This is a genomic window from Actinopolymorpha sp. NPDC004070 (assembly GCF_040610475.1).
Taxonomy (GTDB): Bacteria; Actinomycetota; Actinomycetes; order Propionibacteriales; family Actinopolymorphaceae; genus Actinopolymorpha.
In genome coordinates this window covers 225,263-282,933 of the sequence record NZ_JBEXMJ010000008.1, presented here as the reverse complement: position 1 = coordinate 282,933, position 57,671 = coordinate 225,263, and the positions used below count along the sequence as shown (strand labels likewise).

The window sequence follows — 57,671 nt, the reverse complement described above, 5'->3', positions numbered from 1 at the left end:
GCCGCGGCTACGGTCCGGCGTACGCGCGACTTCGCTTCGCACCGGCGCGTCGCTCGCCTTCCGCTGATCAACCACCGCTAGGCTCCGAACAGGTGTTCGGTGAACGAGGCGGGAGGTACGACAGCCGGTGCGGGTGCTCGGAGTCGACCCCGGCCTGACCCGCTGCGGGCTCGGGCTGGTCCAGGGCGGGCATCCCCGTCAGCTGGCGCTGGTCGCCGTCGACGTCGTGCGCACCGGACCCGACGAGGATCTCGGCGCCCGCCTGCTCGCCGTCGACCGGGCGATCGGTGACTGGCTGGACGAGCACCGGCCCGACGCGGTCGCACTGGAACGCGTGTTCAGCCAGCACAACGTCCGCACCGTGATGGGCACCGCCCAGGTGAGCGGTGTCGTGCTGGCCGCGGCGGCCCGGCGCGGCATTCCGGTCGGCCTGCACACGCCCAGCGAGGTCAAGGCCGCGGTCACCGGCAGCGGCCGCGCCGGCAAGGAGCAGGTGACGAACATGGTCACCCGGATCCTCGCCCTGGCCAGCAAGCCCCGTCCGGCAGACGCCGCGGACGCGCTGGCGCTGGCCATCTGCCACCTGTGGCGCGGGCCCGCGGCGGCTCGCATCGAGGCCGCGAAGGCGCGGGCGGTGAAGCTGCAGGCCGCACAGACCCAGGCCGCCAGGGCCCAGGCCGCGAAGGTGCAGGCCGCGCGGGCCGCCACCGGAGCGACGACTGGGGCGACCAGGCCCACGACCAAGGCGATCAGGGCCACCAGTACGACCACAGCGACGACCGGGGCGGCCAGGTGGCAGACTCCACGCCGCGCCCCCGACCCACCGAGGAGCAGCACGTGATCGCATTCGTCCGTGGAACCATCGCCTCCGTCGGGCTCGACGCCGCCGTCGTCGAGGTCGGCGGGGTCGGCATGGAGGTCCGGGCCGCCCCGGCCACCCTCGCCGAGCTCCGGGTGGGGGCGACCGCGAAGCTGCCGACCAGCCTGGTCGTCCGGGAGGACTCCCTGACCCTGTACGGCTTCGCCGACGACGACGAACGCGCGGTCTTCGAACTGCTGCAGACCGCGAGCGGCGTAGGACCGAGGCTGGCACAGGCGATGCTGGCCGTTCACCGTCCGGACGAGCTTCGCCGCGCGGTCGCCACCGAGGACCTCGCCGCGCTCACCAAGGTTCCGGGCATCGGCCGCAAGGGCGCCCAGCGGATCGTGCTGGAGCTGAAGGACCGGCTCGGTGCGCCGGTCGGCGCCTCGGCCGCCACCGGTGCCGCGCTTCCGGTCGCCGGGGTGGCGCCGGGCGCAGCCTGGCGCGACCAGGTACGCGGCGCGCTGCTCGGCCTGGGCTGGTCCGCCCGGGAGGCGGAGTCAGCGCTGGACGCCGTGGCCCCGATGGCGGAGGAGACGGCCGGTGGGAACGGCGGGAACGGCGCGAACGCCGCCGGGTCCACCGCCGGCGCCGCCGGCACGCCCGACGTGGCCGCGTTGTTGCGAGCCGCCCTCCGTACGCTCTCCAAGGCCTGACGAAGACTTCCCGGCGAGACCCACCCGGCACCACCGGCCACCGCTGACCGTGATCCGACCATCCGCGAGGAGTTGTCCGCATGACGTCCCACGTCGACGAGGGCGGCGACCACTCCGTCGGCCGTTCCCTGGTCGCCGCGGAGGCGGCCGCCGACGAGAGCACCGTCGAGGCGGCGCTGCGGCCCCGCACCCTGGCGGAGCTGATCGGCCAGGGCCGCGTCCGCGACCAGCTCGGGCTGGTGCTGGAGGCGGCCCGCAGCCGCGGCCGGCCACCGGACCACGTGCTGCTCGCCGGCCCGCCCGGGCTGGGCAAGACGACCCTGGCGATGATCATCGCCGCCGAGCTGTCCGCGCCGCTGCGGGTGACCAGCGGCCCCGCCATCCAGCACGCCGGTGACCTCGCCGCCATCCTGTCCTCCCTGGCCGAGGGCGAGGTGCTCTTCCTCGACGAGATCCACCGGATGAGCCGCCCCGCCGAGGAGATGCTCTACATGGCGATGGAGGACTTCCGGGTCGACGTCGTGGTCGGCAAGGGCCCCGGCGCCACCGCCATCCCGCTGGAGATCCCGCCGTTCACGTTGGTGGGCGCGACCACGCGCGCCGGGCTGCTGCCGGGTCCGCTGCGGGACCGCTTCGGCTTCACCGGCCACCTGGAGTACTACGAGGTCGACGAGCTGGACGAGATCGTCCGCCGGTCCGCGCACCTGCTCGACGTACCCATCACCGACGACGCCGCCCGGGAGGTGGCCAGCCGGTCCCGCGGCACGCCGCGGATCGCCAACCGGCTGTTGCGCCGGGTCCGCGACTACGCACAGGTGCGTGCCGACGGTGTCGTACGCACGAATACGGCGCGGGCCGCGCTCGACCTGTACGAGGTGGACGAGGAGGGCCTGGACCGGCTGGACCGCGCCGTGCTCGACGCGCTGTGCCGCCGGTTCGGCGGCGGCCCGGTGGGAGTGTCCACCCTCGCCGTCGCCGTCGGCGAGGAACGCGAGACAGTGGAGGAGGTGGCCGAGCCGTTCCTGGTCCGGCGGGGCTACCTCGCCCGCACTCCACGGGGCCGGGTGGCGACACCGGCGGCCTGGCGGCAGCTCGGGCTGGCACCTCCGGCCGACGCGGCGTTCGGGCAGTCGCCCAGCCTGTTCGACGTGCCGTGAGCGGCGCGGCGCCGGCCCATCGCGCGACGGGCCGACGGCAAGGCCGACACCAAGGTCGACACCAAGGTCGTGGTGGTGATCGTCTCGCCGGTCATCCCGCGGCCTGACGGAAAGGCTCGCCCGCCACGGACAGGTCGCACACCCCGGCGCCGGACAGCGTCGCTAGACTCCGCCGGTGGCCGTGCGTGACATGGCCGTGGCCAGACGACCAAACCGGCGTTCGCGACGTCGGGGAAGGAAACGACCTCCATGCTTCTCAGCCAGGCGGCCACCGGCGGCGGCGCCAACTACTGGACGCTGCTGCTCCCGATCCTTCTGTTGGTGTTGTTCTGGGTCGTGGCGATTCGTCCGCAACGACGCCGCCAGCGTGAGACGACGGACATGCAGAGCAAGCTCCAGCCCGGTCAGCAGGTGATGACCGGAGCGGGCCTGCTGGCCACCGTGCACGCCGTGGAGGACGACGCGGTCGTGCTCGAGATCGCACCGGGTGTGTACGCCCGGCACGTACGCCAGGCCATCGTCCGCATCATCGACCAGCCGGGCCAGCCCTCGCAGCCGCAGGTCGGCGAAGGAACCACGCCGCCGAGCGACCGCCCCGAGGACCCCACGGCATGAGACCCGCTTCACGGGGAGAGTGAGTAGACGACGTGGCGACGAAGAGACCGCATCCCTGGCGTTCTCTCGCGGTGCTCCTGGTGGCGCTGCTGGTCGGTGTCGGGCTGATGGCCACGCTCGGTGCGTGGACACCACGGCTCGGCCTCGACCTACGCGGGGGCACCTCCATCACGCTGACCGCGCGGCCGTCCGCGGGTCAGGGTCCGGTCACCCCGGAGAAGCTCGCCGAAGCGGTCGAAATCATCCGCAACCGCGTGGGCGCCATCGCCGAGGCCGAGGTGACCACCCAGGGCAGCGACCACATCGTGGTCGAGGTGCCGGGCGTGGGCCAGGACCAGATCGTCCGGCTGGTCGGCAGCACCGCGGAGCTGCGGTTCCGCCAGGTGCTGGCCGCGGTGCCGGTGTCGACTCCTCCGCAGGCCAAGCCCACGCCGTCGAAGTCGCCGGCCACGTCGAAGGCCACCCCGAAGCCGACGGCGTCCCCGTCGGTGAAGCCGTCGGTCACGCCCTCGAAGAAGGCGACCGCGAGCCCCAAGCCGCGTGATCCGGGCCGTGCGGTGCCCCAGGCGTTCCGGCGGGACGCGGCGAAGCCCACTCCCACGCCGACCCCCAAGACGGCCACTCCGAGCCCGAAGGCGACCACGCCGGCCCCCGATGCCACGACGCCGACGGTCGACAACGGCAAGGTCCGGGTCTCCACCACCGGCGCCTCACCACAGCAGCTGGCCGAGCTGCAGAAGTTCAAGTGCGCCGACTACGCGCCCGGCAAGGACAACTCCAAGCAGGTGTTGTTCACCTGTGACCGCGATGGCGGCACGAAGTTCGTCCTCGGGCCGGCGATCGTTCTCGGCTCCGAGATCGCCGACGCCAGCGCCCAGTTGCCGCAGAACCAGCTCGCGTGGCAGGTCGGCCTTCGGCTGAAGGGCCAGGGCAAGAGCAAGTTCGCGCAGGCGAGCACGCAGATGTACCAACTCCAGCAGCCGCTGAGCCAGTTCGCGATCGTGCTCGACGGCAAGGTCGTCTCCTACCCCGTCATCCAGGGGCCGATCACCGACGGACAGGCGAGCATCACCGGCAACTTCTCCCAGCAGGAGGCGACCGACCTCGCCAACACGCTGAAGTACGGCGCCCTGCCGCTGAGCTTCGAGACCAGCCAGGTCTCGGCGGTGTCTCCCACCCTGGGAAGCGACCAGCTCACCGGCGGCCTGGTCGCCGGGGCGATCGGCCTCGCGCTGGTGGTGCTCTACTCGTTCTTCTACTACCGCGGCCTCGGCCTGGTGGTCGTGCTGTCCCTGGCAGCGGCCGGCGCCCTGGTCTACGTGTCGGTGACGCTGCTCGGAAAGTCGGCGGGCTTCACCCTCACCCTGGCCGGGATCGCCGGCCTGATCGTCGCCATCGGCATCACCGCGGACTCCTTCGTCGTCTACTTCGAACGCCTGCGCGACGAAGTGCGCGACGGCCGAAGTCTGCGTACCGCGGTGGAGACCGGCTGGGTGCGTGCCCGGCGCACGATCCTCGCCGCGGACTCTGTGTCGCTGCTGGCGGCGGTGGTGCTGTACGCGCTGTCGGTGGGCAACGTCCGCGGCTTCGCGTACGCGCTCGGGCTGACCACGCTGATCGACATCATCATCGTGTTCTTCTTCACCAAGCCGCTGGTCACGCTGCTGGCCCGCACGCGCTTCTTCGGTGAGGGACACCGCTTCTCCGGACTCGATCCGTCCCGGCTCGGGGTGCCGCGCGAACGCCTGGCGCCGCGCACCGCAACCCGCGCCTCGGCGCCGAAGGGGGCCTGACATGTCGCGCCTGGGTGCCGTCGGGCACAAGCTCTACACCGGCGAGGTCTCACTGAACTTCGTCGGCCGGCGGAAGCTGTGGTACCTCATCTCCGCGATCGTCCTGCTGATCGCCGTGGTTGCCGTCCTGGTGCGCGGCCTGAACTTCTCCATCGAGTTCCGCGGCGGCGTCGACTTCCAGGCGCCGGTGTCGTCGGGTACGGCTCAGGACGCCATTCCGGGCGTCCGGTCCGCTGTCGTCGACACCGGTGTCCTCGGCAGCGGGGAGCCGCTCGTCACCTCGATCGGCAGCAACCAGGTCCGAGTCGAGACCCCGCCGTTGAGCACCGACCAGATCGCCAAGGCCCGCACCGCGATCGCCAAGCAGCTCAAGGTCGGCGAGGGGCAGATCGACTACTCCAGCATCGGGCCGACCTGGGGTGCGCAGATCACCGACAAGGCACTGCTCAGCCTCGGGGTGTTCCTCGTCCTGGTGATGGGGGTGATCTGGCTCTACTTCCGCGAATGGCGGATGTCGGTGTCGGGGCTGGTCGCCTTGCTGCACGACGTCGCGATCACCGTCGGCATCTACGCCCTGGTCGGTTTCGACGTCACCCCGGCCACGATCATCGGCGTGCTCACCATCCTGGGCTACTCGCTGTACGACACGGTGGTCGTGTTCGACAAGGTGCGCGAGAACACCCGGTCGATCTCCTCGGGCAGTCGGTGGACCTACAGCGAGGCGGCCAACCTGGCCGTCAACCAGACGCTGGTCCGGTCGATCAACACCTCGATCATCGCGCTCCTGCCGGTGGCGGGCATCCTGTTCGTCGGCGCCGGTCTGCTCGGCGCGGGGACGTTGAAGGACCTGTCCCTGGCGCTGTTCATCGGTATCGCGGTCGGTACGTACTCCTCGATCTTCATCGCCACCCCGCTGCTGTGCGACCTGAAGGAACGCGAGCCGGCGATGCGGGCGCTCGCCCGGCGGGTGCAACAGCGCCGAGCGGGTGCCGCCGCCAAGAGCGTGGGCGCCGGTTCTGCCGGCTCGGCCGCGGCGTCGGGCACGACCGGCACGTCGGGCACGACCGGCACCGCCGAGGGCGACGAGACCGCCACCACCGACGAGGGCCAGGGCACCAACGGCACCCGGCAGTCGATTTCGGCAACCTCGCGTGCGCAGGGCCGTCCTCCGGCGGGGAGGCCGCAGTCGACCAGCAGGTCGGCCGGGCGTACCCAGCCGCAGCGCAAGCCGAGGTCGTCCCGGCGTCCGAAGGGGCACGGCCGATGAGCGAGGTCCGGTCGGTGGACCGCCTGGTCGCGGACCTGGTCCGGGACGTCCCGGACTATCCCAAGCCCGGTGTCGTCTTCAAGGACATCACGCCGCTGCTGGCCGAGCCGGAGGCGTTCGCCCACACCGTCGAGGCCCTCGGCGCCCCCTGGCGGGACGCCACACCCCACGTGGACAAGGTGGTCGGGATCGAGGCCCGGGGCTTCATCCTCGCCGCGCCGGTGGCGCTGGCACTGGGGGCGGGGTTCGTTCCGGTCCGCAAGGCGGGCAAGCTGCCCGGCCCGACGCACGCCCGCTCCTACGCCCTCGAGTACGGCGAGGAGACCCTGGAGGTGCAGCAGGACGCCTTCGCCCCGGGAGACCGGGTACTCATCGTCGACGACGTACTCGCCACCGGCGGCACCGTCGAGGCGACGAACGCCCTCGTCCGCGACGCCGGAGCCCTTGTGGCCGGGATCTCGGTGTTGCTCGAGCTCACCTTCCTCGCACCGCGCACCAGGACCGGCGACCTCACCGTTCACTCGCTGCTGCCGGTGTGACGGCACGAAGCCGCCCTGCCTGGCGGCGAACAGCCCTGGGGTGGACACTGGAGGAGCGGCCCAAACCGGATCTGCCGGACAGCCCGCTCATGGGCAACGATCGTGTGACAATCCCGGGCAGGGTGGTACGACGGGGACGGGTGGGTCGACGTCGGACGGGCTCGGACAGGGTTGACGCCAACCCGCCCCGGTGCCCGTAAACTGGTTTCTTGCCGCCCCCAAGGAGACCGCCGTGGCCGACGAGTCCGCTCCATCCGCGCCGGCGCGCCGTGAGGTGTCTCCGGCGCCGCACCGCTCGGTGAGCGTGTCCAGGAGTCGCGCGGCGGCCCTGGAGGCAACCGCTCCGAGCTCGGACACCCGACCGGACGAGTCGACCCAGGAGACGAACGGCTCCAACGGCTCGAGCGGCGCCGCCGAGACCGCTCCGTCGAGCGGCCGGCGCGCCTCCGCCTCCTCCGGCGGACAGGCGGCGATCGGCCCGTTCTCCGCCTCGTCGCGGCGGATGCGCCAGCGCCTGGCCCGGCTGGGCCGAGCGCCGCAGGGCAACCCCGTCCTGGAGCCGCTGTTCCGGATCGTTCGCAGCACCCACCCCAAGGCCGACCTGGCACTCATCGAGCGCGCGTACCACACCGCCGAGCGTTACCACCGGGGCCAGACCCGCAAGAGCGGCGACCCGTTCATCACCCACCCCGTCGCGGTGGCCACCATCCTCGCCGAGCTAGGTATGACGCCGCCCACCCTGTGCGCGGCGCTGCTGCACGACACGGTGGAGGACACGCCGTACACCCTCACCGAGCTCCGCAACGACTTCGGCGACGAGATCGCGCTGCTGGTCGACGGTGTGACCAAACTCGACAAGGTCAAGTACGGCGAGAGCGCCCAGGCCGAGACCATCCGCAAGATGGTCATCGCGATGGCCAAGGACATCCGGGTGCTGGTGATCAAGCTAGCCGACCGGCTGCACAACATGCGGACGCTGCGATACGTCAAGCAGGCATCGCAGGAACGCACCGCGCGGGAGACGCTGGAGATCTACGCCTCGCTGGCCCACCGGCTCGGCATGAACACGCTGAAGTGGGAGATCGAGGATCTCGCGTTCGCCACCCTCCATCCCAAGCTGTACGACGAGATCGTCCGGCTGGTTGCCGAGCGGGCACCCTCGCGCGACGAATACCTGGCGAAGGTCATCGACCGGGTCCAGTCGGACCTGCGCGAGGCGAAGATCAAGGCGACGGTCACCGGCCGGCCCAAGCACTACTACTCGATCTACCAGAAGATGATCGTGCGCGGCCGGGAGTTCGGCGACATCTACGACCTGGTCGGCATCCGTGTCCTCACCGACTCCGTACGCGACTGTTACGCCGCTCTCGGCGTCATCCACGCGCGATGGAACCCCGTGCCCGGGCGGTTCAAGGACTACATCGCGATGCCGAAGTTCAACATGTACCAGTCGCTGCACACCTCGGTGATGGGGCCGGAGGGCAAGCCGGTCGAGATGCAGCTGCGGACATTCGCCATGCACCGGCGGGCCGAGTACGGCGTCGCGGCCCACTGGAAGTACAAGGAAGACCCCACCGCCGCCTCGGACACCGACAGCGGCGGCCCCAACGACATGGCCTGGCTCCGGCAGTTGCTGGACTGGCAGCGCGAGACCGAGGACCCCGGCGAGTTCCTGGACTCGCTGCGCTTCGAGATCAACTCCGACCAGGTCTACGTCTTCACCCCGCGCGGCGACGTGATCGCTCTGCCCACGGGCTCCACGCCGGTCGACTTCGCGTACGCCATCCATACCGAGGTCGGGCACCGCTGCATCGGTGCCCGGGTCAACGGCCGGCTGGTTCCGCTGGAGAGCCAGCTGGAGAACGGCGACCTGGTGGAGGTGTTCACCTCCAAGGCGGAGGGTGCGGCGCCGAGCCGCGACTGGCTGAGCTTCGTCCGCAGCCCCCGTGCCCGCAACAAGATCCGGCACTGGTTCACCAAGGAGCGCCGCGAGGAGGCCATCGACCAGGGCAAGGAGCAGCTGGCCCGGATGGTCCGCAAGGAGGGCCTGCCGCTGCAGCGGATGCTCACCCACGAGTCGCTGGCCTCGATCGCTCGTGACCTGAAGTACTCCGACGTGTCGGCGCTGTACGCCGCGGTGGGGGAGGGCACGATCACCGCGCAGTCGGTGGTCCGCCGGCTGGTCGAGTCGGTCGGCGGTGCCGGCGAGGAGGCCGAGGACGTCTCCGAGGCGGTCATCATCTCCCCGGACACCGGGCGCAAGGAGCGGTTGCCCCGCGGTGACTCCGGCGTGGTCGTGAAGGGCGTCACCGACGTCTGGGTGAAACTGGCCAAATGCTGTACGCCGGTGCCGGGCGACGCGATCGTCGGGTTCGTCACCCGTGGCGCGGGCGTCTCGGTGCACCGCGGCGACTGTGTCAACATCGGTCACCTCACCGCCCAGCCCGAACGCATGGTCGAGGTCGAGTGGGCGCCCACGGCGCAGAGCCTGTTCCTCGTGGCGGTCCAGGTGGAGGCGCTGGACCGCGCCCGGCTGCTCAGCGACATCACCCGGATCCTGTCCGACCAGCACGTCAACATCCTGTCGGCGTCGGTGACCACGACCCGCGACCGGGTGGCCAAGAGCAGGTTCACCTTCGAGATGGGCGACCCGAAGCATCTGGGCCACGTGCTGCGCGCGGTGCGCAGCGTGGACGGCGTGTTCGACGCCTACCGCGTCACCAACTGACCCGACGGTTCACCCAGGTGGCGGGGCCACGCTGAATCCTGCCGACCGCGGGCCGTCCTATGCGCCAGGCGCCGGGTCCCGGTTCGGCCGTGAGCGGACCGGCTTCACCCGTTTTGTGTGAAGACCTACTGGGGTCGACCTGCAACGCTTCACAATTCCGCCGGGTCGCGTGCCGACGACAACGCGGCCAGGCGGGATGCGGGGGCCCGCTCAGCCGGAGAACTCGTCGAGGGTCTTCTCCACTTCGGCGAGCCACGCCCGGCGGGCGTCCAGTGCCTCCTGCGCGCGGCGTTCGCCGGAGACGTCGCCCTTCGCCTGCTGGGCTTCGAGGTCGCGTTCGAGGTCGGCGATGGAGTTGCGGAGCTGGGTGAGCGTGTCGTTGGCCCGGGCGCGGGTCTCGGGGTTGGTCCGGCGCCATTCGTTGCTCTCCGCGGACCGGATGGCTTCCTCGACCTTGCGCAACCGGCCCTCGACCGTACGAACGGAGTCGCGGGGGACGCGCCCGATCTGGTCCCAGCGCGCCAGCAGCGAACGGTAGGCGTCGCGGGCGGCACGGTGGTCGCGCACCGGGAGCAGGGCCTCCGCCTCGACCAGCAGCGCCTCCTTCTGCTCGAGGTTGGCGCGGTACTCCGCGTCCTGCTCGGCGAAGGTCGCGTTGCGGGCGTTGAAGAACCGGTCCTGCGCGGCGCGGAACCGCTTCCACAGCTGGTCTTCCACGTCCCGCGCGGCGGGCCCGGCGGCCTTCCAGCGCTGCATGAGGGTGCGGAACTGGGTGGTGCCGCGGCCCCAGTCGGTGGAGTCGGCCAGCGCCTCGGCCTCGGCGGCGAGCGCCTCCTTGACCTGGCGGGCGTCGTCGCGGCGTACGTTCAGCTCGGAGAAGTGCTGCTTACGCCGGCGGGTGTAGGACGTGCGGGCGCTGGAGAAGCGGCGCCACAGCTCGTCGTCGGTCTGCTTGTCCAGCCGGGGCAGTGCCTTCCACTGCTCGAGCAGCTCGCGGAAGCGTCCGACGCCGTGACGCCAGTCCGAGCCGGTCGCCAGGGCCTCGGCCTCGTCGGCGATCGCTGCCTTGGCGGTCCGGGCCTCCTCGAGTTGGCGCTTGCGCTCGGTGCGGCGCTCGGCACGCCGGCCGGCGATCACTTCCTCCAGCCGGTCCAGCCGGGCCGAAAGGGCGCCGAGGTCGCCGATCGCCTGGGCGCCCGCGAGGTTGCGGCGCTCGCGGCGCAGCGCGTTGTGCGCGTCGTCGGGGGCGAGGATGCCGCTTTCGACCCGGGAGGCGAGCAGGTCGACCTCCAGGGCGAGGGCGTCGTACTTGCGGCGGAAGAAGGCCAGCGCTCCCTCGGGATCGCCGACCTGCCAGGATCCGATGGCGCGCTCGCCCTCGTCGGTGCGGAGGTAGACGGTGCCGTCGTCCGCGACCCTGCCCCAGGGCTCCTCTGCCGTTCCGCTCACTGCACGCTCCCGTCGCAGATCACGTCGTCGTGACCTTGACATCTTTGCCGATGCCGGAGGACGCCGCCTGCCCGGTCCCCGCTTCCCCGTGATCGAACGGGGACGAGTCACCGTAGCCAGTGAGGAATCCGTCGGCACCGGGTTTTTCGCCATCGACAGCGACCGGCCGGCCTGGCTCCACGCGGTGGTCGCCGCGGTGCGGACGATCGGTCCCGTCACCAAGAATGTAGCCCGGCCCCGGCGCGGCCGGAGGTGCCGCGAGTACGCCGATCCCGGCCGAGGTGCCCGGATGGGTGCTCGGCCGGGTGGCCGCGGAGGAGCTGCCGCCGCGCAGGAGGAAGAAGACGACGTAGATCACCGCGGCCACGGCGAGCACGCCGACGACGATCGCCACGATGATGCCGTTTCGTCGCGCACGGCGCCGGCTGGCGGCACGGCGGACCTGCTGACGCTCCCAGTGCTGCCTGGCGAGGCGGCGTCGGCGTTGCTCCTTGGTGACCACCGAAGGCCCCGTTCTCTCCGCTTAGCTGTCCGATGACCGGTGTGCCAGTCTAGGAGACGTCCTGGCACCGGTAGCGGTGTGTGTCCCGTTAATCGCCAGCAGGACCGGCCAGGTTCGCCGCGCCGGACACGCCGCCGGTAGTCTTCGAAGGTCCACCGCCTCGTCCCGACCGGCTTTCCGGCCGCCACCAGAGCGCCGACCCCGACCGCTGTCCGCCCACCACCCGCACCGCCACCGACCGCAGAGGATTCCATGCTCGTCGCCGGCTTCCCGACCGGAGTGTTCGCCGCGAACTGCTACGTCGTGGCGACCGGGGCGGGGCAGGAGTGCGTCGTGGTCGATCCGGGCCAGGACGCCGCCGGCGCGGTGGACGAGGTGGTTCGCGAGCACCGGCTCCGGCCGGTGGCGGTGCTGCTCACCCACGGGCACCTGGACCACATGTGGTCGGTGCTGCCGGTGTGCGGGAGCTACGACGCGACGTGCTGGATCCACCCGGCCGACCGGCCGCTGCTCGCCGACCCGATGCGCGGCCTGCCGCCGGAGTGGGCCGGCGCGCTGCTCGGTGGCGGGCTGACGTTCGCCGAGCCCGACGACGTACGCGAGCTCACCGACGGCGCCCGGGTCGACGTCGCCGGACTGAGCTTCACCGTCGACCACACCCCTGGCCATACCAGCGGGTCGGTCGCGTTCCGTACTCCCGTCGAGGGAGACGTACGCGGGGCAGGTGCCCCCACGTGGACCGGCCAGGCGAGCGCGGCGCCCGAGCTGATGTTCGGGGGCGACCTGCTCTTCGCCGGGTCGATCGGACGCACCGACCTGCCGGGCGGTGACCATCCGACGATGCTGCGCACCCTTGCCGACAAGGTGCTGCCGCTCGACGACCGGGTCGTTGTCCTGCCCGGCCACGGGGACCAGACGACCATCGGCCGGGAACGCCAGACCAATCCCTACCTGAGAGGGCTCGTGCCCGGCCCGGCACGGAGCGGGTGAAGATCGCAGATGAGTTTCCAGGCGCCCAAGGGCACCTTCGACGTCGTACCCCCGAGGTCTGCCACCTGGCTCGCCGTGCGGGAGGCGCTGAGCCGACCGCCGCGGCTGGCCGGATACGAGTACGTCGAGACACCGTTGTTCGAGGACACCGGGCTGTTCGTCCGCGGCGTGGGTGAGTCGACCGACGTGGTGACGAAGGAGATGTACACCTTCGCCGACCGGGGCGGCCGCTCGCTGACGCTGCGCCCGGAGGGCACGGCCGGCGTGCTGCGCGCGATCGCCGAGCGCAACCTGCACCGCGGCCAGCTTCCGGTGAAGGTGTGGTACGTCGGGCAGAACTTCCGGTACGAACAACCGCAGTCCGGACGTTACCGCCAGCACACCCAGGTGGGGGTGGAGACGATCGGCGGCGACGACCCGGCGCTGGATGCCGAGGTCGTCTGGATGGCCTGGCAGGCGCAGCGGTCGATCGGCCTCACCGGCACTCGCCTGCTGCTCAACAGCCTGGGCTGCCGGGAGTGCCGCCCCGCCTACCGCGAGCTCCTCCAGGACTTCCTGCGCGGGATCGACCTGGACGAGGACACCCGCCGGCGGGCGGCGATCAACCCGATGCGGGTGCTGGACGACAAGCGCCCGGAGGTCCAGGCCCAGCTGACCGACGCGCCGATGATCACCGACCACCTGTGCGGCGCGTGCAAGGAGCACCACGAGCAGGTCCGCTCCTACCTCGCCGACCTCGGCGTGGTGTGGGAGGACGCACCGCGGCTGGTGCGCGGGCTCGACTACTACGTCCGCACGACGTTCGAGCTGGTCCACCCCGGGCTCGGCGCCCAGTCCGCCATCGGCGGCGGCGGCCGCTACGACGGGCTGCTGGCCACGATCGGCGGCCCCGACCTCGGCGGCGTCGGCTTCGGGCTCGGCCTGGACCGCACCGTGCTGGCCGTGGAGGCGGAGGGCCTGACGGTGGGGGAGCCCAGCCGGTGCGACGTGTACGTCGTACCGCTCGGCGCCGCGGCCCGGCGCCGGACGGTCACCCTCCTGCGCGACCTGCGCGAGGCGGGCGTACGGTCCGACACGAGCTACGGCGGGCAGGGCCTCAAGGGCGCGATGAAGGCGGCGGACCGTTCCGGCGCGGCGTTCGCGCTGGTCATCGGCGACCGCGACCTGGAGCAGGACAGTGCCCAGCTGAAGGACCTGCGCGGCGGCGGCCAGCGGCCCGTCCCGCTCGCCGACCTTGTCGACGTCGTGGCCAGTGCGGTGACGACGGCGCACGCCGAGCAGAACGCATCAGGGCAGGACCAGGTAGAACCGACGACGAAGGAGACGCACGGGTGATCCGTACGCACGAGGCCGGCACGCTCCGCGCCGACCATCTGGACGCGACCGTGACCCTGGCCGGGTGGATCGCCCGGCGCCGCGACCACGGCGGCGTGGCCTTCCTCGACCTGCGCGACGCGTCCGGGACCGTCCAGGTGGTGATCCGCGACGAGGAGACCGCGCACGGCCTGCGCCAGGAGCACTGCCTGCGGGTGGTCGGGCAGGTCCGCCGCCGCCCGGAGGGCAACGCCAACCCCAACCTGCCCACCGGCGAAGTGGAGGTGGTGGCGAGCGAGGTGGAGGTGCTCAGCACCGCCGAGGCGCTGCCGTTCCCGATCGAGGAGCACCACCAGACACCGGTCAACGAGGAGGTCCGGCTGCGGCACCGCTACCTCGACCTTCGCCGGCCGGAGATGGCGGCGAAGCTGCGCACCAGGTCGCGGGTCACCCGGCTGATCCGGGACGTGATGGACGAGCACGGCTTCGTCGACGTCGAGACGCCCTACCTCACCCGGTCCACCCCCGAGGGTGCCCGCGACTTCGTGGTGCCGGTCCGGTTGCAGCCGGGCAGCTGGTACGCCCTCCCGCAGTCGCCGCAGCTGTTCAAGCAGCTGCTGATGGTCGCCGGCATCGAGCGTTACTACCAGATCGCGCGGTGTTTCCGGGACGAGGACTTCCGTGCCGACCGGCAGCCGGAGTTCACCCAGCTCGACGTGGAGATGTCGTTCTGCGACACCGACGACATCATCGCCCTGACCGAGCAGGTGCTCGCCCGGGTGTGGAAGACGGTCGTGGGGTACGACATCACGCTGCCGATCCCGCGGATGACCTACGCCGAGGCGATGCGCAGGTTCGGCATCGACCGGCCCGACCTGCGTTTCGGCAACGAGCTGGTCGACTTCACCGACTACTTCGCACACACGCCGTTCCGGGTGTTCCAGGCCAAGGGCGAGGACTTCCACGTCGGCGCCGTGGTGATGCCCGGGGGAGCGGGGCAGGCGCGCAAGGAGCTGGACGCCTGGCAGGAGTGGGCCCGCTCGCGCGGCGCGAAGGGTCTGGCGTACGTCCTGGTCGGTGAGGGCGGTGAGCTCGGCGGCCCGGTGGCCAAGAACCTCTCCGAGGACGAGCGCGCCGGACTCGCCGAGCACGCCGGCGCGAAGCCCGGCGACTGCGTCTTCTTCGCGGCCGGACCCCGCTCGGAGGCGCTGGGCCTACTGGCGGCGGTGCGGCTGGAGGTGGGCGAGCGCTGTGGCCTGATCGACCACTCCCGGTGGGAGTTCTGCTGGGTGGTCGACGCGCCGATGTTCGAGCCGGTGGAGAGGTTCGACGGCGAGAAGGGGTGGACCGCGATCCACCACCCGTTCACCGCGCCCACGGCCGAATGGGTGGACCGGTTCGAGGAGGATCCGGGGCAGGCGCTGTCCCAGGCGTACGACATCGTGCTGAACGGCAACGAGATCGGCGGTGGGTCGATCCGTATCCACCGCGCCGACGTCCAGCAGCGCGTCTTCGACCTGATCGGTCTGTCGCAGGAGGAGGCGGCCAGTCAGTTCGGCTTCCTGCTGGAGGCGTTCAAGTACGGCCCGCCCCCGCACGGCGGCATCGCGCTCGGCCTGGACCGGCTGGTGGCGCTGCTGACCGGCGCGGAGTCGATCCGGGACGTCATCGCGTTCCCCAAGAGCGCTTCCGGTGCCGATCCCCTCACCGGCGCGCCGACGCCGATCTCGCCGGCGCAGCGTCGCGAGGCCGGAATCGACGTCGTTCCGGGCAAGTCGGCCGGGACCGGACGGCATCGCGCCGACGACGAGAAGGTGACCGATACTTCGGTCGGAAAGAACGACACTCCGTCAAAGCCCTGACTTTTCGACCTGCACGCACGCGGGATTCGCCGTCAAGTACCCGTCGGTGACGTTTGTGTTTCGGCGGCCGGCCCATTCGGGCCGGCCGCCGTTCTTATTACCCAGCGTGCCGTAGCCGCTGCAATTCGCTTACTAGATGTCACGGCAAGCGTTTACAAATCGTGATCCAAGACGCGCTGTGTATGTGCCCTTCTGTCGTTTATCGTCAGGCGTCACATTCTTCGTACACAGCGCGTCCCCGACTGCTGTGTGTCGTGATTCGTAAGCCAGGAAGGCGTACGACAACCCATGGCGGACCCGACCCTGCTCGAGACCGGAAGCAGTACACCGGTCGCCCCTCCGGACAACCCGGTCAAGAGCAAGTCTCCGACGCAGATCGCGCTGGAGCGGCTTCGTAAGGACAAGATCGCCATCATCTGCGCGGTCATCGTTCTTTTCTTCGTTCTGCTCGCGATCTTCGCCGACGTCATCACCGCCGTCACCCACACCGATCCGAGTACCCCGCACATGGACCTGGTCGACGACTACGGCTTCCCGACCGTCAACCCCAGCGCCGCGCACCCGTTCGGGCTGGAGCCCCGCCTGGGCAGGGATCTGTTCGCCCGCTGGGTCGAGGGCAGCCGCCCGTCCCTGATCGTGGCGACCAGCGCGGCGGTCATCTCCACGATCATCGGCACGTCGATGGGACTCCTGGCGGGCTTCCTGGGCGGACGGATCGACCGGGCGATCTCCTGGCTGATCGACCTGATGCTGTCGATGCCGCTGATCCTCTTCGTGTTCGCGATCGTCCCGGTCGTGCAGGCGCGGTTCGCCTCCGACGACGCCACCGTCTCCAAGGTGCGCCTGTGGTCGCTGGTGGCGATCTTCGCGATCTTCGGCTGGACCGGTCTCGGCCGGCTGGTCCGGGCCCAGGTGCTGTCGCTGCGCGAGCGGGAGTTCATCCAGGCGGCCCGAGCGATCGGCGTACCGACGCACCAGATCCTCTTCCGCGAACTCCTGCCCAACCTCACCGGCCAGATCATCGTGTTCTTGTCGCTGGCGGTTCCGAGCTACATCGCTTCGGAGGCAGGGCTTTCCTATCTCGGGATCGGCCTCACGGAGCCGACTCCCTCCTGGGGGCGCACGATCAACTCCGCGCTCACCTACTACCAGACGTACCCCATCTACTTCTGGCAACCGGCACTGGCGATTCTCGTGCTGGTACTGGCTCTGAACCTTCTCGGCGACGCGATCCGCGACGCCTTCGACCCAACGACTCGTCGGTAGCACGTGCCGACGGCCACAGCAAGGAAGGCAAGTAAGTGACTCGTATGCGATGGAGAAGGTTGGCTGCGGCCGCCGGCGTGCTCGCGCTCGGCGCAACGGCCGCCTGTGGGGGAGGCTCCTCACCTTCGGAGAAGGCACAGGAGCAGCAGAAGAAGCAGCAGCAGCAGAGTGGTTCTTCTGCGGAGGCGCCCAAGGGCGGCGGCTTCGACGTCGTACAGGACGCCAACGCCAAGGGGCCGGCCAAGGACATCGCCGGCGCGCAGAAGGGCGGCACCGCGACCGTCCTCACCGCGGCGGCGCCGGAGACGTTCGACCCCACCAGGGCCTACTACATCGACTCCCTGGCGGTGCTGCGGCTGACCGCACGCACCCTCACCGCGCTGGAACTCCGCGCGGACGGGAAGTACTACCTGGTCCCGGACCTGGCCACCGACCTGGGCCAGCACAACGCGGACTACACCGAGTGGAAGTTCACGCTCAAGGACGGGCTGAAGTACGAGGACGGTTCCCCGATCAAGGCCCAGGACATCGCCTACGCGGTGAAGCGGTCCTTCGCCACCGAGGAGCTGCCCGGCGGCCCGACGTACCAGCAGAGCTACTTCCTGGACGGCGCTAAGTACAAGGGCCCGTTCAAGTCCAAGGCCAAGGGCGGCGGGCTGGACTACGCCGGGGTGGAGACGCCCGACGACAAGACGGTCGTCCTGAAGATGGCCAAGCCGTTCCCGGACCTCGCCTACTACGCGACGTTCCCGGTGTACAGCCCGATCCCGCAGGCCAAGGACACCAAGGACGCCTACGGGAACAAGCCGCTGGCCGCGGGCCCGTACAAGTTCGACAGCTACCAGAAGGGCAAGCGCCTGGTCCTGGTCAAGAACGACCAGTGGGACCCCCAGACCGACCCGGTGCGCCACCAGTACGTCGACAAGTACGACTTCAAGTTCAGCCAGAACCCGATCAAGCTGCAGGAGCAGCTGATCGCCGACAACGGCCCGGACCAGACCGCGATCACCTACGACGGTGTCGACTCCTCGCTGCTGCCCAAGATCCAGGGCAAGGAGCCGGAGAAGCGAATGATGACCGGTGACGGTACCTGCACCGACTTCATCTACCTGGACACCCGGCGGATCCCGCTCGAGGTACGCAAGGCACTGATCACGGCGTGGCCGTTCGACTCGATCCACAAGGCGGGCGGCGACAGCCCGTTCACCTACACCCCCGCCACCACGATCCTTCCGAAGGTGACGCCCGGGTTCGTCAACTACGACCTGTTCGGCAACGGCGGCAAGGGTGACGGCGACCCGGCCAAGGCCAAGAAGATGCTGGAGAAGGCCGGCAAGCTCGGCTTCGACGTCGTGTGGGCCTACTCCAACGACAACGACATCGCGGCGCAGGTCTCGGCCGTGCGGTCGCAGAAGCTGAAGGCGGCGGGCTTCAAGACCACCGCCATTCCGATGCCGCGCGACCAGGTGCGGGCGGAGTTCGACAACCCGAAGTCGAAGATCAACATCCGGCCGCTGGGCTGGTGCCTGGACTGGCCGTCGGGCACGACGGTGTTCCCGGCCATCTTCGACGGCCGGCTGATCTCCCTCAACCCGAACTCGGCGCCGAACAAGTCGTTCCTGAACGAGCCCGACGTCAACTCCGAGATCGACCGCATCTCCTCGCTTCCGCTGCAGAAGCAGGAGCCGGAGTGGGCCAAGCTCGACAAGACGCTGATGCAGAAGTACGTGCCGGTCATCCCGGTCGACTACAACAAGACCAACTTCCTGTACGGCTCCAAGCTCGGCGGCGTCGTCCTCGACCCGTTCAGCGGCGGGCCCGACTTCACCAAGCTGTACGTGAAGCAGTAGGTAATACCCGGCGGGTGGGAAGGGCGATCCCCTTCCCACCCGCCGCTCGGTCAACCGTCTTTCGGGCCGCCACCGCGAGGTTTGCCAACATGTTCGGATACATCGTGCGACGGATCGTCGCCGGCATCGCCGTGATCCTCGTGGTGATGGTCGCGTCGTTCTTCCTGTTCTTCCTCGGGCCGTCCCAGCCCGAATACTCCATCTGCGGCAACCGCAACTGCACGCCCGACCGGCTCGCCGACATCCGGCGCAGCCTCTCGCTGGACAAGCCGATACCCGAACAGTTCGCGGAGTTCTTCACCGGCATCGTCACCGGGCGGGAGATCCACTCCGGTGGCTTCGTGAAGAAGTGCGACGTTCCCTGCCTGGGTTACTCCTTCGTCGCCGACCAGCCGGTCACCACGATGATCGTGCAGGGGTTACCGGTCACGATCTCGGTCGCGCTCGGCGCGATGGTCATCTTCACGGTGTTCGGCGTCACCACCGGCGCGTTGGCGGCGATCCATCGAGGAACCCTGTGGGACAAGACACTCGTCAGTGGATCGATGGTGCTGACGTCGTTCCCGTACTACCTCGTCGCGCTGCTCGCGGCCATCTACCTGACGATCCAGTACCAGATACTTCCGCGCAGCGGGTACGAACCATTACTGCAGAATCCGTTCGGCTGGTTCAAGGGCCTGCTGCTGCCGTGGGTCGTGCTCGGGGCGGTGTACGCGACGAGCTACGCCCGCTACACCAGAGCCGCGATGGTGGAGGCGCTCGGCGAGGACTTCGTCCGGACCGCGCGGGCCAAGGGACTCACCGTACGAAAGGTCAACTTCAAGCACGCGCTCCGCGCCGGCCTGACCTCGGTGGTGACGATCCTCGGCCTCGACCTGGCCAACCTGCTCACCGGAACGGTGTTCACCGAACAGATCTTCAACGTGCAGGGGCTCGGACTGATCGCCCTCAACGCCTTCGGCAACGGCGACCTGCCGGTCATCATGGGATCGGTGTTGTACGCGTCGTTCCTGCTGGTGGCGCTCAACATCGTCGTCGACATCGTCTACAGCTTCCTCGACCCGCGGGTGCGACTCGGATGACCACGAACGACAACCCCAGGACCACCGGAACCGCGGGGGACGGCGACACGCCGTTCCTCGCGGTGGACAACCTCACCGTCCGGTTCCCGACGCCCGACGGCGTGGTCAACGCCGTCACCGAACTCTCCTACGACGTGCACCTGGGCCGGACCCTCGGCATCGTCGGCGAGTCCGGGTCGGGCAAGAGCGTGTCCAGCATGGCGATCATGGGCCTGCACGACCGGCGCCGCGCGAAGATCACCGGCAGCATCCGCCTGCAGGGCACGGATCTGATCGGCGTGGACGACGAGCGCATGCGGCGCATCCGCGGCAACGCCGTCTCGATGATCTTCCAGGACCCGCTGTCCAGCCTGCACCCGTTCTTCAGCATCGGCGACCAGATCGCCGAGGCCTATCTCGCCCACCACAAGGCGTCCAAGGGGCAGGCCCGCAAGCGGGCGATCGAGATGCTGGACCGGGTGGGCATCCCGCAGGCGGTGCGGCGGGTCGACGACTACCCGCACCAGTTCTCCGGCGGTATGCGCCAGCGCGCGATGATCGCGATGGCGCTGGTCAACGACCCCAAGCTGCTGATCGCCGACGAGCCGACCACGGCCCTCGACGTGACCGTGCAGGCGCAGATTCTCGACCTGCTGCAGGACCTGCAGCGGGAGTTCGGGTCGGCGATCATCCTGATCACCCACGACCTCGGCGTGGTGGCCGAGGTCGCCGACGACGTACTTGTGATGTACGGCGGCCGCTGTGTGGAGTACGGCACCGGGAAGCAGATCCTCACCCGGCCCGAACACCCCTACACCTGGGGACTGCTGTCCAGCGCGCCGCACCTGACCGGTGACCCGGAGAAGCGGCTGAACCCGATCAAGGGAATGCCGCCCAGCCTGATCAACCTGCCGTCGGGGTGTTCCTTCCACCCGCGGTGCCCGTACTCGTCCCGGCTGCCCGACGACCGGTGCGTCACGACCCTGCCGGAGCTACGGCCCGGCGGGCGGGTGCCGAACCATCTGAAGGCCTGCCACCTACCGGATCCCGACGAGATCTTCGTCGAAGAGATCCTGCCGCGGATCGGGTGAGGGAGAAGCCGTCATGACCGAAAGCACCACCACATCCACGTCCCAGGAGACGAGCACCGGGCCGGCCCACGCCCGGCGGCCGCTCGGTGACCCCGCGGCGCCGTTGCTGGAGGTACGCGACCTCGTCAAGCACTTCCCGGTCCGCTCCACCGGCGTGGTCCGGCGGGTGGTCGGCCAGGTCCAGGCAGTCGACGGCGTGTCGTTCTCGGTGGGCCGCGGTGAGTCGCTCGGCCTGGTCGGCGAGTCCGGCTGCGGAAAGTCGACGACCGGCCGGCTGATCACCAGGCTGCTGGACCCGACCAGCGGCGAGGTGCGCTTCGAGGGCACCGACATCAGCACGCTGTCCGGCCGCAGGCTGCTGCCGTACCGGCGCGAGATCCAGATCATCTTCCAGGATCCGTACTCCTCGCTGAACCCCCGGCACACCGTGGGCACCATCATCGGCACCCCGTTGCGGGTGCACGACATCGTGCCCCGCAACAAGGTGCTGTCGCGGGTGCAGGAGCTTCTCGAGGTGGTCGGCCTCAACCCCGAGCACTACAACCGCTATCCGGGGGAGTTCTCCGGCGGCCAGCGGCAGCGGATCGGGATCGCCCGGGCGCTGGCGGTGCGGCCCAAGCTGATCGTGGCCGACGAGCCGGTCAGCGCGCTGGACGTGTCGATCCAGGCACAGGTCGTCAACCTGCTGGCCGACCTGCAGAAGGAGTTCGGCATCTCCTTCGTGTTCATCGCCCACGACCTGGCGGTCGTACGCCACTTCTGTCCGCGGGTCGCGGTGATGTACCTCGGGAAGGTCGTCGAGATCACCGACCGGGAGCGGCTGTACTCCAGGCCGCACCACCCCTACACCCAGGCGCTGCTGTCCGCGGTGCCCGACGTGGGGCAGGCGGCGATCGGCGGCCGGCGGGAGCGGATCCGGTTGTTCGGGGACGTGCCCAGCCCGATCGACCCGCCGTCGGGATGCCGGTTCCGTACGCGGTGCTGGAAGGCGCAGGAGATCTGCGCCACCCAGGAGCCGCCGCTGGTGCAGATCGCCGGCGGGCACCGGGTGGCCTGCCACTTCGCGGCCCCGCCGACGGCGGCGGACGCCCAGGCCAGCCAGGTGGCCGCGGCCGCCGCGGCCGAGGGCGACGGAGAGGTCCACCCGGAGGACCTCACGTCCCTGCGCTGACGCTCACCGGCCGGTCGTACGGTGCCGTACGGCCGGCCGTTTGGTGCCGTACGACCGGCCGCGCCGGGTTTGCTCACGCGGCCGGGAGGATGAGGGCGGCCCCGGATAGTCTCGTGGCCGTGACCGACGAGGCGTTGTTCGAGGTGTCCGGCCGGGCCGGCGGGTCCGGCGGCCAGGGTGGCCAGGGCGCCGCAGGTCCGGCCGGCACCGCGGCCCGTGGCTCGGGGAGCCTGGCCGACACCGACCACCAGGCGGCGCCGCTGGCCGTCCGCATGCGTCCCCAGACTCTCGAGGACCTGGTGGGCCAGCGTCAGCTGCTGGCGCCGGGCGCGCCGCTGCGCCGGATGGTCGAGGGGGACCAGGCGATGTCGCTGCTGCTGTGGGGACCGCCCGGCTCGGGAAAGACCACGATCGCCTCGATCGTGAGCCGCCAGACCAACCGCGCGTTCGTGGAGGTGTCGGCCGTTTCGGCCGGGGTGAAGGAGGTCCGCACCGTCATCGACGCGGCCCGCCGCGACCTCGGCCGTGGGCGGGAGACGGTGCTGTTCGTCGACGAGGTGCACCGGTTCAACAAGGCCCAGCAGGACGCACTGTTGCCGGGAGTGGAGAACCGCTGGATCTCCCTGGTCGCCGCGACCACCGAGAACCCCTTCTTCTCCGTCATCTCACCGCTGCTGTCGCGTTCGTTGCTGTTGCGGCTGGAGCCGCTGTCCGACGACGACATCGGCGACCTCGTCGACCGGGCACTGGTCGACGAGCGCGGGCTGGCCGGCGCGGTGGAGCTGGCCCCGCAGGCGCGCGAGCACCTGGTCCGGATGGCCGGCGGCGACGCTCGGCGGGCACTGACCTACCTCGAGGCCGCGGCCGGCGCCGCGCAGTCCAAGGACTCCCGCGAGGTCGACCTGGCCACGCTGGAGACCGCGGTCGACCGGGCTGCGGTCCGCTACGACCGTGACGGCGACCAGCACTACGACGTCGCCAGCGCGTTGATCAAGTCCATCCGGGGCAGTGACGTGGACGCCGCGCTGCACTACCTCGCCCGGATGGTCGAGGCGGGGGAGGACCCCCGGTTCGTCGCCCGGCGGCTGGTGATCTCGGCCAGCGAGGACATCGGGATGGCCGACCCGACCGCGCTCGGGGTCGCGGTGGCCGCCCACCAGGCCACCCAGTTCGTCGGCCTGCCCGAGGCCGCGATCAACCTCGCCCAGGCGGTCATCCACCTGGCGCTGGCACCGAAGTCCAACGCCGTGGTCACCGCGATCGGCGCGGCCCAGGCCGACGTGCGGTCGGGGCGGATCGGCCGGGTGCCGGCGCACCTGCGCGACGCGCACTACGGCGGGGCCCGGAAGCTCGGCCACGGGGCCGGCTACCGCTACGCCCACGACGACCCGCGCGGGATCGTCGCCCAGCAGTACGCCCCCGACGAGATAGCCGGGCGGACCTACTACAAGCCCACCGGCCGGGGCGCCGAAGGTGCCGCGGCGCAGCGCCTGGAGCGGATCCGGCGCATCCTCGCCGGCGAGGAGTGAGCGGCCGGGCAGGTTCCGCGCCCGGCCCGCCTGCCCGCCCGCCTGGGCGGGCGGAATCCTCCGGGCAAACCGTGCCATGTCGACACCACGACACGGCAGCGAGGGGCGGCGCGCGCCGCGCCGTCAACCGTTATAGGTTTGGTCGCCATGACTGCCGGTGAAATCGCGGGCTTGATCGCGGCCGCGGCGCTGCTGCTGCTCGTGGGGCTTCTCGCCTACCCCATCCTCAAGCTCGGCAAGGTGCTGGACGAGACCCGCCTGCTCGTCCGGGGCGTCTCCGACGAGAGCGTACCTTTGCTGGGTGAGGTCACCACGACGGTGACGACCACCAACGCCCAGCTCGAACGCGTCGACGCGATCACCTCGAGCGTCCAGACCGTCTCCGACAACGTCGCCGGCCTGAGCTCGCTGTTCGCGGCCACGCTCGGTGGCCCGCTGGTGAAGGCGGCCGCCTTCTCCTACGGCGTCCGCCGGGCGATCGCCGCCCGCAGCCGCCGCGACGTGGAGCGCCAGGTGCGCTCGCAGATGCGCGGTGGCCGGCGCCGTAAGGAGGCCGACGTCGCATGAGGCGATTGGTGTGGGTCGTGGTGGGCGCGACCGTCGGCGTGGTCGTCGTCCGCAAGCTGTCCCGGCAGGCGGAGGCGTTCAGCCCCCAGGGTCTGGCCAGGCAGCTGGGCGGGCTGGGCGACGCCGTACGCGCGTTCGGAGAGGAGATCCGGGCCGGCATGGACGCCCGCGAGCAGGAGCTGCGCAACGCGCTCGCGCTGGACGCGCCCGAGCCGAACGGACACGCGGGTCTGGACGCCGAGGCCGCCGCGCGCCTCGCCCGTGACCCCAACTCGAGCTGGAGGGACGGAAACTGATGGACACGGCGGAGATTCGCCGGCGCTACCTGCGCTTCTTCGGGGAGCGCGGCCACACCGTCGTTCCATCGGCCTCACTGCTGCTCGACGACCCCAACCTGCTGTTCGTCAACGCGGGCATGGTGCCGTTCAAGCCCTACCTGCTCGGCCAGGAGACCCCGCCCTACCCGCGGGCGACCAGCGTGCAGAAGTGCGTGCGCACCGGTGACATCGAAGAGGTCGGCAAGACCACCCGGCACGGCACGTTCTTCCAGATGAACGGCAACTTCTCCTTCGGCGACTATTTCAAGGAACAGGCGATCGAGTACGCCTGGGAGCTGATCACCCGCCCGACAGGCGAGGGTGGATTCGGCCTGCCGGAGTCCCGCATCTGGGTGACCGTCTACCACGAGGACGACGAGGCCGCCGACATCTGGCGGCACCTCATCGGGCTGCCCGAGCACCGCATCGTGCGCCGCGGCATGGCCGACAACCTGTGGTCGATGGGCGTGCCCGGCCCGTGCGGACCGTGCAGCGAGCTCTACATCGACCGCGGTCCGGAGTACGGCCCCGAGGGCGGCCCGGAGGTCGACGAGGACCGCTACCTGGAGTTCTGGAACCTCGTCTTCATGCAATGGGTGCGCGGCGAGGGGCCGGCCAAGGAGGGCTACGAGCTGCTCGGCGACCTGCCGGCCAAGAACATCGACACCGGCATGGGCCTGGAGCGGATGGCCGCGCTGCTGCAGGGCGTGGACAACATCTACGAGAACGACGAGATCCGGCCGGTTCTCGACCGCGCGACCGAGCTGAGCGGACGCTCCTACGGCGCCGACCACCAGACCGACGTACGCCTGCGGGTCGTGGCCGACCACGTGCGGTCGGCGCTGATGATCGTCAGCGACGGCATCTCGCCCAGCAACGAGGGACGCGGCTACGTCCTGCGCCGGATCATCCGCCGGGCCGTCAACCAGATGCGGCTGCTCGGAGTCGACGAGGCGACCATGCCCGCGCTGCTGCCGGTGAGCCAGTCGCGGATGAAGCTGTCCTACCCCGAGCTTGAGAGCGACTGGCAGCGGATCAGCTCGGTGATCTACGCCGAGGAGGAGACGTTCCTCGGCACGCTCAAGACCGGTGCGCAGATCTTCGACCTCGCGGCCACCGAGACCAGCCGGTCCGGCGGTTCGGTGCTGCCTGGAACCAAGGCGTTCCAGCTGCACGACACCTACGGCTTCCCGTTTGACCTGACCATGGAGATGGCGGCCGAGCGCGGCCTGTCGGTGGACGAGGAGGGCTTCCGCCGGCTGATGGCCGAGCAGCGCACCCGCGCCAAGCAGGACGCCGCCGCCCGCAAGACCGCACACGCCGACCTGTCCGCCTACCGCTCGGTCGCCGACACCCTCGGCCGCTCGGTGGAGTTCACCGGGTACGACGAGGTGGAGTCGGAGGGCCGCGTGGCCGGCCTGCTGGTCGGCGGCGAGCCGGTCACCTCCGCCCGCGAGGGCGACACGGTCGAGTTGGTACTGGACCGTACGCCGTTCTACGCCGAGTCCGGCGGCCAGCTCGCCGACGAGGGCGTGGTCGAGCTGGCCAACGGCGCGCGGCTGGTCGTCCACGACGTCCAGTCACCGCTGTCCGGCCTGATCGTGCACCAGGCGAAGGTGCTCGAGGGCGAGGTCGTGCCGGGCACCGTCGCACAGGCCCTGGTCGACGTGGAGCGCCGGCGGGCGATCTCCCGCGCGCACACCGCGACCCACATGGTGCACAAGGCGTTCCGGGAGGCGCTCGGGGAGACCGCTGCGCAGGCGGGCTCGGAGAACGCACCCGGCCGGTTCCGGTTCGACTTCACCGCCACCGGCCCGGTGCCGGAGAGCGTGCTGGCCGAGGCCGAGGAGCGGGTCAACGACCTGTTGCTCGCCGACCTGCCGGTGACCGCGGAGGAGATGCCGCTGGTCGACGCGCGCCAGGCCGGTGCGATGGCGTTGTTCGGCGAGAGGTATCCCGACGTGGTGCGGGTGATCTCCGTCGGCGACTGGGCGCGGGAGCTGTGCGGCGGCACGCACGCCGGTCGTTCCGGGCAGCTCGGCGTGGTCAAGCTGCTGACGGAGTCCTCTGTCGGTGCCGGCATCCGCCGGGTGGAGGCGTTGGTCGGCGCGGACGCCTACCGCTTCCTTGCCCGCGAGCACGTGCTGCTCGGCCAGCTCGCCGAGGCGGTCAAGGCACGCCCGGAGGAGCTTCCCGAGCGGGTGGCCGGGATCATCGACCGGCTGCGCACCGCCGAGAAGGAGCTGGAACGTATCCGGGTGCAGCAGGTGCTCGCCGCGGCCGGGCAGCTCGCCGCCAACCCCAAGGACGTGTTCGGCGTCGCGCTGGTCGCCCACCGGGTGGACGGCGCCTCGGCCGGTGACCTGCGCAAGCTGGCACTGGACGTGCGTGGCCGGATGCCCGCCGACCGGCCCGCCGTGGTCGCCGTCGTCGGCGCCAGCGGCGGCCGGCCCTCGGTGGTGGTGGCGGTCAACGACGAGGGCCGCAACTGGCGGCTCTCGGCCGGAGCGCTGGTCAGGGTCGCCGCCGGGGTACTCGGCGGTGGCGGCGGGGGCAAGGACGACGTCGCGCAGGGCGGCGGCACCGACCCCGGCAAGGCCGACGAGGCCCTCCGCGAGGTCGAGTACGCCGTCGGCACGCGGGTCACGAGCAGCTGAGCGGACGGCGACGATGCGCGGCGGCGTACGGCTGGGTGTCGACGTGGGTGACGTCCGAATTGGGGTGGCCCGCTGCGACCCGTCCGGATATCTCGCCGTTCCGGTGGAGACGGTCCGGCGCGGCCCCGGTGACTTCGACCGGCTGGCCGCGCTGACCGAGGAGTCGGAGGCGGTCGAGGTCGTCGTCGGGCTGCCGGTGTCGCTGTCGGGCCGGGAGGGGCCCGCCGCGGCAAAGGCGCGCGAGTTCGCCGCAGAGCTCGCCGAGCGGCTGGCACCGGTCCCGGTGCGGCTGTTCGACGAACGCCTGTCGACGGTGGGTGCACAGCAGGGGTTCCGGGCGCAGGGGCGGTCCACCAAGAGCACCAGGGACCGCATCGACCAGGCAGCGGCAGCGGTCATCCTGCAGAACGCACTCGACACCGAGCGTTCCACCGGAAAGCCGCCGGGCTCGACCGTAAGGAGAAGGACAGCCAGTGAGTGAGCTCGGATTCCAGACCTCCTCGGGCCGCGTACGCCACCGCCGCGGGCGAGGCTGCATCGCCGTCCTGCTTGCCCTCGCCGTGATCGGCGGTCTGGGCGCCGTCGCGGTGGTCAAGGGCCGCGCCCTGCTCTCGGACGTGTTCAGCGTCCCGGACTACACCGGATCCGGCGAGGGCGAGGTCGTCGTCCAGATCGAGCAGGGGGAGTCCAGCACCGACATCGCCGACACCCTGGAGCGCAAGGACGTGGTGAAGAGCGCCGAGGCGTTCACCCGGGCGGCCCGCAACGACTCCAGGGCACTGTCGATCCAGCCCGGCTACTACCGGCTGCGCGAGCAGATGGCGGCCAAGAACGCGCTCGGCCTGCTGCTCGACCCCGACGCCCGGATCATGGAACGCGTGACCGTGCCCGAAGGCCGGCGCGTCTCCCAGATCGTGTCGATCCTTTCGGACAAGACGAAGATCCCGAAGTCGGAGTTCGACAAGGCGCTGAAGGACCCGTCCTCGCTGGGGCTGCCGAAGTACGCCAAGGGCAAGGCGGAGGGGATGCTGTTCCCCGCGACGTACGACATCGACCCGGGGACCACGGCCGTCTCGCTGCTCGGCGACATGACCAAGAGGCACACCCAGGTGAGCGCGCAGCTCGGCCTGACCGACAGCACCGCGAGGTCCGACTTCGACCCGCTGCAGGTGGTCACGGTCGCCAGCCTGGTCGAGGCGGAGGCCCGCCGGCCCGCGGACTTCCCGAAGGTCGCCCGGGTGATCTACAACCGGGTGGCGAAGAACCAGCGGCTGCAGCTGGACTCGACCGTGCACTACGCGATCAACCGGTACGACACCCCCTCGACCACCCCGGCCGAACGCGCCAACCGCTCGCCGTACAACACCTACGTGCATCCGGGCCTCCCGCCGGGCCCGATCAACTCACCCGGTGAGCGTGCGCTGCGCGCGGCCATCCATCCCGCCGAGGGTTCCTGGATGTACTTCGTCACCGTCAACCCCGACACCGGTGAAACGAAGTTCGCCACCACTCTCGCCGAGCACGAGAGATACGTACGGCAGTTCCAGAGCTGGTGCCGTACGCACTCCGACCGGTGCTGACGCCGTGAAGCCGGAGAAGACGCACGTACGCCGGTGCGCAGTGCTCGGCTCGCCGATCGGGCACTCGTTGTCGCCGGTGCTGCACCGCGCGGCGTACGCCGAGCTGGGTGTGCCGTGGCGCTACGACGCGTTCGAGGTGGACGAGGAGGGGCTGGCCGGCTTTCTCGACGGCCTGGACCCTTCCTGGCGCGGCCTGTCCCTGACCATGCCGCTCAAGCGGGCGGTCATCCCGCTGTGTGACGAGGTGGCCGAGCCCGCCCGGATGGTCGGCGCGGTCAACACCGTGCTGCTGGCCGCTGGCCGGCGTACGGGCACCAACACCGACGTGCCCGGCGTGATCGAGGCGCTGCGCGAACGCGGCGTCACGACCGTCCGCGAGGTGCTGCTGGTCGGCGTGGGCGCCACCGCCTCCTCCGCCCTTGCCGCCGCTGCGGCGATGGACGCGACCCGGGTGTGGGCGCTGGCCCGCGACCCCGCGCGCGCCGAGAACCTGCGCCGGCTCGCGGCCGACCTCGGCGTCGACCTGCGCGTCGTCGCCTGGGGGGACGCCGCGGCCGACCTGCCGGCGGGGCTGGACCTCGCGGTGTCCACCGTCCCGGACTCCGCGGCGGCATCGGTCGCCGCCGAGGTCGCCCGGCGGGCCGAGGTGGTCTTCGACGCGCTGTACGACCCGTGGCCGACCCGGCTGGCCGAGGCCGCCGGGCAGGCTGGGCGGGTGGTGCTCGGCGGGCTAGACCTGCTGGTCCACCAGGCCGCGCTGCAGGTGGAGCAGATGACCGGCAAGACGCCCGTTCCCGTGGCGGCGATGCGGGCCGCCGGCGAGCAGGCCCTGCTCAGCCGGGCGGGCTGAGCAGGGGGCGGCGGGCCCGGCCCCGGCCGCCCCTGTGGACAACCGGCCGCGACGCCGCGCCGGCCGCTAGGCTCCGACACCGTGACGGCATGGAACATCGCGTTCGTGGCGGGTTGCGTCGCGGTCGGCGGTGTCGCCGGGACGCTGGTCCCGCGCTGGGTGTCGTGCCTGCCCGATCCGGCCCGGCTGGACGACGAGGACGAGCCCGTCTCCTACGCCGAGCTGGCCCGCTGGCCGGCGCTGCCCGTGGTGGCCGCCGTCACGACCGGCCTGACCTGGGGTCTGCTGGCGTGGCGGCTGGGACCCGACGCGGCCCTGCCGGCCGTTCTCTACCTTGCCCTGGCCGGGATCCTGCTCGGCTACGTCGACCTGCGGGTGCGGTTGCTGCCCAACGCCGTGGTGCTGCCGTCGTACGCCGTGGTGGTCGCGCTGCTCGGCGGCGCCGCGCTGGTCACCGGAGCCTGGTCCCGGCTGGCGTGGGCGCTGGTCGGAGGGGCGGCGCTGTGGGTGTTCCTGGCGTTGCTGGGGATGCTCACCCCGTCCGGGCTCGGCTTCGGTGACGTCAAGCTGGCGGGGGTGCTCGGAGTGGGGCTGGGCTGGTTCGGCCTGCCGTACGTCCTGGTCGGCACGTTCGCGGCATTCGTGCTCGGCGGGCTGGTGAGCCTCGGGCTTGTGGTGGCCGGGCGCGCGCACCGCAAGACCGCGATCCCGTTCGGGCCGTTCCTGCTGGCGGGATTCCTGCTCACGGTCATGTACGGCGAGCCGGTGCTCGGCTGGTACCTCACGCGCTGAGCCGTCGGGTGCCGTGAAAGACTCTCCGGCATGCTTCGGTGGCTCACCGCGGGCGAGTCGCACGGCCCCGCCCTGGTCGCAATTCTCGAGGGACTGCCGGCAGGCGTCCAGATCACCACCGACGACGTCAGCCGCCAGCTGGCCCGTCGGCGGCTGGGCTATGGCCGCGGCGCCCGGATGTCGTTCGAACGTGACGAGCTGGACTTCCTCGGCGGCGTCCGGCACGGTCGCACGCTCGGCGGCCCGGTCGCGGTGCGGGTCGGCAACAGCGAGTGGCCCAAGTGGTCGCAGGTGATGGCCGCCGACCCGGTGGACCCCGACGAGCTCGCCAGCCTGGCCCGCAACGCCCCGCTGACCCGTCCCCGCCCCGGCCACGCCGACCTGGTGGGCATGCAGAAGTACGGCTTCGACGAGGCCCGCCCGGTGCTCGAACGCGCCAGCGCCCGGGAGACCGCGGCCCGGGTCGCACTCGGGTCGGTCGCCACGGCGTTCCTGCGCCAGACGCTGGACGCGTCGGTGCTCAGCCACGTCGTCGAGCTCGGCACGGTGCGCGCCCCGGCGGGCAGCGTCCCGTCCGCCGGTGACCTGGAGCGCATCGACGCCGACCCCGTGCGCTGCCTGGACCCCACGACCAGCCAGGCGATGGTGGCCGAGGTGGACACCGCGCACAAGGAGGGCGACACCCTCGGCGGTGTGGTCGAGGTGGTCGTGTGGGGGCTGCCGCCCGGACTCGGCAGCCACGTGCACTGGGACCGGCGGCTGGACGCGCGGCTCGCTGCCGCACTGATGGGCATCCAGGCGATCAAGGGTGTCGAGGTCGGCGACGGGTTCGAGCTGGCCAGGACCCGCGGCTCGGCCGCCCAGGACGAGATCGAACGCCGCGACGACGGACTGCGCCGCACCTCCGGGCGTTCCGGCGGGACCGAGGGCGGCATGTCCACCGGTGAGCTGCTGCGAGTACGCGCGGCGATGAAGCCGATCTCCACTGTGCCGCGCGCCCTGCGGACCGTCGACGTGGCCACCGGCGAGGAGGCCCGGGCCCACCACCAGCGTTCCGACGTGTGCGCGGTGCCGGCCGCCGGCGTGGTCGCCGAGGCGATGGTGGCGCTGGTCGTCGCCGACGCCGTACTCGAGAAGTTCGGCGGCGACTCGGTGCCGGAGACCCGGCGCAACGTCACCGCCTACCTCGACCAGCTGAGCATCCGTTGACCGCGCCCAAGGTCGTCCTCATCGGCCCGCCCGGTGCCGGCAAGAGCACCGTCGGCACGCTCGTCGCCGAGCTGCTCGGCGTGACCTTCCGCGACACCGACACCGACGTGGAGACCGAGACCGGATCGGTGATCGCGGACATCTTCGTCGACCGGGGCGAGGCCGCGTTCCGCCGGCTGGAACGCGCTGCCGTCCGCCGGGCGCTGACCGAGCACCCGGGCGTCCTCGCCCTGGGCGGCGGTGCGGTCCTGGACGCCGACACCCGCCGCGACCTGTGCAGCCAGCACGTGGTGTTCCTGGACGTCTCGCTCGCCGACGCGGCCCGCCGGGTCGGCCTGGACACCTCCCGGCCGCTGCTGCTCGGGAACGTCCGTGGCCAGCTCAAGCAGCTGATGGACGCCCGGCGCCCGCTCTACGGCGAGGTCGCCTCGGTGGTGATCTCCACCGACGGGCGCGAGCCGGCCGACATCGCCGCCGAGGTGCTCCGCACGGTGCGGGGCACCGGCCCGGCGGGGGAGTGCCGGCCGTGAGCGAGTCCGTCCGGATCCCGGTCCGCACCGCCCGTCCCTACGACGTCGTCGTCGGTACGAACGTGCTCCACGAGCTGCCCGCACTGCTCGGCGACGGCGTACGCAAGGTCGCCGTCGTGCACCAGCAGGCGCTGACCGCGACCGGCGAGCGGATCCGCGACCTGCTGACCGGGCGCGGCTTCTCCGCCTACCTGCTGGAGGTGCCCGACGCCGAGCAGTCCAAGACGGCCGAGGTCGCCGCCCGCTGCTGGTCGGCCCTCGGCGCGTGGGGCTTCACCCGCTCCGACGCGCTGGTCGGCGTCGGCGGGGGAGCGACCACCGACCTCGCGGGGTTCGTCGCGGCCACCTGGCTGCGCGGCGTGGCGGTCGTACAGGTGCCGACCACGTTGCTCGGCATGGTCGACGCGGCCGTGGGCGGCAAGACCGGCATCAACACCGCCGAGGGAAAGAACCTCGTCGGCGCCTTCCACGAGCCGAGGGGCGTGCTCTGCGACCTGGCGTCCCTGCGCACGCTGCCGGGGCCGGACTACGTGAGCGGGCTGGCCGAGGTGGTCAAGTGCGGGTTCATCGCCGACCCGGTGATCCTGGACCTGATCGAGGCCGACCCCGCTGCCGCCGCCGACCCGGCCGGCGACCTCACCGCCGAACTCGTCGAACGCTCGGTCCGGATCAAGGCCGGTGTCGTCGCCGACGACCTCACCGAGACCTCGGCCACCGCAGGCGGCGGCATCGGCCGCGAGGTGCTCAACTACGGGCACACCATGGGGCACGCGATCGAACGCGCCGAGCACTACCGCTGGCGGCACGGCGCCGCGGTGTCGGTGGGCCTGGTCTACGTCGCCGAGCTCGCCCGGCTGGCCGGGCGACTGGACGAGCACACCGCACGGCGCCACCGCGACATCCTGGACCGGCTCGGCCTGCCGACCGCCTACCGCGGCGCCGACTGGCCCGCCCTGCTGGCCGGGATGCGGCTGGACAAGAAGGCCCGCGGCGATCTCGTCCGCTTCGTCGTCCTGGACGGCCTGGCCAAGCCGGGCCTGCTGGAAGGCCCCGACGCCGACCTGATGCGCTCGGCGTACGACACGATCGCGGGCTGACGCCCGGCGACCGGACCGCTCAGCCGGGGCGTACTCCCGCGGCGTCCCGGATCTCCTTGCCGTGCGCGGCGCCGGAGCCGCGGGCACAGTGGGCGCAGCAGAAGAACCTGCCGTCGACCTCCACCCCGTGCCCGATGATCCGGCAGCGGCACTGCTCGCACACCGGAGCCAGCCGCTGCACCGCGCACTCGAAGGAGTCGAACGTGTGCACCGCACCGCTTCCGGTGTGGACCTCGAACGACATCCAGTAGTCGTTGCCGCAAACTTCGCAGGCGCTCATGGCCGAAGACTTCCCGGCTGTGCGCGCCCGCACACCCGCACACCCGCTAGGAAGCCGGTCTCGGCTCTGGCGGTGCCGCGGACAGCACGTGGTCCAGCATCTCCCGCGAGGTGGCGAGCTCGTCGATGGCCCGGCTGATGCGTTCGCGTTCCCGGTGGAGCCGGGCGACCAGATCGGGGCAGGTGGGGACGAGCCGGTCGTCGTCGGTACTCACACACGGAAGCACCTGGGCGATGGTGGCCGTGGGCAGGCCGGCGGCCAGCAGGCAGCGGATCCGCCGGACTGCCTCCACGTCGGCCTCGCTGTAGACCCGGTAGCCGCTCGGCAACCGGTCGGGGGCGAGCAGGCCCTGCTGCTCGTAGTAGCGCAGCAGGCGCTCGTGCACCCCGGTCCGCGCGACCATCTCCTTCATCCGCATCAGCGGGGCACCTCCGGTCGACGACTCGTGCGGGTCGTGGGGGTCGGGCTCGTGGGGCTGCGCCGAACGTGGGTTCGGGTTCAGCCGAGCGCGCGGACGAACCGCTGCGCGTCGGCCAGGCCCATCCCGGTTTCGGCCCGGACCAGTTGGACCGCCTCGCTCTCGAGGCCCTGCGAGCGCAGCGAGCGGGCGCGTCCGGCCAGGTCCGCCGGCGACGGGCCCGCCGACTCCTGCGACACCGGTGACCCGTGCGGGTCCCGGGCCGAGGTGGGCGGAGTGACGTCGACCGCGTCGCCGCGCAGCACGACCGTGGGCGGCCGGTGCCCGGCGGCGATCGCCTCCACCAGCGCCTTGGCGTCGGCGAGGCCCAGCCGGGTCGACTCGCGCAGCTCCTTGACGGCCTTGATCTTCTTGTTCTGGCCCAGCAGGGACACCACCACGGCCACGACCATCGGGTCGACGGGCTGGTTGAGGATCCGCGCGGTGCCTGTCCGGGCGGGCTGCCCGGACCCCGGGGTTCGCCCCTGCTGGTCCTGCTGGCCCGGCTGTGCCTGCTGCCCCGGGAGGCCGGATCCCGCGTACGGCCGGCTCCCGGGCACCGCCCGGTCGGCCTCGGGCCCGCGTCGCCGGAAGAGCACCATCCCCACGAGGACGGCGAGTCCGGCAAGGATCACCACCAGGACGTCGTTCACGTGAGGATGCTATTCCCGTACGCACGGTTCGTCAGCCCTGGCCGCCGACGGCGCGGCCGCGCGGGGCGGCTGCCGGGCGATGCCCTAGCCTGACCGCGTGCGTGTTCTCGTCCTGAACGGCCCCAACCTCGGCCGCCTCGGTTCGCGCGAGCCGGACGTCTACGGCTCCACGTCGTACGCCGACCTGGTGGCCTCCTGCGCCAAGACCGGCGCCGAACTCGGCCTGGAGGTGGAGGTCCGCCAGACCGACCAGGAGGCCGAGCTGGTGCGCTGGCTGCACGAGGCCGCCGACGCCTCGACGCCGGTGGTGCTGAACCCCGCCGCGTTCACCCACTACTCCTACGCCGTCCGCGACGCCTGTGCCCAGCTCACCGCCCCGCTGATCGAGGTGCACCTGACCAACCCGGCGCGGCGGGAGGAGTTCCGGCACACCAGCGTGGTGGCCGGGGTGGCGACGGGGACGATCGCGGGATTCGGGTTCGAGTCGTACCGCCTGGCGTTGTCGGCGGTCGCGGCGACCCACCGTCCCTGACCTACGTTCAGGACGTGATCACCTCCGGGGGTTGCTCCGGGCGGGCCGGGGCGCGAGGGTGGAGCGGTGCCTGACATTCACGCCGCCCGCCGGGCCCGGCTGCGCGACCTGCTCGCCGCCAGGGACGTTCCCGCCGCTCTGATCACCCACCTCGTCAACGTCCGGTACCTCTCCGGGTTCACCGGCTCCAACGCCGCGCTGCTGGTTCGCGCCGACGGCACCGAGGGCGACGACGCCGCGGTGCTGGCCACCGACGGCCGGTACGCCGACCAGTCCGCCGCCCAGTGCCCGGACCTGGAGATCGTCGTCGACCGGCAGTTGCTGGCGGCGCTGGCACGGCGCGCGGCCGCGTGGGGCGTCTCCCGGCTCGGTGTGGAGACGCACTCGCTGACCGTCGACGCACTGGAGGCCCTGCGTTCGCTCGAACCCGCTCTCGCGCCGGGCTCGCTGCACCGTGCTGTGGAGGGGCTGCGGGTCGACAAGGACAGTGTCGAGCTCGACCACCTGCGGCAGGCCTGTGCGGTGTCGACGAAGGCGCTGGCCGACCTGTTCGCCGGCCGGCTGGTGGGCCGGTCCGAGCGCGACATCGCCCGCGACCTGGAGGCACGGATGTTCGCCGCCGGGGCCGAGGCCGTCGCGTTCGACACGATCGTCGCGGGTGGGGAGCACTCGGCCATTCCGCATCACCGGCCGACCGACCGGCTGCTGGCCGCTGGTGACTTCCTGAAGATCGACTTCGGCGCTCGTTACGAGGGATACCACGCCGACTGCACCCGGACCGTGGTCGTGGGGGCCGAGCCGGCGGACTGGCAGCGGGAGATCTACGACGTCGTGCGTACTGCCCAGCGAGCCGGTCGGCACGCCCTGGCGCCCGGTGTCGCGCTGTCGGAGGTGGACGCGGCGGCCCGGGACGTGGTCGACGCCGCCGGCTACGGCGAGCGGTTCACCCACGGCCTGGGGCACGGGGTGGGGCTGGAGATCCACGAGGACCCGTTCTTCGCCCGGACGGCGGAGGGTAAACTCGGCACTCGCACTCCTGTCACCATCGAGCCGGGCATCTACCTGCCGGGCCGCGGTGGTGTCCGCATCGAGGACACGCTGATCGTCCACGACGGCGAGGTGGAGGTGCTCACCAAGTCCGGCAGGGATCTCCTCGTCCTGGCCTGACGGAAGGCGGCTCCGGCCGGTTCCCGCCAGGCGGCGCCGGCCGGCTCCGCCCGAACGGGTCGAAGCGACACGAAACGCACGCAGCTGAGAGGCGAATACCGCAGTGGCAACCACGAACGACCTCAAGAACGGCATGGTGCTCAACCTCGACGGCCAGCTCTGGGGCGTGGTGTGGTTCCAGCACCACAAGCCCGGCAAGGGCGGTGCGGTCGTGCGCACCAAGCTGAAGAACGTGCTGTCGGGCAAGGTGGTCGACAAGACGTTCAACGCCGACGTGAAGGTCGACGTCGCCACCGTCGACAAGCGCGAGATGACCTACTTGTACAACGACGGCGAGTCCTTCGTCTTCATGGACGCCACCACCTACGACCAGCTGCCGATCTCCACCGAGACCGTCGGCGACGCGGCCCACTTCATGCTGGAGAACCAGACCGCCACGGTCGCGGTGCACGAGGGCGTCCCGCTGTACGTCGAGCTGCCGGCCTCGGTCGAGCTGACCATCGAGTACACCGAGCCGGGCCTGCAGGGCGACCGCTCGACCGGCGGCACCAAGCCGGCGCGGCTGGAGACCGGCTACGAGATCGCGGTGCCGTTGTTCATCACCACCGGCGAGAAGGTCAAGGTCGACACCCGGTCCGGCGACTACCTCGGACGGGTGTAGTGCCCGCACGATCGAAGGCACGCAAGCGGGCGGTCGACGTTCTCTACGAGTCCGAGCTGCGCGACCGCGCCCCGCTGACCACCCTGGCCGACCGGATCGAGCTGGCCGACCCGCCCGTGCCGGACTACACCGCCCGGCTGGTGGAGGGCGTGGTCGAGCACGCCGCCCGGCTGGACGAGCTGCTGGCGGCGCACGCGCAGGGGTGGACCCTGGACCGGATGGCGCCGGTCGACCGCAACATCCTTCGGGTCGGTGCGTACGAACTTCTCTACGCCGACGACGTGCCCGACGCGGTGGCGGTCAGCGAGGCGGTCCGGCTGGCCCGGGAGCTGGCCGGTGAGGAGTCCCCGGCCTTCGTCAACGGCCTGTTGGCACACCTGCTGGAGCTGAAACCGACCCTGCCGGTCTGAGCCGGCGTCCCGGGTCGTGATCCGGTGCCGTGACCCGGCGTCTCGTCCTCACCCCGTTCTGTGTCCCTCTCGGTGGCCCCGCGCGCTGGTTCCGGCGCGCGGGGCCACCGAGCGTTCTGGGAAATTTGCACTTCGGCCCTCACTTCGGTAGGAAAGAGCCTCTGCGCCGGACCTGCCCGCCTCGCGGTGCGCACCGGCACCGCAGACCTGTGCCACGGCTCGGAGAATGCTCTCCGGGACGGTCCCGAACGACCTGACCGTGGCTCATGTCCTCCCCTGCGGGGCACAGTCCGCTCGCGAGGAAACGCACGGGGAGTACGCCCGATCCGGTGGCAAGGCCGGGTTGCCTGCCGCAAGTCCGGGTTGGCAGCCAGGGGGCCGAGTCCAATGAGGAGGAGACCGCCCCGTGAACCTGTGGGATTTCCTCGTCGACCGCCGTGAAGTGCTGGTGTTCCAGGGCTTCCAGCACGCCTCGATGGTGGCGCAGTGCGTGGTCGTCGCCACGCTGCTCGCCCTCGTGGTGGCGGTCCTCGTCCAACGCAACCGGCATGCGGTCGGCCTGGCCACCGCCACCAGTGCCGTAGCCCTGACCATTCCGTCGTTCGCCCTGCTGGGGCTGCTGATCGCACCGCTCGGCATCGGGGTGGCACCGGCCGTCACCGCGGTCGTCTTCTACGCCAGCCTGCCCATCCTGCGCAACGCCGTGGTCGGGCTCGCCGGAGTCGATCCGGCGCTGGTCGACGCGGCCCGCGGCATGGGGATGGGCCGGCTGACCACGCTCGTCCGGGTCGAGATCCCGCTCGCCTGGCCGGTGATCCTCGCCGGCATCCGCGTCTCCACCCAGATGGTGATGGGCATCGCCGCCATCGCGGCGTACGTCTCCGGCCCCGGCCTGGGTGGGCTGATCTTCACCGGCCTGTCCCGGCTGGGCGGCGCCAACTCTGTCAACTCCGCGTTGGCAGGCACGCTGGGCGTCGTCGTGCTGGCCCTGATCTTCGACGGCATCCTCGTGCTCGTCGGCAAGTACACGACCTCGAGGGGTATCCGTGTCTGAGTCCACACAGCAGTCCGCCGGGTCCACCGGCGCCGGCAGTTCCGGCAGTGCCGAGCGCTCCGACAACGGCCACGGGGTGCCCATCGACCTCGTCGGCGTCACCAAGCGGTATCCCGGCCAGCGGGCCGCCGCCGTGGAGGACGTCAGCATGCACATCCCCGCCGGGGAGATCGTCGTCTTCGTCGGTCCGTCCGGCTGTGGCAAGACGACGACGATGAAGATGATCAACCGGCTGATCGAACCCACCGGCGGGCAGATCCTGCTCGGCGGCGACGACGTCAGCCGGCGCAACGCCGACGAGTTGCGCCGGGGCATCGGTTACGTCATCCAGGCCGGTGGCCTGTTCCCGCACCTCACCGTGGGCGCCAACATCGGCCTGGTGCCGGGCCTGCTGAAGTGGAAGAGCTCCCGGACCGCCGAACGCGTCGAGGAACTACTGGACATGGTGGGCCTGGACCCGGTGCAGTACCGCGACCGCTATCCGCGGGAGCTGTCCGGCGGCCAGCAGCAGCGGGTCGGCGTGGCCCGGGCACTGGCTGCGGACCCGCCGGTGCTGTTGATGGACGAGCCGTTCGGCGCGCTGGACCCGATCACCCGCCAGCACCTGCAGGACGAGCTGTTGCGGATCCAGGAGGAGCTGGGCAAGACGATCGTCTTCGTCACCCACGACTTCGACGAGGCGGTGAAGCTCGGTGATCGGATCGCGGTGCTGGCCGAGCGTTCGCGGATCGTGCAGTACGACACTCCCGCCGAGATCCTCGCCAACCCGGCGGACGAGTCGGTTGAGGGCTTCGTCGGCGCGGGCGCGGCGCTGAAACAGCTGACCCTGCGGCGCGTCGGGGGAGTCGACCTGGACGAGGCGGTGACCGCCACGGTGGGGGAGCAGGCGAAGGAGGCCGCGGCCCGGGTTCGCGCGGGCAACCGTGAGAACTGCATCCTGCTGGACGAGCGCCGCCGGCCGATTCGGTGGCTGTCGCTGCGAGATCTCGCCCGGGAGCCGGGCGCCCTCGCCGCGCGCCGCCGCGACGACAACCTGGCGGTCATCGGCACCCAGGCCACGCTCAACGACGCACTGGACTCGATGCTCACCTCCAGCCACGGCGTGGTCGTGGTCACCGGGCGGCGCGACACCTACCAGGGCGTCATCAGAGTGGAGACGGTGATGCACGCCATCCAGGAACTCCAGTCGGGCAACAACGGCAACAGCGGGGCCGGCTCCGCCGGCCCCGGGACCGCCGAGGTTGCGCAGTGAGTGCCACGACGGCCAACCCGGACGCACTCGAACTCGCCGAGGACGCCCCCGGCAAGCCCGCGCGCCTGCGCTGGATCGGCCAGCCGCTCGTGGTCGTCGCGATGGTCGCGGGCGTGGTGGCCTACGTCCAGCTCGCCCACCTCGACGCCGTGGCGGCCCGTCAACTCAACCTTGCGGCGCTGCTGCAGCGCACCTGGGAGCACATCGTGCTGGCCGCGGTCTCCACCGCCGTCGTACTGGTGATCGCCCTGCCGCTCGGGGTGCTTCTCACCCGGCGGCGGACCCGCGTCGCCGCTCCGGTGATCATCGCTCTCGCCAACGTCGGCCAGTCCGCGCCCGCGATCGGCCTGCTGGTCCTGCTCGCGTTGTGGCTCGGCCTCGGCTTCACCACCACGATCATCGCCCTCGCGGCGTACGCGATTCTGCCGGTACTCCGCAACACGATCACCGGAATCCAGGGTGTCGACCCGAACCTCGTCGAGGCCGGCCGCGGCATGGGGATGTCCGCGACGCGGGTGCTGTTGCGCATCGAGGTGGTGCTCGCCGTGCCGGTGATCCTCGCCGGGGTCCGGGTCGCCCTGGTGCTGCTGGTCGGCACGGCCACGCTCGCCACGTTCATCGACGGCGGCGGCCTGGGCAGCCTGATCACCACCGGCATCACGCTGCAGCGCACGAGTGTGCTGGTGGTCGGTGCGGTCCTTGTTGCCGCGCTGGCTCTGTTCATCGACTGGCTCGGCCGGGTCGTCGAGGAAGTCGCCCGCCCCAAGGGCATGTGAAGGGAGGCCGGTCAGATGTCGCAGAACCATCCGGGTCGAACCCATCCGGGCCCTACCGGGCGCAGCCGGCCCCGGCTCGGGCGCCGGGCGCCTGTGCGAGCGGTCGCGCTGGTCGTGCTGGCCGGCCTGCTGCTGGCCAGTGGGTGCGGGCTCAAGGGGGCCTCGCAGTTCGCCCCGGCGGCCGACCCCGGTTCGATCAAGCCCGAACCCTCGCTCAAGGACGCCCGCATCGTGGTGGGGTCGAAGGACTTCACCGAGCAGTTGATCCTGGGCAAGATGGCGGTGATCGCCCTGCGGACCGCGGGCGCCGACGTCGTGGACCAGACCAACATCACCGGCAGCGTCGCCGTACGCCAGGCACTGCTGCGCGGTGACGTCGACGCCAACTGGGAATACACCGGGACGGCCTGGATCAGCTATCTGGGCAAGACCAAACCGGTCATCGGCCGAGAGGCGCAGTGGAAGGCCGTACGGCAGGACGACCTTGCCAAGCACCACCTGGAGTGGTTCGCGCCGGCTCCCATGAACAACACCTACGCGTTCGCGATCCGTTCGGAGGAAGCGAAGAAGCTCGGGGTGTCGAAGCTCTCGGACCTGAAGAAGCTGCCGAAGAAGGACCTGACGTTCTGCGTGGAGTCGGAGTTCGCCAGCCGCGACGACGGTTTCGAGCCGATGCTCAAGACCTACGGCGTCCCGCTCGGCTCCAAGGTGCCGCGCGGCAACATCCGCACGATGAGCACCGGCGTCGTCTACGACGCCACCGACAAGGGGCGCTGCAACTTCGGCGAGGTGTTCACCACCGACGGCCGGATCAAGGCGCTGGACCTGAAGGTGCTCGCCGACGACAAGCACTTCTTCCCCAACTACAACGTGGCTTTCAACGTACGTGAGGACATCGCCCGCAAGTACCCGCGGCTGCGCGCGGTGATGGAGCCGCTGACCGCGAAGCTGACCACCGCCACGATGCTCGAGCTCAACGCGAAGGTCGACGTCGACGGGGAGGACCCCGGACTCGTCGCCCGCGACTGGATGCGCGCCAAGGGATTCGTCAAGTAGGGCTTGTCACGCAGGGCCCCCATGGCACGAGCACATGTCGGTACGTCCGTCGGGACGCGTTCGGCCCGGCCGCGGAGCAGGAAGCTCCACGACCGGGCCGGAACAACGAGCCGAACCAGACGAGCTGCGACGTTTCGTCACCGACCACCGCGAACCGTCGTGGATCAGCCGATCCACGACGGCCCGCGAGAAGCGGCGGCGAGAACGCTGTCGAGCACCCGGGCGGTGTGTTCGACGGTGCTCAGGCCTCGTCGTCGGAGACCGCCTCGGCCGCCTCGGCGTTCAGCACGCCCCAGGCGACGAGCCGGTCGGCGAGCACGCTCGGGCGCTCGTCGTAGATCACCGCGAGCGTCCGCATGTCCTCCTTGCGGATGGACAGGACCTTGCCGTTGTAGTCGCCGCGCTGGGCCTGGATGGTCGCGGCGTACCGCGCCAGGGGTGCGACCTCGACGCCCTCCAGTTCGCCGAGGCGCTCCAGGTCGAGCACCAGCTTCGGCGGCGGCTCGGCGGCCGCGCCGATCGGGCCGACGCCCGGAAGGAGCTCGGTGATCGGCACACCGTAGAACTCCGCCAGCTCGGAGAGCTTCTGGACGGTGACGGCCCGGTCCCCGCGTTCGTATGAGCCAACAACCACCGCTTTCCAGCGGCCCTTCGACTTCTGCTCTACCCCGTGGAGAGAAAGTCCCTGCTGCTGCCTGATCGCGCGAAGCTTCGCGCCCAGGGACCGTGCGTAGTCACTCGGCATCCGTGCTCAACCATCCTTAGATCATCGACGGACACGGTAATGCCGCGCCCAAAATAGTCACGGAGCGTGACGGTAACCCGGAGCGACTCCCACGTCAAGCCAGCCGGGCCAGGACTTCGTCCGGACCGAGATCATCCGGCGGCCGTCCACGCCCGGCCGGGCAGCGGCCCGGAGCCCGGAAGACGTCCGGCACGTGATCACGACGCCGGCCGAGAATCCGCCGGCACCGCCCGCGTGGGTGCCCGGGTGGTGGACTGGTAGTCTCGGGACCGGTTGGGCCGCGGTCCGCACCGGCAGCGCGAGCCGAGGCCGGCCACCCAGTACGACGTCCTTTAACGGCCCGTCCAGAGAGGCGGGGAAGGAGGTCACCTCGATGCCTGCTGCCCGCGATCCGAACCCCCAGCCGAGTCCGGACCCCGATCCGGCCCGGCGCAACGGCCGCCGAGCGGTGCTCGACGAGGCCGACATCACCAGGGCGCTGACCCGGATCGCCCACGAGATTCTCGAACGCAACAAGGGCGCCGGCGACGTCGTGCTCCTCGGCGTTCCCACCCGCGGGGTCCAGCTGGCCCGGCGCATCGGCGAGCGGATCGCCTCGGTCGAGAGCCGTTTCGGCGGCGTCGGCGCGCTCGACGTCACGATGTACCGCGACGACCTGCGGCTGCGGCCCACCCGGGCGCTCGGCCACACCGACATCCCCGAGGGCGGCATCGACGGCCGGATCGTGGTGCTCGTCGACGACGTGCTCTTCTCCGGCCGCACCATCCGGGCGGCGCTGACCGCCCTGGACGACATCGGCCGCCCCCGCGCGGTCCAGCTCGCCGTCCTCGTCGACCGCGGCCACCGCGAGCTGCCCATCCGGGCCGACTTCGTGGGCAAGAACCTCCCCACCGCGGCGCACGAGCGGGTCGCGGTCTACCTCAGCGAGTCCGACGGCCGCGAGGCCGTGGTCATCACGAAGGAACCATCGACCGAGGGAGGTGTGTCGTGAAACACCTGTTGTCCGCGGGCGATCTCGACCGGGACGAGGCACTGCTCGTCCTGGACACCGCGGAGAAGCTGCGCGAGCTGGCCGACCGGCCGATCAAGAAGCTCCCGACGCTGCGCGGTCGTACGGTCGTCAACCTGTTCTTCGAGGACTCCACCCGCACCCGCATCTCCTTCGAGGCGGCGGCCAAGCGGCTGTCGGCGGACGTGATCAACTTCTCCGCCAAGGGTTCCAGCGTGGAGAAGGGCGAGAGCCTGAAGGACACCGCCCTGACGCTGGCCGCGATGGGCGCCGACGCGGTGGTCGTACGCCACCAGGCCAGCGGCGCACCCCACCGGCTGGCCGCCTCCGACTGGATCAGCGCGAGCGTCCTGAACGCCGGCGACGGCACCCACGAGCACCCCACGCAAGCGCTGCTTGACGCGTTCACCATGCGCCGCCACCTCGGTGACCTGGAGGGCCGGCGAGTCGCGATCGTCGGTGACGTCCTGCACAGCCGGGTGGCACGGTCCAACGTGCTGCTGCTGCAGACCCTGGGCGCCGACATCACGCTGGTGGCGCCGCCCACCCTGCTGCCGGTCGGGGTCGAGCAGTGGTCCTGCTCGACGTCGTACGACCTGGACGCGGTGCTGCCGAAGACCGACGTGGTGATGATGCTGCGGGTGCAGCGCGAACGCATGAACGCCGCCTTCTTCCCCAGCGCCCGCGAGTACAGCCGCCGCTACGGCCTGGACGCGACCCGGATGGCGACCATGCCCGAGCACGCGCTGGTGATGCACCCGGGCCCGATGAACCGCGGCATGGAGATCTCCGCCGACGTCGCCGACTCCACCCGGTCGGTGATCGTGGAGCAGGTCACCAACGGCGTGGCCGTCCGGATGGCCGCGCTGTACCTCCTCCTGGCCGGGGGCGGCCAGGCCGTCGACGACACCGTGCCCGAGCAACGCAGCAGGGAGACGCCATGAGTGAGACCTACCTCCTGCGTGGGGCGAGCCCGCTCGGCGCGAAGCCGGCCGACGTCCTCGTCCGCGACGGGCACGTCGCCCAGATCGGTGGCCGTCCGTCGGCCAGGGGCGCGACCGTGGTCGACGCCGCCGGCCTGGTGTTGCTGCCCGGCCTGGTCGACCTGCACACCCACCTGCGTGAGCCCGGCCGCGAGGACGCCGAGACGGTGGACTCCGGCACCGTCGCGGCGGCGGTCGGCGGTTACACCGCGGTCTGCGCGATGCCCAACACCCTTCCGGCCGCCGACACCGCCGGTGTGGTCGAGCAGGTCTACCGGCTCGGACAGCAGTACGGCCGCTGCGACGTCCAGCCCATCGGCGCGGTCACCGTGGGACGCGGCGGCACCCAGCTCGCCGAGCTCGGTGCCATGGCCGACTCCGCGGCCGGCGTCCGCATGTTCAGCGACGACGGCGACTGCGTGTCCGACGCGGTGCTGATGCGCCGTGCGCTGGAGTACGTCAAGGCGTTCGACGGCGTGATCGCCCAGCACGCACAGGAGCCACGCCTCACCGAGGGCGCGCAGATGAACGAGGGCGCGCTGTCCGGCGTTCTCGGGCTGCGCGGCTGGCCCGCCGTCGCGGAGGAGGCGATCATCGCCCGGGACGTGCTGCTGGCCGAGCACGTCGGGTCCCGCGTCCACATCTGCCACGTCTCCACCGCGGGCTCGGTGGAGATCCTGCGCTGGGCGAAGAGCAAGGGCTACCCCGTCACCGCCGAGGTGACGCCCCACCACCTGCTGCTCACCGAAGACCTGGTGGCGAGCTACGACCCGATCTACAAGGTCAACCCGCCCTTGCGTACCGGTGAGGACGTCGAGGCACTGCGGGCCGCGCTGGCCGACGGCACCATCGACGCGGTGGCCACCGACCACGCGCCGCACCCGGTGGAGGACAAGGAGTGCGAGTGGCTCGCCGCGGCGATGGGGATGACCGGTCTGGAGACCGCGCTCGCCGTCGTCCAGCAAGCCATGGTTGACACCGGGCTGCTCGACTGGGCCGGGGTGGCCGACCGGATGTCGTCGCGTCCCGCCCGGATCGGCCGCCTCACCGGCCACGGACACGACGTCGAGGTGGGCGCGCCCGCCAACCTCACGCTCTACGACCCGGCCGCGCCCTGGGAGGTCGACCCGGCGCAGTCCACCAGCCGCTCGCGCAACACCCCCTTCGCCGGCAGGACGCTGCCGGGCCGGGTGGTGGCGACCTTCCTGCGGGGCCGGGCGACGGTCCTGGACGGGAAGCCGCAGTGAGCGGCGCCCGGCCGGTCCGCCGGGACCAACACCTGATCAGCGAAGAAGCACGCGCGTGAGTGGAGGACGGTTGTCGAGGAACGCCCAGCCCAGTGCCCTGCTGGTCCTCGAGGACGGCCGCGTGTTCCGCGGCCGGTCCTACGGCGCCGAGGGTGAGACCTTCGGCGAGGCGGTCTTCTCCACGGGGATGACCGGCTACCAGGAGACCCTGACCGACCCGTCGTACCACCGCCAGGTGGTCGTGCAGACGGCACCGCACATCGGCAACACCGGGATGAACGACGAGGACCCGGAGTCGCGCCGCATCTGGGTGGCGGGATACGTCGTCCGCGACCCGGCCCGCCTGCCCTCCAACTGGCGTTCGCGCCGCAGCCTGGACGACGCCCTGCGCGCCGACGGCGTGGTCGGCATCAGCGGCGTCGACACCCGCGCTCTCACCCGGCACCTGCGCGAACGCGGCGCGATGCGGGTCGGCATCTCCAGCACCGAGACCGACCCGAACGCACTGCTGGAGCGCGTGCTCGCCAGCCCCCGGATGGAGGGTGCGGAGCTGGCCGCGGAGGTCACCGCCCCCGAGCCGTACGTCGTACCCGCCGTCGGCACCCGGAAGTTCACCGTCGCCGCGGTCGACCTCGGCATCAAGTCGATGACCCCGCACCGGCTGGCCGAACGCGGTGTCGAGGTGCACGTGCTGCCCGCCACCACGACGCTGGAGCAGGTGCTCGCGCTCGGACCCGACGGCGTGTTCATGTCCAACGGCCCGGGCGACCCCGAGACCGCCGACCACCCGGTCGAGGTGCTGCGCGGCGTCCTCGCCCGCGGCATCCCGTTCTTCGGCATCTGCTTCGGCAACCAGGTGTTCGGGCGGGCGCTCGGCCTGGGCACGTACAAGCTGCGCTACGGCCACCGGGGCATCAACCAGCCGGTGCAGGACCTCACCACCGGCAAGGTCGAGGTCACCGCGCACAACCACGGCTTCGCGGTGGCCTGGCCCACCGGAAGCGACGACAGTCCTGACGACGCCGGGGACGCCTCGGCCGCCGGCACGGCGAGACGGCACGCGCACGCCGCGATCGAGACCGACTTCGGGCCGGCCCGGGTCACCCACGTGTGCCTGAACGACGACGTGGTGGAGGGCCTTGCCCTGCAGGACCGGGACGGCCGCCTGCGCGCGTTCTCCGTGCAGTACCACCCCGAGGCCGCCGCCGGCCCGCACGACGCGGCGTACCTCTTCGACCGGTTCGTCGGCCTGATGGCCGACTCCACGGGGACGACCACCCTCCCGGAAGGAGCCGCCTGATGCCCAAGCGGACCGACATCTCCTCGGTACTCGTCATCGGCTCCGGCCCGATCGTCATCGGCCAGGCCGCGGAGTTCGACTACTCCGGCACCCAGGCGTGCCGGGTGCTGCGCGCGGAGGGCCTGCGCGTGATCCTGGTCAACTCCAACCCGGCCACGATCATGACCGACCCGGAGTTCGCCGACGCGACCTACGTCGAGCCGATCACCCCCGAGCACGTCGAGAAGATCATCGCGCTCGAACGCCCGGACGCCCTGCTCGCGACCCTCGGCGGCCAGACGGCCCTCAACGCCGCGGTCAAGCTGCACGAGTCCGGCGTCCTCGCGAAGTACGACGTCGAGCTGATCGGCGCGTCCATCGACGCCATCCAGCGCGGGGAGAACCGCGAGTCGTTCAAGAAGATCGTCGACGAGCTCGGCGCGGAGTCCGCGCTCAGCCGGATCTGCCACACGCTGCAGGAGTGCCTGGCGGCCGCCGAGGAGCTCAACTACCCGGTGGTCGTCCGCCCGTCGTTCACGATGGGCGGCGCCGGATCCGGTATGGCGTACGACGAGGACGACCTGCGCCGCATCGCCGGCGCCGGGCTGCAGGCCAGCCCCACCACCGAGGTGCTGCTCGAGGAGTCGGTGCTCGGCTGGAAGGAGTACGAGCTCGAGGTCATGCGCGACCGCGCCGACAACGTGGTCATCGTGTGCTCCATCGAGAACCTCGACCCGATGGGCGTGCACACCGGCGACTCGATCACCGTCGCGCCGGCGATGACGCTCACCGACCGCGAGTACCAACGCATGCGGGACGTCGCCATCGGCGTCATCCGCGCCGTCGGCGTGGACACCGGCGGCTGCAACATCCAGTTCGCGATCAACCCGGCCGACGGGCGGATGATCGTGATCGAGATGAACCCCCGGGTCTCCCGGTCGAGCGCGCTGGCGTCGAAGGCCACCGGCTTCCCGATCGCCAAGATCGCCGCCAAGGTCGCCCTCGGCTACACCCTGGACGAGATCCCGAACGACATCACCGAGCAGACCCCGGCCTCCTTCGAGCCCACGCTGGACTACGTGGTGGTGAAGGTGCCGCGGTTCGCGTTCGAGAAGTTCCCGCACGCCGACCCGACCCTCACCACGCACATGAAGAGCGTCGGCGAGGCGATGGCGATCGGCCGCAACTTCACCGAGGCGCTGAACAAGGCCCTGCGGTCGATCGAGAAGTCCGAGGCGGCGTTCGTCTGGGCGGGGGAGCCACGGGCCAAGGACGACCTGCTGGCCGCGGTCGCCACCCCGCACGACGGCCGGCTGCGCGAGGTCGTGGAGGCGATCCGCTCCGGGGCGACACCGGAGGAGCTCCACGAGGCGACCAGGATCGACCCGTGGTTCCTCGACCAGCTCTTCCTGCTGTCCGAGGTGGCCACCGAGATCGAGGAGTCGCCCGAGCTCACCCCCGACGTGCTGCGCGCGGCCAAGCGGCACGGCTTCGCCGACCGGCAGATCGCCGCGATCCGCGGGATGCGCGAGGACGTCGTACGCGGGGTCCGCTGGGCACTCGGCATCCGCCCGGTCTACAAGACCGTCGACACCTGCGCGGCCGAGTTCGCCGCCCGTACGCCGTACCACTACTCCAGCTACGACGAGGAGACCGAGGTCGGCCCGCGCGAACGCCCCGCGGTGATCATCCTCGGCTCCGGCCCCAACCGGATCGGGCAGGGCATCGAGTTCGACTACTCCTGCGTGCACGCGGCCCTGGCCCTGCACGAGGCGGGGTACGAGACGGTGATGGTCAACTGCAACCCCGAGACCGTCTCCACCGACTACGACACCAGCGACCGGCTCTACTTCGAGCCGCTCACGCTGGAGGACGTCCTGGAGATCGTGCACGCCGAGCAGCAGGCCGGCCCGGTGGCCGGGGTGGTGTGCCAGCTCGGCGGGCAGACCCCACTCGGGCTCGCGCAGGGACTGGAGGACGCGGGCGTCCCCATCGTCGGCACCCCGCCGGAGGCGATCCACCTGGCCGAGGAGCGCGGCGCGTTCGGCCGGGTGCTCGCCCAGGCCGGGCTGCCCGCCCCCAAGCACGGCACGGCCACGTCGTTCGCCGAGGCCAAGCTGATCGCGGACGAGATCGGCTACCCCGTGCTGGTGCGCCCGTCGTACGTCCTGGGCGGGCGTGGGATGGAGATCGTCTACGACGACTCCGCGCTGGAGGGCTACATCGCCCGGGCCACGGCGATCTCGCCCGAGCACCCGGTGCTGGTCGACCGGTTCCTCGACGACGCGGTCGAGATCGACGTGGACGCGCTCTACGACGGCCAGGAGCTGTTCCTCGCCGGCGTGATGGAGCACATCGAGGAAGCCGGCATCCACTCCGGCGACTCCGCCTGCGCGCTGCCGCCGATCACCCTCGGCACCGAGGAGATCGCCCGCATCCGCCGCTCCACCGAGGCGATCGCCGCCGGGGTCGGCGTCCGCGGCCTGCTCAACGTGCAGTACGCCCTGGCCGGCGACGTCCTCTACGTCCTGGAGGCCAACCCGCGCGCCTCGCGGACCGTGCCGTTCGTGTCCAAGGCGACGGCGACGCCACTTGCCAAGGCCGCCGCCCGGGTGATGCTCGGCGCGTCCGTGGCCGACCTGCGCGCGGAAGGGATGCTCCCGGCCACCGGCGACGGCGGCCAGCTGCCTCCCAACGCGCCGATCGCGGTGAAGGAGGCGGTGATGCCGTTCAACCGGTTCCGCTCCGGTGACGGCCGCGCCATCGACACCCTGCTCGGGCCGGAGATGCGTTCCACCGGCGAGGTGATGGGCATCGACGCCGGCTTCGGGGTGGCCTTCGCCAAGTCCCAGGCCGGCGCCTACGGCGGCGCGCTGCCCACGAAGGGCCGGGTGTTCGTGTCGGTCGCGAACCGCGACAAGCGGCACATGATCTTCCCGGTCAAGCGGCTGGCCGATCTCGGGTTCGAGATCCTGGCCACCGAGGGCACCGCCAACGTGCTGCGCCGCAACGGCGTCGTGGCAAGTGTCGTACGCAAGGCGACCCAGGGCACCGGCCCGCACGGCGAGCCGACCATCGTGCACCGGATCGCGGCCGGGGACCTCGACCTGATCGTCAACACCCCGCGCGGCACCACCTCCGGCGGCAGCCCGCGGGTGGACGGGTACGAGATCCGCACCGCGGCGATCATGGCGAACATCCCGTGCATCACCACCGTGCAGGGCCTGGCGGCGGCGGTGCAGGGCATCGAGGCCCTGCGAGCCGGCGAGGTGACGGTCCGTTCGCTGCAGTCGTGGGCGAAGGACGAGTGGGCCGCCGACGACGAGGGGAAGGCCTGACATGACCGAGACGTTCGGCGCCCGGCTGCGGGCGTCGCTGGACCGTCGCGGCCCGCTGTGCGCGGGCATCGACCCGCACGCCTCCCTGCTGCGGTCCTGGGACCTGCCCGACGACCCGGACGGCCTGGAACGCTTCGCCCTCACCGCCGCCGAGGCCCTCGCGCCCCGGGTCGCGGTGGTGAAGCCGCAGTCGGCGTTCTTCGAGCGGTTCGGCAGCCGCGGCGTCGCGGTGCTCGAACGCGTGATCGCCACCAGCCGGGCCGCCGGCGCGCTGGTGCTGCTGGACGCCAAGCGCGGCGACATCGGGTCCACCGTGCAGGCGTACGCCGACGCCTACCTCGACCCCGCGTCGCCGATGTTCGCCGACGCGCTCACCGCGAGCCCGTTCCTCGGCTTCGAGTCGCTGCGCCCGCTGCTGGACACCGCGGCCAAGCACGGCAGCGGGGTGTTCGTGCTCGCGCTGACCTCCAACCCCGAGGGCGCCCAGGTGCAACGGGCGCGCGGTGAGGACGGCCGCACCGTGGCCGGAGGCATCCTGGACCGGCTCGCGGCCGCCAACGAGGGCGCCACGCCGCTGGGGTCCTACGGCGCGGTCGTCGGTGCGACGGTGGGCGACAGCGGCGAGGACTTCGCCGCGGTGAACGGCCCGCTGCTGGCGCCCGGGCTCGGCGCCCAGGGCGCGACACCGGCCGACGTGCGGCGCGTCTTCGGTGCGGCGGCGCGCAACGTCGTACCCGCCACCTCGCGCGAACTGCTGCGAACCGGTCCGTCCCCGCAGGCCCTGGCCGACGCCGCCGATCGTACGAACGACGCGCTGCGCGCCGCGCTGGACGCGCCGGGCTGAGCACCGGCCGCGACGTGCGGCCGGTCTGCCACGATAGGCACCATGCCTGCCGATCCCGTGAACACCACCGACCCCGCGACCTCGACCGGCTCTCCGACCGGCAACTCGATCAGCCAGTCCACCGGTCTCGCCGCGCTGGTCGACCGGATCCGGACGCTCGCCGAGCGCGCCGGTGAGGAGATCCTCGCGGTCTACGCCGCCGACGACCCCGGCGCCCGGGAGAAGGCCGACCGCACCCCGGTGACCGAGGCCGACCTGCGCGCGGAGGCGGTGATCGTGGCCGGCCTGGCCGAGCTCTCGCCCGACCTTCCGGTGGTGGCCGAGGAGGCCGTCGCCGCCGGCGACGCGCCGGACGTGGACGGTACGCCGTTCTGGCTGGTCGACCCGCTCGACGGGACGAAGGAGTTCCTGTCCCGCAACGGCGAGTTCACCGTCAACATCGCCCTGGTCGAGGCCGGCACGCCCGTGCTCGGCGTGGTGCACCTGCCCGCGATGGGCGTGACGTACGTCGGCGGCCCCGGGCGCGCCGAGCGCCTCGAGGGCGGCCACAGCGCCCCGCTCGCGGTCGTACCGACCCCCGGCACCGGCGCGCGGGCGCTGGTCAGCCGCAGTCACCTCGACATGGAGACGCAGCGGTGGCTGGAAGGGGTGGAGGTGGGCTCGTTCGTCCAGGCCGGCAGCTCGCTGAAGTTCTGCCGGATCGCCGAGGGCGCCGCCGACGTCTACCCGCGGTTCGGCCGGACGATGGAGTGGGACACCGCCGCCGGCCACGCCGTCCTGCTGGCGGCCGGGGGAGCGGTGGTCACCCCCGACGGTGCCGCGCTGCGCTACGCCAAGCCCGGATTCGCCAACTCGCCGTTCGTCGCGTTCGGCGGCACCCGGCCCGCTCCGCTGCGGTGAGCAGGTGACCCCGGTTTGCCGCACTCGTCCACGCTGGGTAGGTTCGCGTCCATCGTGGGTGTTCGCGACGCACGGACGGTTTTCGGGACCCCGGCCGCCGAGCACGTGGCCCTCCGAGCAAGAATCGCTGCACCCAAGACCCGTCGTACAGCCTCGAGGTGACCGTTCGTGCCGCTACCTCACCTGACCCCCGAAGCCCGGCAGGCCGCGCTGGAGAAGGCCGCACAGGCCCGGCGTGAGCGTGCCGAGGTGAAGAACCGACTCAAGAATTCCGGCGCCTCGCTCGGCGAGGTCGTCAAGCTCGGGCGTGACTCCAACGAAGTGATCGGCAAGATGCGGGTGTTCGACCTGCTCTGTTCCATGCCCGGCGTGGGCAAGGTCCGCGCCCAGCAGATCATGGAACGCATCGGAATCTCCGAGAGCCGCCGCGTGCGGGGGCTCGGAGACAACCAAGTGGCTGCGCTGAAGCGTGAGTTCGGCGAATCCTGAGACCGTGTACGACCGGACCGCGGCGGGGAAGACCCGACGTCCGGTGGCTCGGCTGACCGTGCTCGCCGGCCCCACGGCCGTGGGCAAGGGCACCCTCGCCGCGGCGATCCGGCGTACGCACCCGGAGGTGTGGATCTCGGTCTCGGCCACCACCCGCCGGCCGCGGCCGGGGGAGATCCACGGGGTGCACTACTGGTTCGTCTCCGACGAGGAGTTCGACCGGATGGTCGCCGACGACGCCCTGCTGGAGTGGGCGGTCGTGCACGGCACCCACCGCTACGGCACCCCGCGGTCGGCGGTCCAGGACAAGCTCACCGAGGGCCGCCCGGCGCTGCTGGAGATCGATCTGCAGGGCGCCCGGCAGGTCCGCCAGACCATGCCGGACGCGCTGTTCGTGTTTCTGGCCCCGCCCAGCTGGGAGGAGCTCGTCCGCCGGCTGATCGGCCGGGGCACCGAGTCGGCCGAGGAGCAGCAGCGCCGGCTGGAGACCGCCCGGGAGGAGCTGGCCGCGGAGAAGGAGTTCGACGTCACCGTCGTCAACACCGAGGTGGGCGTCGCCGCGGAGGAGTTGGTAGCCTTGATGCGCTCCTACCCATATTCTCCGGAGGCCTGAGCTTGTCTGGGACCCAGCCTGCTGCCGAGGGCATCACCTACCCGCCCATCGACGACCTGCTCGAAAAGAGCGACTCGAAGTACAAGCTCGTCTTGTTCTCCGCCAAGCGCGCCCGGCAGATCAATGCCTACTACGCCCAGCTGGGCGAGGGCCTGCTGGAATACGTCGGCCCGCTCGTGGACACCCACGTCCAGGAGAAGCCGCTGTCCATCGCGCTGCGTGAGATCAACGAGGGCCTGCTCACCGTCGAGGACATCGAGCCCACCGACGAGGGCGGCCAGCCGGCGGCTTCCTGACCGCCCCGGTGACGGCGGACGTTCCGCCGTCACCGACCCACTCACCAGCGGCCCTGACGACCGCGTTCTCCCGACCGGAGTTCGGAGCTGACGATGCCGGGTGCCCCCAGACCTCGAGTGGTGCTCGGCGTAGCGGGCGGCATCGCCGCCTACAAGGCCTGCTCGTTGCTGCGGCTGCTGGTGGAAGTTCCCTACGACGTCCGGGTCGTGCCCACCGAGAGCGCCCTGCGCTTCGTCGGTGAGGCCACCTGGGCGGCGTTGTCCCATCAGCCGGTCCACACCACGGTCTGGGACGACGTCCACGAGGTTCCCCACGTCCGGCTCGGCCAGCAGGCCGACCTGGTCGTGGTCGCGCCGGCCACCGCCGACCTGCTGGCCAAGGCGGCACACGGGCAGGCCGACGATCTGCTCACCTCGACCCTGCTGACCGCTCGCTGCCCGGTCGTCTTCGCGCCGGCGATGCACACCGAGATGTGGGAACACCCCGCGACCCGGGCCAACGTCGCCACGTTGCGCGAGCGGGGCGCCCTGGTCCTCGAACCCGCCGAGGGGCGCCTGACCGGCGTCGACACCGGCAAGGGCCGGCTGCCGGAGCCGGAGCAGATCTTCGACGTCTGCCGCGGCGTCCTCGCCCGCGGCACCGAGCCGCTGCTGTCCGACCTCGCCGGCCGGCACGTCGTGGTGAGTGCCGGTGGCACCCGGGAGTACCTCGACCCCGTCCGCTACCTCGGCAACCGCTCCTCCGGGCGGCAGGGCTACGCGCTCGCCCGCACCGCGGCCCTGCGAGGCGCCTCGGTCACCCTGGTGGCGGCCAACGTCTCACTGCCCGATCCGGCCGGGGTGAAGGTCACCCGGGTCGGCTCGACCCGGGAGCTGCGCGACGCCGTCCTCGCCGCCGCGCAGGACGCCGACGCGGTGGTGATGGCCGCGGCCCCTGCCGACTTCCGCCCGGCCACCTATGTCGACGCCAAGATCAAGAAGGCCGACGACGGGTCGGCGCCGACGGTGGAGCTGACCCAGAACCCCGACATCCTCGCCGAGCTCTCCCACGCCCGGCCGCGGCCGGGCCTGGTGGTGGCAGGCTTCGCCGCCGAGACCGGCGACGCCACCGCGGGTGTCCTCGACCACGGCCGGGCCAAGCTGGCGCGCAAGGGCTGCGACCTGCTCGTGGTCAACGAGGTGGGGGCGGACAAGGGGTTCGAGAGCCCCGACAACGAGGCGGTCATCCTGGGGGAGGACGGCTCGCAGACCGCGGTGCCGCGCGGCCCCAAGGAAGCGCTCGCACACCGCATCTGGGACCTCGTGGCCGCCCGTCTGGCGGCCGGCGCACCGCCCTCCGTGCCGGGTCGCTGACTCCCCGGGCTCACCGGTCGGCACGCCCGGCACGAGGTTCATGGGAGTTCTGTCATCCGGCGTGTCACGGACCGGCCGGACCGGCCGACCATGGCTACTCTCCCGGGGTGGCCGAAATCGCTACCGTCCTGATCCTCGGCGCGGCGGTGATCGCATTCCTGGCCGGGCGGCGCTACCAGCACTTCGTCCGTACGGTGAACGACACCAAGGTGGCCCGGGCCAACGTCCGCCGCTACGGCGCCGCCCGCTGGCCCGCCCTGCGCGCCCTGGTGATCATGCTGGCGTGCCTGGTCGTCTACCTCGTGGCGGCCAGGGCGTTCACCGGCTGAGCGCCCCACGAGGTCGGCGCGTCCGCACCTCGAACGCGCGTTCGATAGGCTGGCCCGGTGAGATGGGAGAGCCAACGACTCGCGGGCGGCACCGGCGGGGGAGCCGGCCAGCCGGCCGAGCTGGCGTTGTTCGGGCTGGACGCGTGCGCCCGCACGTTCGACACCCCGGAGTTCCGGGGCATGACTTTCTACGAGATCCATGCCAAGTCGCTGCTGAACAAGGTGCCCTCGGCGGCCCGGGTGCCCTTCGACTGGACGATCAACCCCTACCGCGGCTGCGGGCACGCCTGCGTCTACTGCTTCGCTCGGCGCACCCACGAGTACCTCGACCTCGACGCCGGACACGACTTCGACACCAAGGTGATCGTCAAGGTCAACGCCGCGGCGGTGCTGCGCCGTGAGCTTGCCCGGCCGAGCTGGCGGGGGGAGCCGGTGGCGATGGGCACCAACGTCGACTGTTACCAGCGGGCCGAGGGCAGGTACGCCCTGATGCCCGAGATCATCGCCGCGCTGCGGGACGCGGGCAACCCGTTCTCCATCCTCACCAAGGGCACGCTGCTGCTGCGCGATCTGGACCTGCTGCGCGAGGCCGCGCAGGTGACCGACGTGGGGCTGAGCGTCTCGGTGGGTTCGGTCGACGCCGACCTGTGGCGACGGGTGGAGCCGGGGACGCCCAGCCCGCAGGCGCGGCTGCGGATGGTCCGGACACTGACCGACGCGGGCTTTCGGGTCGGCGTGCTGATGGCGCCGATCCTGCCGCACCTCGGCGACGCGCCGGACCGGCTGGAGGAGACCGTACGCGCGATCGCCGCGTCGGGGGCGAGCAGTCTCACTCCCATCGTGTTGCACCTGCGGCCCGGCGCCCGGGAGTGGTATCACCAGTGGCTCGGCCGGGAGCATCCCGAACTGGTGCCCGTCTACCGGGACCTCTACGGCGCCGGTTCCTATGCTCCGGCGGCCTACCGGAAGCGGATCGCCGCGACCGTCGCAATGCTCGCCCGACGCCACGGAGTGGGCACAGAACGCGATTCTCGTCAAAACGCACCCCAGAGGCGCACCCTGCCCAGCTGACCTGGTTAGGCTTGCGGACACCGCACCATCGCGAGCGGGTCGCTCGCGGCCTCCGCGCGTCCGCCTACCTGACCGTGCCTTGGCGCCCCGAAGGCAGTGCCTAGAAGAAAGGATGGCCGTGTCCCGACGACTGTTCACATCCGAGTCGGTTACCGAGGGCCACCCGGACAAGATCGCCGACCAGATCAGCGACTCGGTGCTCGACGCACTCCTCGCCGAGGATCCCGGCAGCCGGGTCGCAGTGGAGACGCTGTTGACGACCGGGCTGGTCGTGGTGGCCGGTGAGGTCACCACGAGTGCCTACGCCGACATCGCCTCGCTGGTCCGCGAACGCATCCTCGACATCGGCTACGACTCCTCGGCCAAGGGTTTCGACGGCGCTTCGTGTGGTGTCACGGTCTCCATCGGCTCCCAGTCGCCCGACATCGCCCAGGGGGTGGACACCGCCTACGAGGGCCGCGCCGACGGCTCGGTCGACCCGATCGACCTTCAGGGCGCCGGCGACCAGGGAATGATGTTCGGCTTCGCCTGCGACGAGACTCCCGAGCTGATGCCGCTGCCGATCACGCTCGCGCACCGGCTGTCCAAGCGCCTCACCGACGTCCGCAAGGACGGGACGCTGCCCTACCTCCGTCCCGACGGCAAGACGCAGGTGACGATCGAGTACGACGGCGACCGGCCCACCCGGATCGACACGATCGTGCTGTCGACGCAGCACGCCGCCAACATCGACCTCGAGAACATGCTGACCCCGGACATCCGCCAGCACGTGATCGAGCCGATCATCGGCGAGCTCGACATCGAGACCGCCGGCTACCGGCTCTTCGTCAACCCGACCGGCCGGTTCGAGCTGGGCGGGCCGATGGGCGACGCGGGCCTGACCGGCCGGAAGATCATCGTCGACACCTACGGCGGGTACGCCCGGCACGGTGGCGGCGCCTTCAGCGGCAAGGACCCGACAAAGGTCGACCGGTCCGCGGCCTACGCCATGCGCTGGGTGGCGAAGAACATCGTCGCCGCGGGGCTGGCGAAGAGGTGTGAGTGCCAGGTCGCCTACGCCATCGGCAAGGCGCAGCCGGTCGGTTTCTACGTCGACTGCTCCGGCACCGAGGCCGCACCGATCGACGTGATCGAGAAGGCCGTGCAGCAGGTGTTCGACCTGCGCCCGGCGGCGATCATCCGCGACCTCGACCTGCGCCGGCCGATCTACGTCCAGACCGCCGCCTACGGTCACTTCGGCCGGGAGCTGCCCGATTTCACGTGGGAGCGGACCGACCGCGCCGAGGAGCTGCGCAGCGCCGCCGGCCTGCAGTGATCCGCTGACCCACGAGAGGGGCAGGCCACCTGTCGGTGGCCTGCCCTACTCTTTGCAGCCGTGACCGAGGACGACACAGGCCAGCTGGCGCTGGTGCGGGGGAAGGTGCGCAAGCCGCGCGCCACGAGTCCGCAGCAGCCGGCTCCGGAGCTCCCGGTCGCGCGCGTGCTGGTCGACGTGCCGCTGGCGCACCTCGACCGGCCCTTCGACTACCTCGTGCCCGAGCGGATGCACGCCACCTGCGTGCCCGGGGCCCGGGTC

Annotated in this window: 55 protein-coding genes and 1 pseudogene (1 of these 56 cut by a window edge); 50 read left to right on the top strand and 6 right to left on the bottom strand. The window is 71.3% G+C overall.

Features of this window, described 5'->3' with window-relative positions; translation table 11 throughout:
• Positions 1-127: 127 nt before the first annotated feature.
• The 8 genes and pseudogenes from ruvC to ABZV93_RS16870 form a co-directional block, all read left to right on the top strand.
• Positions 128-628 (top strand): annotated as a pseudogene (gene ruvC / locus ABZV93_RS16905) (crossover junction endodeoxyribonuclease RuvC); the annotation flags it as partial.
• A gap of 209 nt (positions 629-837) precedes the next feature.
• On the top strand, positions 838-1,518 hold the full coding sequence (gene ruvA / locus ABZV93_RS16900; protein ID WP_354936401.1) for a Holliday junction branch migration protein RuvA: 681 nt from the start codon (positions 838-840) through the stop codon (positions 1,516-1,518).
• An 80-nt stretch (positions 1,519-1,598) separates the two neighbouring features.
• Positions 1,599-2,675 (top strand): Holliday junction branch migration DNA helicase RuvB, encoded by a 1,077-nt coding sequence (gene ruvB, locus ABZV93_RS16895; protein WP_354936398.1) that lies wholly within the window; start codon positions 1,599-1,601, stop codon positions 2,673-2,675.
• Between the two features lie 249 nt (positions 2,676-2,924).
• Positions 2,925-3,290 carry a preprotein translocase subunit YajC gene (gene yajC / locus ABZV93_RS16890; protein WP_354936395.1) on the top strand — a complete coding sequence of 122 codons (366 nt, stop codon included), beginning with the start codon at positions 2,925-2,927 and terminating at the stop codon, positions 3,288-3,290.
• Between the two features lie 32 nt (positions 3,291-3,322).
• Positions 3,323-5,083 carry a protein translocase subunit SecD gene (secD, locus tag ABZV93_RS16885; RefSeq protein WP_354936392.1) on the top strand — a complete coding sequence of 587 codons (1,761 nt, stop codon included), beginning with the start codon at positions 3,323-3,325 and terminating at the stop codon, positions 5,081-5,083.
• Position 5,084: 1 nt separating this feature from the next.
• The gene (gene secF, locus ABZV93_RS16880) at positions 5,085-6,350 is read left to right on the top strand and encodes a protein translocase subunit SecF (protein WP_354936389.1); all 1,266 of its coding nucleotides are present in this window, start codon (positions 5,085-5,087) and stop codon (positions 6,348-6,350) included.
• Positions 6,347-6,889: an adenine phosphoribosyltransferase gene (locus ABZV93_RS16875; protein ID WP_354936386.1), complete on the top strand. Its 543-nt coding sequence runs from the start codon at positions 6,347-6,349 to the stop codon at positions 6,887-6,889. Before secF ends, ABZV93_RS16875 begins: the two co-directional genes overlap by 4 nt.
• A 502-nt stretch (positions 6,890-7,391) precedes the next feature.
• Entirely contained in the window at positions 7,392-9,617 is a 2,226-nt protein-coding gene (locus ABZV93_RS16870; protein WP_354936556.1) for a bifunctional (p)ppGpp synthetase/guanosine-3',5'-bis(diphosphate) 3'-pyrophosphohydrolase, read from the top strand.
• A 210-nt stretch (positions 9,618-9,827) separates the two neighbouring features.
• On the opposite strand, the gene ABZV93_RS16865 is transcribed toward ABZV93_RS16870, so the two are convergent.
• Positions 9,828-11,066, bottom strand: a complete 1,239-nt coding sequence (locus ABZV93_RS16865) for a DUF349 domain-containing protein (RefSeq protein WP_354936383.1) — start codon at positions 11,064-11,066, stop codon at positions 9,828-9,830.
• A 19-nt stretch (positions 11,067-11,085) separates the two neighbouring features.
• Positions 11,086-11,568: a hypothetical protein gene (locus ABZV93_RS16860; protein WP_354936380.1), complete on the bottom strand. Its 483-nt coding sequence runs from the start codon at positions 11,566-11,568 to the stop codon at positions 11,086-11,088.
• Positions 11,569-11,820: 252 nt separating this feature from the next.
• Here ABZV93_RS16860 and ABZV93_RS16855 point away from each other — a divergent pair, with 252 nt between their 5' ends.
• The 19 genes from ABZV93_RS16855 to aroB all read left to right on the top strand — a co-directional run bounded on the left by ABZV93_RS16855 (position 11,821) and on the right by aroB (position 33,301).
• Complete coding sequence (locus ABZV93_RS16855) at positions 11,821-12,558, top strand: MBL fold metallo-hydrolase (protein WP_354936377.1); 738 nt, start codon at positions 11,821-11,823, stop codon at positions 12,556-12,558.
• A 9-nt stretch (positions 12,559-12,567) separates the two neighbouring features.
• Complete coding sequence (hisS, locus tag ABZV93_RS16850) at positions 12,568-13,893, top strand: histidine--tRNA ligase (protein ID WP_354936374.1); 1,326 nt, start codon at positions 12,568-12,570, stop codon at positions 13,891-13,893.
• Positions 13,890-15,734, top strand: a complete 1,845-nt coding sequence (gene aspS / locus ABZV93_RS16845) for an aspartate--tRNA ligase (RefSeq protein ID WP_354936371.1) — start codon at positions 13,890-13,892, stop codon at positions 15,732-15,734. Before hisS ends, aspS begins: the two co-directional genes overlap by 4 nt.
• Before the next feature lie 288 nt (positions 15,735-16,022).
• Positions 16,023-17,000 (top strand): ABC transporter permease, encoded by a 978-nt coding sequence (locus ABZV93_RS16840; RefSeq protein ID WP_354936368.1) that lies wholly within the window; start codon positions 16,023-16,025, stop codon positions 16,998-17,000.
• Positions 17,001-17,059: 59 nt separating this feature from the next.
• A complete protein-coding gene (locus tag ABZV93_RS16835; protein WP_354936365.1) occupies positions 17,060-18,850 on the top strand; it encodes an ABC transporter substrate-binding protein in 1,791 nt (596 codons plus the stop codon).
• Between the two features lie 89 nt (positions 18,851-18,939).
• A complete protein-coding gene (locus ABZV93_RS16830) occupies positions 18,940-19,932 on the top strand; it encodes an ABC transporter permease (protein ID WP_354936362.1) in 993 nt (330 codons plus the stop codon).
• Positions 19,929-21,002 (top strand): ABC transporter ATP-binding protein, encoded by a 1,074-nt coding sequence (locus ABZV93_RS16825; protein ID WP_354936359.1) that lies wholly within the window; start codon positions 19,929-19,931, stop codon positions 21,000-21,002. The genes ABZV93_RS16830 and ABZV93_RS16825 overlap by 4 nt, the downstream gene beginning before the upstream one ends.
• A 13-nt stretch (positions 21,003-21,015) precedes the next feature.
• Positions 21,016-22,173 (top strand): dipeptide ABC transporter ATP-binding protein, encoded by a 1,158-nt coding sequence (locus ABZV93_RS16820; protein WP_354936356.1) that lies wholly within the window; start codon positions 21,016-21,018, stop codon positions 22,171-22,173.
• A gap of 230 nt (positions 22,174-22,403) precedes the next feature.
• Positions 22,404-23,702 (top strand): replication-associated recombination protein A, encoded by a 1,299-nt coding sequence (locus ABZV93_RS16815; protein ID WP_354936553.1) that lies wholly within the window; start codon positions 22,404-22,406, stop codon positions 23,700-23,702.
• A 147-nt stretch (positions 23,703-23,849) separates the two neighbouring features.
• Positions 23,850-24,269: a DUF948 domain-containing protein gene (locus ABZV93_RS16810; RefSeq protein ID WP_354936354.1), complete on the top strand. Its 420-nt coding sequence runs from the start codon at positions 23,850-23,852 to the stop codon at positions 24,267-24,269.
• Entirely contained in the window at positions 24,266-24,565 is a 300-nt protein-coding gene (locus ABZV93_RS16805; RefSeq protein ID WP_354936351.1) for a DUF6167 family protein, read from the top strand. Before ABZV93_RS16810 ends, ABZV93_RS16805 begins: the two co-directional genes overlap by 4 nt.
• On the top strand, positions 24,565-27,243 hold the full coding sequence (gene alaS / locus ABZV93_RS16800) for an alanine--tRNA ligase (protein WP_354936348.1): 2,679 nt from the start codon (positions 24,565-24,567) through the stop codon (positions 27,241-27,243). Before ABZV93_RS16805 ends, alaS begins: the two co-directional genes overlap by 1 nt.
• Positions 27,244-27,256: 13 nt before the next feature.
• Positions 27,257-27,724: a Holliday junction resolvase RuvX gene (ruvX, locus tag ABZV93_RS16795; protein ID WP_354936345.1), complete on the top strand. Its 468-nt coding sequence runs from the start codon at positions 27,257-27,259 to the stop codon at positions 27,722-27,724.
• Positions 27,717-28,823 carry an endolytic transglycosylase MltG gene (mltG, locus tag ABZV93_RS16790; protein WP_354936342.1) on the top strand — a complete coding sequence of 369 codons (1,107 nt, stop codon included), beginning with the start codon at positions 27,717-27,719 and terminating at the stop codon, positions 28,821-28,823. Before ruvX ends, mltG begins: the two co-directional genes overlap by 8 nt.
• 4 nt (positions 28,824-28,827) lie before the next feature.
• Complete coding sequence (locus tag ABZV93_RS16785) at positions 28,828-29,673, top strand: shikimate dehydrogenase (protein WP_354936339.1); 846 nt, start codon at positions 28,828-28,830, stop codon at positions 29,671-29,673.
• Between the two features lie 81 nt (positions 29,674-29,754).
• A complete protein-coding gene (locus ABZV93_RS16780; RefSeq protein ID WP_354936336.1) occupies positions 29,755-30,465 on the top strand; it encodes an A24 family peptidase in 711 nt (236 codons plus the stop codon).
• A 30-nt stretch (positions 30,466-30,495) separates the two neighbouring features.
• A complete protein-coding gene (gene aroC / locus ABZV93_RS16775) occupies positions 30,496-31,674 on the top strand; it encodes a chorismate synthase (RefSeq protein WP_354936333.1) in 1,179 nt (392 codons plus the stop codon).
• Positions 31,671-32,204: a shikimate kinase gene (locus ABZV93_RS16770; protein ID WP_354936330.1), complete on the top strand. Its 534-nt coding sequence runs from the start codon at positions 31,671-31,673 to the stop codon at positions 32,202-32,204. The genes aroC and ABZV93_RS16770 overlap by 4 nt, the downstream gene beginning before the upstream one ends.
• The gene (gene aroB / locus ABZV93_RS16765; RefSeq protein WP_354936327.1) at positions 32,201-33,301 is read left to right on the top strand and encodes a 3-dehydroquinate synthase; all 1,101 of its coding nucleotides are present in this window, start codon (positions 32,201-32,203) and stop codon (positions 33,299-33,301) included. Before ABZV93_RS16770 ends, aroB begins: the two co-directional genes overlap by 4 nt.
• Before the next feature lie 19 nt (positions 33,302-33,320).
• On the opposite strand, the gene ABZV93_RS16760 is transcribed toward aroB, so the two are convergent.
• The 3 genes from ABZV93_RS16760 to ABZV93_RS16750 form a co-directional block, all read right to left on the bottom strand.
• On the bottom strand, positions 33,321-33,581 hold the full coding sequence (locus ABZV93_RS16760) for a Prokaryotic metallothionein (RefSeq protein ID WP_092882752.1): 261 nt from the start codon (positions 33,579-33,581) through the stop codon (positions 33,321-33,323).
• A gap of 46 nt (positions 33,582-33,627) precedes the next feature.
• Positions 33,628-33,999 (bottom strand): MerR family transcriptional regulator, encoded by a 372-nt coding sequence (locus ABZV93_RS16755; protein ID WP_354936324.1) that lies wholly within the window; start codon positions 33,997-33,999, stop codon positions 33,628-33,630.
• Positions 34,000-34,079: 80 nt separating this feature from the next.
• Positions 34,080-34,691: a ribosomal protein L7/L12 gene (locus ABZV93_RS16750; RefSeq protein WP_354936322.1), complete on the bottom strand. Its 612-nt coding sequence runs from the start codon at positions 34,689-34,691 to the stop codon at positions 34,080-34,082.
• 97 nt (positions 34,692-34,788) lie between these two features.
• Between ABZV93_RS16750 and aroQ the strand changes: the two genes are divergently transcribed.
• The 8 genes from aroQ (at position 34,789) to ABZV93_RS16710 (ending at position 41,599) form a co-directional block, all read left to right on the top strand.
• Positions 34,789-35,223, top strand: coding sequence for a type II 3-dehydroquinate dehydratase (gene aroQ, locus ABZV93_RS16745; protein ID WP_354936319.1), 435 nt, complete (start codon positions 34,789-34,791; stop codon positions 35,221-35,223).
• A 66-nt stretch (positions 35,224-35,289) separates the two neighbouring features.
• Positions 35,290-36,390, top strand: coding sequence for a Xaa-Pro peptidase family protein (locus ABZV93_RS16740; RefSeq protein WP_354936316.1), 1,101 nt, complete (start codon positions 35,290-35,292; stop codon positions 36,388-36,390).
• 103 nt (positions 36,391-36,493) lie between these two features.
• A complete protein-coding gene (efp, locus tag ABZV93_RS16735; RefSeq protein ID WP_354936314.1) occupies positions 36,494-37,051 on the top strand; it encodes an elongation factor P in 558 nt (185 codons plus the stop codon).
• Positions 37,051-37,461, top strand: a complete 411-nt coding sequence (nusB, locus tag ABZV93_RS16730) for a transcription antitermination factor NusB (protein ID WP_354936312.1) — start codon at positions 37,051-37,053, stop codon at positions 37,459-37,461. The genes efp and nusB overlap by 1 nt, the downstream gene beginning before the upstream one ends.
• A 406-nt stretch (positions 37,462-37,867) precedes the next feature.
• The gene (locus ABZV93_RS16725) at positions 37,868-38,515 is read left to right on the top strand and encodes an ABC transporter permease (protein ID WP_354936310.1); all 648 of its coding nucleotides are present in this window, start codon (positions 37,868-37,870) and stop codon (positions 38,513-38,515) included.
• Positions 38,508-39,767, top strand: coding sequence for a betaine/proline/choline family ABC transporter ATP-binding protein (locus ABZV93_RS16720; RefSeq protein ID WP_354936307.1), 1,260 nt, complete (start codon positions 38,508-38,510; stop codon positions 39,765-39,767). Before ABZV93_RS16725 ends, ABZV93_RS16720 begins: the two co-directional genes overlap by 8 nt.
• Positions 39,764-40,543 (top strand): ABC transporter permease, encoded by a 780-nt coding sequence (locus ABZV93_RS16715; protein WP_354936304.1) that lies wholly within the window; start codon positions 39,764-39,766, stop codon positions 40,541-40,543. Before ABZV93_RS16720 ends, ABZV93_RS16715 begins: the two co-directional genes overlap by 4 nt.
• Before the next feature lie 15 nt (positions 40,544-40,558).
• The gene (locus ABZV93_RS16710; RefSeq protein ID WP_354936301.1) at positions 40,559-41,599 is read left to right on the top strand and encodes a glycine betaine ABC transporter substrate-binding protein; all 1,041 of its coding nucleotides are present in this window, start codon (positions 40,559-40,561) and stop codon (positions 41,597-41,599) included.
• A 241-nt stretch (positions 41,600-41,840) separates the two neighbouring features.
• Here the strand turns inward: ABZV93_RS16710 and ABZV93_RS16705 are convergent, their stop codons facing one another.
• A complete protein-coding gene (locus ABZV93_RS16705) occupies positions 41,841-42,344 on the bottom strand; it encodes a transcriptional regulator (protein ID WP_092655214.1) in 504 nt (167 codons plus the stop codon).
• Between the two features lie 373 nt (positions 42,345-42,717).
• Between ABZV93_RS16705 and pyrR the strand changes: the two genes are divergently transcribed.
• The 15 genes from pyrR to ABZV93_RS16630 form a co-directional block, all read left to right on the top strand.
• Positions 42,718-43,335: a bifunctional pyr operon transcriptional regulator/uracil phosphoribosyltransferase PyrR gene (gene pyrR, locus ABZV93_RS16700; RefSeq protein ID WP_354936298.1), complete on the top strand. Its 618-nt coding sequence runs from the start codon at positions 42,718-42,720 to the stop codon at positions 43,333-43,335.
• Positions 43,332-44,297 (top strand): aspartate carbamoyltransferase catalytic subunit, encoded by a 966-nt coding sequence (locus tag ABZV93_RS16695; RefSeq protein ID WP_354936295.1) that lies wholly within the window; start codon positions 43,332-43,334, stop codon positions 44,295-44,297. The genes pyrR and ABZV93_RS16695 overlap by 4 nt, the downstream gene beginning before the upstream one ends.
• Positions 44,294-45,583 carry a dihydroorotase gene (locus tag ABZV93_RS16690; protein WP_354936292.1) on the top strand — a complete coding sequence of 430 codons (1,290 nt, stop codon included), beginning with the start codon at positions 44,294-44,296 and terminating at the stop codon, positions 45,581-45,583. The genes ABZV93_RS16695 and ABZV93_RS16690 overlap by 4 nt, the downstream gene beginning before the upstream one ends.
• Positions 45,584-45,638: 55 nt before the next feature.
• Complete coding sequence (gene carA, locus ABZV93_RS16685) at positions 45,639-46,883, top strand: glutamine-hydrolyzing carbamoyl-phosphate synthase small subunit (RefSeq protein WP_354936289.1); 1,245 nt, start codon at positions 45,639-45,641, stop codon at positions 46,881-46,883.
• Entirely contained in the window at positions 46,883-50,200 is a 3,318-nt protein-coding gene (gene carB, locus ABZV93_RS16680) for a carbamoyl-phosphate synthase large subunit (RefSeq protein WP_354936286.1), read from the top strand. The genes carA and carB overlap by 1 nt, the downstream gene beginning before the upstream one ends.
• Before the next feature lies 1 nt (position 50,201).
• Entirely contained in the window at positions 50,202-51,044 is an 843-nt protein-coding gene (gene pyrF / locus ABZV93_RS16675) for an orotidine-5'-phosphate decarboxylase (RefSeq protein WP_354936283.1), read from the top strand.
• Positions 51,045-51,086: 42 nt separating this feature from the next.
• Positions 51,087-51,944 carry a 3'(2'),5'-bisphosphate nucleotidase CysQ gene (gene cysQ, locus ABZV93_RS16670; protein ID WP_354936280.1) on the top strand — a complete coding sequence of 286 codons (858 nt, stop codon included), beginning with the start codon at positions 51,087-51,089 and terminating at the stop codon, positions 51,942-51,944.
• A gap of 168 nt (positions 51,945-52,112) precedes the next feature.
• Positions 52,113-52,433 (top strand): integration host factor, actinobacterial type, encoded by a 321-nt coding sequence (mihF, locus tag ABZV93_RS16665; protein WP_092655221.1) that lies wholly within the window; start codon positions 52,113-52,115, stop codon positions 52,431-52,433.
• A gap of 4 nt (positions 52,434-52,437) precedes the next feature.
• Positions 52,438-53,046: a guanylate kinase gene (gmk, locus tag ABZV93_RS16660; RefSeq protein ID WP_354936275.1), complete on the top strand. Its 609-nt coding sequence runs from the start codon at positions 52,438-52,440 to the stop codon at positions 53,044-53,046.
• A gap of 2 nt (positions 53,047-53,048) precedes the next feature.
• The gene (gene rpoZ, locus ABZV93_RS16655) at positions 53,049-53,342 is read left to right on the top strand and encodes a DNA-directed RNA polymerase subunit omega (RefSeq protein ID WP_092655223.1); all 294 of its coding nucleotides are present in this window, start codon (positions 53,049-53,051) and stop codon (positions 53,340-53,342) included.
• Positions 53,343-53,462: 120 nt separating this feature from the next.
• Positions 53,463-54,695, top strand: coding sequence for a bifunctional phosphopantothenoylcysteine decarboxylase/phosphopantothenate--cysteine ligase CoaBC (coaBC, locus tag ABZV93_RS16650; protein WP_354936271.1), 1,233 nt, complete (start codon positions 53,463-53,465; stop codon positions 54,693-54,695).
• A 107-nt stretch (positions 54,696-54,802) separates the two neighbouring features.
• Positions 54,803-55,024: a hypothetical protein gene (locus ABZV93_RS16645; RefSeq protein WP_179788075.1), complete on the top strand. Its 222-nt coding sequence runs from the start codon at positions 54,803-54,805 to the stop codon at positions 55,022-55,024.
• A gap of 57 nt (positions 55,025-55,081) precedes the next feature.
• Positions 55,082-56,095: an Rv2578c family radical SAM protein gene (locus tag ABZV93_RS16640; RefSeq protein WP_354936267.1), complete on the top strand. Its 1,014-nt coding sequence runs from the start codon at positions 55,082-55,084 to the stop codon at positions 56,093-56,095.
• Between the two features lie 118 nt (positions 56,096-56,213).
• Positions 56,214-57,410, top strand: a complete 1,197-nt coding sequence (metK, locus tag ABZV93_RS16635) for a methionine adenosyltransferase (RefSeq protein WP_354936264.1) — start codon at positions 56,214-56,216, stop codon at positions 57,408-57,410.
• 60 nt (positions 57,411-57,470) lie between these two features.
• Positions 57,471-57,671, top strand: partial view of a primosomal protein N' gene (locus tag ABZV93_RS16630; protein WP_354936261.1) — the beginning only. It continues 1,896 nt past the right edge of the window; only the first 201 of its 2,097 coding nucleotides appear in the window; it begins with the start codon at positions 57,471-57,473; the stop codon falls past the right edge of the window.

Excerpts from the sequence above, each read along its gene's own strand:
- hisS (WP_354936374.1), top strand. The coding sequence starts at position 12,568 with ATGAGTTTCCAGGCGCCCAAGGGCACCTTCGACGTCGTACCCCCGAGG.
- ABZV93_RS16810 (WP_354936354.1), top strand. The coding sequence starts at position 23,850 with ATGACTGCCGGTGAAATCGCGGGCTTGATCGCGGCCGCGGCGCTGCTG.
- ABZV93_RS16710 (WP_354936301.1), top strand. The coding sequence starts at position 40,559 with ATGTCGCAGAACCATCCGGGTCGAACCCATCCGGGCCCTACCGGGCGC.
- ABZV93_RS16830 (WP_354936362.1), top strand. The coding sequence starts at position 18,940 with ATGTTCGGATACATCGTGCGACGGATCGTCGCCGGCATCGCCGTGATC.
- pyrR (WP_354936298.1), top strand. The coding sequence starts at position 42,718 with ATGCCTGCTGCCCGCGATCCGAACCCCCAGCCGAGTCCGGACCCCGAT.
- ABZV93_RS16825 (WP_354936359.1), top strand. The coding sequence starts at position 19,929 with ATGACCACGAACGACAACCCCAGGACCACCGGAACCGCGGGGGACGGC.
- carB (WP_354936286.1), top strand. The coding sequence starts at position 46,883 with ATGCCCAAGCGGACCGACATCTCCTCGGTACTCGTCATCGGCTCCGGC.
- yajC (WP_354936395.1), top strand. The coding sequence starts at position 2,925 with ATGCTTCTCAGCCAGGCGGCCACCGGCGGCGGCGCCAACTACTGGACG.
- ABZV93_RS16875 (WP_354936386.1), top strand. The coding sequence starts at position 6,347 with ATGAGCGAGGTCCGGTCGGTGGACCGCCTGGTCGCGGACCTGGTCCGG.
- ruvX (WP_354936345.1), top strand. The coding sequence starts at position 27,257 with ATGCGCGGCGGCGTACGGCTGGGTGTCGACGTGGGTGACGTCCGAATT.
- secF (WP_354936389.1), top strand. The coding sequence starts at position 5,085 with ATGTCGCGCCTGGGTGCCGTCGGGCACAAGCTCTACACCGGCGAGGTC.
- ABZV93_RS16805 (WP_354936351.1), top strand. The coding sequence starts at position 24,266 with ATGAGGCGATTGGTGTGGGTCGTGGTGGGCGCGACCGTCGGCGTGGTC.
- aroC (WP_354936333.1), top strand. The coding sequence starts at position 30,496 with ATGCTTCGGTGGCTCACCGCGGGCGAGTCGCACGGCCCCGCCCTGGTC.
- cysQ (WP_354936280.1), top strand. The coding sequence starts at position 51,087 with ATGCCTGCCGATCCCGTGAACACCACCGACCCCGCGACCTCGACCGGC.
- pyrF (WP_354936283.1), top strand. The coding sequence starts at position 50,202 with ATGACCGAGACGTTCGGCGCCCGGCTGCGGGCGTCGCTGGACCGTCGC.
- ABZV93_RS16760 (WP_092882752.1), bottom strand. The coding sequence starts at position 33,581 with ATGAGCGCCTGCGAAGTTTGCGGCAACGACTACTGGATGTCGTTCGAG.
- ruvB (WP_354936398.1), top strand. The coding sequence starts at position 1,599 with ATGACGTCCCACGTCGACGAGGGCGGCGACCACTCCGTCGGCCGTTCC.
- ABZV93_RS16755 (WP_354936324.1), bottom strand. The coding sequence starts at position 33,999 with ATGCGGATGAAGGAGATGGTCGCGCGGACCGGGGTGCACGAGCGCCTG.
- ABZV93_RS16705 (WP_092655214.1), bottom strand. The coding sequence starts at position 42,344 with ATGCCGAGTGACTACGCACGGTCCCTGGGCGCGAAGCTTCGCGCGATC.
- alaS (WP_354936348.1), top strand. The coding sequence starts at position 24,565 with ATGGACACGGCGGAGATTCGCCGGCGCTACCTGCGCTTCTTCGGGGAG.
- ABZV93_RS16870 (WP_354936556.1), top strand. The coding sequence starts at position 7,392 with ATGCGCCAGCGCCTGGCCCGGCTGGGCCGAGCGCCGCAGGGCAACCCC.
- ABZV93_RS16690 (WP_354936292.1), top strand. The coding sequence starts at position 44,294 with ATGAGTGAGACCTACCTCCTGCGTGGGGCGAGCCCGCTCGGCGCGAAG.
- ABZV93_RS16855 (WP_354936377.1), top strand. The coding sequence starts at position 11,821 with ATGCTCGTCGCCGGCTTCCCGACCGGAGTGTTCGCCGCGAACTGCTAC.
- ABZV93_RS16820 (WP_354936356.1), top strand. The coding sequence starts at position 21,016 with ATGACCGAAAGCACCACCACATCCACGTCCCAGGAGACGAGCACCGGG.
- ABZV93_RS16840 (WP_354936368.1), top strand. The coding sequence starts at position 16,023 with ATGGCGGACCCGACCCTGCTCGAGACCGGAAGCAGTACACCGGTCGCC.